The sequence below is a fragment of the Sphingopyxis sp. Root1497 genome, from assembly GCF_001427085.1.
GTDB lineage: Bacteria > Pseudomonadota > Alphaproteobacteria > Sphingomonadales > Sphingomonadaceae > Sphingopyxis.
Window position 1 is genome coordinate 1,125,482 of record NZ_LMGF01000005.1, and the last position, 43,300, is coordinate 1,168,781.

General features: G+C 66.8%; 34 protein-coding genes (1 of these 34 only partly in view). 17 read left to right on the top strand and 17 right to left on the bottom strand.

Going from position 1 to position 43,300, the window contains the following annotated elements:
- Together ASD67_RS19815 and ASD67_RS19820 are read right to left on the bottom strand one after the other, a co-directional pair.
- Nucleotides 1–950, bottom strand: partial view of a TonB-dependent receptor gene (locus ASD67_RS19815; protein WP_056350806.1) — the beginning only. Its footprint begins 1,486 nt before the window's first position; only the first 950 of its 2,436 coding nucleotides appear in the window; its start codon is at nucleotides 948–950; its stop codon lies off the left edge, out of view.
- A 313-nt stretch (nucleotides 951–1,263) separates the two neighbouring features.
- Nucleotides 1,264–2,856, bottom strand: a complete 1,593-nt coding sequence (locus ASD67_RS19820) for an isocitrate lyase (protein WP_056350807.1) — start codon at nucleotides 2,854–2,856, stop codon at nucleotides 1,264–1,266.
- A gap of 160 nt (nucleotides 2,857–3,016) precedes the next feature.
- Between ASD67_RS19820 and ASD67_RS19825 the strand changes: the two genes are divergently transcribed.
- A complete protein-coding gene (locus tag ASD67_RS19825; RefSeq protein ID WP_056350809.1) occupies nucleotides 3,017–4,405 on the top strand; it encodes a helix-turn-helix domain-containing protein in 1,389 nt (462 codons plus the stop codon).
- Here the strand turns inward: ASD67_RS19825 and ASD67_RS19830 are convergent.
- From ASD67_RS19830 to ASD67_RS23360, 3 genes are all read right to left on the bottom strand, one after another.
- On the bottom strand, nucleotides 4,402–5,193 hold the full coding sequence (locus ASD67_RS19830) for a hypothetical protein (RefSeq protein WP_056350811.1): 792 nt from the start codon (nucleotides 5,191–5,193) through the stop codon (nucleotides 4,402–4,404). The two genes, ASD67_RS19825 and ASD67_RS19830, sit on opposite strands and share 4 nt — an antisense overlap.
- Nucleotides 5,194–5,259: 66 nt before the next feature.
- On the bottom strand, nucleotides 5,260–6,735 hold the full coding sequence (locus tag ASD67_RS19835; protein ID WP_056350813.1) for an AAA family ATPase: 1,476 nt from the start codon (nucleotides 6,733–6,735) through the stop codon (nucleotides 5,260–5,262).
- Nucleotides 6,732–7,469: a hypothetical protein gene (locus ASD67_RS23360; protein ID WP_056350814.1), complete on the bottom strand. Its 738-nt coding sequence runs from the start codon at nucleotides 7,467–7,469 to the stop codon at nucleotides 6,732–6,734. The genes ASD67_RS19835 and ASD67_RS23360 overlap by 4 nt, the downstream gene beginning before the upstream one ends.
- Before the next feature lie 251 nt (nucleotides 7,470–7,720).
- On the opposite strand from ASD67_RS23360, the gene ASD67_RS19845 reads away from it, so the two are divergent.
- Nucleotides 7,721–9,001 (top strand): HD-GYP domain-containing protein, encoded by a 1,281-nt coding sequence (locus ASD67_RS19845; protein ID WP_056350817.1) that lies wholly within the window; start codon nucleotides 7,721–7,723, stop codon nucleotides 8,999–9,001.
- A 7-nt stretch (nucleotides 9,002–9,008) separates the two neighbouring features.
- Here the strand turns inward: ASD67_RS19845 and ASD67_RS19850 are convergent, their stop codons facing one another.
- Entirely contained in the window at nucleotides 9,009–10,595 is a 1,587-nt protein-coding gene (locus ASD67_RS19850) for an MFS transporter (RefSeq protein ID WP_056350819.1), read from the bottom strand.
- 104 nt (nucleotides 10,596–10,699) lie between these two features.
- Complete coding sequence (locus ASD67_RS19855; RefSeq protein WP_056350821.1) at nucleotides 10,700–13,057, bottom strand: TonB-dependent receptor domain-containing protein; 2,358 nt, start codon at nucleotides 13,055–13,057, stop codon at nucleotides 10,700–10,702.
- A gap of 170 nt (nucleotides 13,058–13,227) precedes the next feature.
- Here ASD67_RS19855 and ASD67_RS19860 point away from each other — a divergent pair, with 170 nt between their 5' ends.
- Together ASD67_RS19860 and ASD67_RS19865 are read left to right on the top strand one after the other, a co-directional pair.
- A complete protein-coding gene (locus tag ASD67_RS19860; protein ID WP_235535801.1) occupies nucleotides 13,228–13,941 on the top strand; it encodes a response regulator transcription factor in 714 nt (237 codons plus the stop codon).
- 2 nt (nucleotides 13,942–13,943) lie between these two features.
- On the top strand, nucleotides 13,944–15,278 hold the full coding sequence (locus ASD67_RS19865; RefSeq protein WP_056350823.1) for an ATP-binding protein: 1,335 nt from the start codon (nucleotides 13,944–13,946) through the stop codon (nucleotides 15,276–15,278).
- Here ASD67_RS19865 and prfH read toward each other — a convergent pair.
- The 6 genes from prfH to ASD67_RS19895 all read right to left on the bottom strand — a co-directional run bounded on the left by prfH (nucleotide 15,268) and on the right by ASD67_RS19895 (nucleotide 21,375).
- A complete protein-coding gene (prfH, locus tag ASD67_RS19870) occupies nucleotides 15,268–15,888 on the bottom strand; it encodes a peptide chain release factor H (protein ID WP_056350824.1) in 621 nt (206 codons plus the stop codon). The two genes, ASD67_RS19865 and prfH, sit on opposite strands and share 11 nt — an antisense overlap.
- A complete protein-coding gene (locus tag ASD67_RS19875) occupies nucleotides 15,885–16,991 on the bottom strand; it encodes an RNA ligase RtcB family protein (protein WP_056350826.1) in 1,107 nt (368 codons plus the stop codon). Before ASD67_RS19875 ends, prfH begins: the two co-directional genes overlap by 4 nt.
- Entirely contained in the window at nucleotides 16,988–17,476 is a 489-nt protein-coding gene (locus tag ASD67_RS19880; RefSeq protein ID WP_056350828.1) for a hypothetical protein, read from the bottom strand. Before ASD67_RS19880 ends, ASD67_RS19875 begins: the two co-directional genes overlap by 4 nt.
- A gap of 279 nt (nucleotides 17,477–17,755) precedes the next feature.
- The gene (locus tag ASD67_RS19885; RefSeq protein WP_056350830.1) at nucleotides 17,756–19,576 is read right to left on the bottom strand and encodes a DUF885 domain-containing protein; all 1,821 of its coding nucleotides are present in this window, start codon (nucleotides 19,574–19,576) and stop codon (nucleotides 17,756–17,758) included.
- Between the two features lie 48 nt (nucleotides 19,577–19,624).
- The gene (locus ASD67_RS19890) at nucleotides 19,625–20,335 is read right to left on the bottom strand and encodes a helix-turn-helix domain-containing protein (RefSeq protein WP_056350833.1); all 711 of its coding nucleotides are present in this window, start codon (nucleotides 20,333–20,335) and stop codon (nucleotides 19,625–19,627) included.
- 5 nt (nucleotides 20,336–20,340) lie between these two features.
- Complete coding sequence (locus ASD67_RS19895; RefSeq protein WP_056350835.1) at nucleotides 20,341–21,375, bottom strand: mannose-1-phosphate guanylyltransferase; 1,035 nt, start codon at nucleotides 21,373–21,375, stop codon at nucleotides 20,341–20,343.
- Nucleotides 21,376–21,619: 244 nt separating this feature from the next.
- Here ASD67_RS19895 and ASD67_RS19900 point away from each other — a divergent pair, with 244 nt between their 5' ends.
- The 4 genes from ASD67_RS19900 to ASD67_RS19915 are packed head-to-tail and all read left to right on the top strand — an operon-like array spanning nucleotide 21,620 to nucleotide 28,382.
- On the top strand, nucleotides 21,620–23,008 hold the full coding sequence (locus ASD67_RS19900; RefSeq protein ID WP_056350838.1) for a TIGR03013 family XrtA/PEP-CTERM system glycosyltransferase: 1,389 nt from the start codon (nucleotides 21,620–21,622) through the stop codon (nucleotides 23,006–23,008).
- Nucleotide 23,009: 1 nt separating this feature from the next.
- Entirely contained in the window at nucleotides 23,010–25,148 is a 2,139-nt protein-coding gene (prsK, locus tag ASD67_RS19905; protein ID WP_056350840.1) for an XrtA/PEP-CTERM system histidine kinase PrsK, read from the top strand.
- Nucleotides 25,145–26,542 (top strand): PEP-CTERM-box response regulator transcription factor, encoded by a 1,398-nt coding sequence (gene prsR / locus ASD67_RS19910; RefSeq protein WP_056350842.1) that lies wholly within the window; start codon nucleotides 25,145–25,147, stop codon nucleotides 26,540–26,542. The genes prsK and prsR overlap by 4 nt, the downstream gene beginning before the upstream one ends.
- Before the next feature lies 1 nt (nucleotide 26,543).
- Nucleotides 26,544–28,382 (top strand): tetratricopeptide repeat protein, encoded by a 1,839-nt coding sequence (locus tag ASD67_RS19915; protein ID WP_056350844.1) that lies wholly within the window; start codon nucleotides 26,544–26,546, stop codon nucleotides 28,380–28,382.
- Nucleotides 28,383–28,530: 148 nt separating this feature from the next.
- On the opposite strand, the gene ASD67_RS19920 is transcribed toward ASD67_RS19915, so the two are convergent.
- Both ASD67_RS19920 and ASD67_RS19925 read right to left on the bottom strand, forming a co-directional pair.
- A complete protein-coding gene (locus ASD67_RS19920) occupies nucleotides 28,531–28,878 on the bottom strand; it encodes a GntR family transcriptional regulator (RefSeq protein ID WP_056350846.1) in 348 nt (115 codons plus the stop codon).
- A gap of 70 nt (nucleotides 28,879–28,948) precedes the next feature.
- A complete protein-coding gene (locus ASD67_RS19925) occupies nucleotides 28,949–29,530 on the bottom strand; it encodes a nitroreductase family protein (protein WP_056350848.1) in 582 nt (193 codons plus the stop codon).
- Between the two features lie 183 nt (nucleotides 29,531–29,713).
- On the opposite strand from ASD67_RS19925, the gene ASD67_RS19930 reads away from it, so the two are divergent.
- From ASD67_RS19930 to ASD67_RS19955, 6 genes are read left to right on the top strand one after another with little or no spacing between them, the layout of a single operon-like run.
- Entirely contained in the window at nucleotides 29,714–31,297 is a 1,584-nt protein-coding gene (locus ASD67_RS19930) for a peptide MFS transporter (protein ID WP_056350850.1), read from the top strand.
- 3 nt (nucleotides 31,298–31,300) lie between these two features.
- Nucleotides 31,301–32,707: an amidohydrolase gene (locus ASD67_RS19935; protein WP_082545203.1), complete on the top strand. Its 1,407-nt coding sequence runs from the start codon at nucleotides 31,301–31,303 to the stop codon at nucleotides 32,705–32,707.
- On the top strand, nucleotides 32,704–34,005 hold the full coding sequence (locus tag ASD67_RS19940) for an amidohydrolase family protein (RefSeq protein ID WP_200938073.1): 1,302 nt from the start codon (nucleotides 32,704–32,706) through the stop codon (nucleotides 34,003–34,005). Before ASD67_RS19935 ends, ASD67_RS19940 begins: the two co-directional genes overlap by 4 nt.
- 54 nt (nucleotides 34,006–34,059) lie before the next feature.
- On the top strand, nucleotides 34,060–34,761 hold the full coding sequence (locus tag ASD67_RS19945) for an NnrU family protein (protein WP_056350851.1): 702 nt from the start codon (nucleotides 34,060–34,062) through the stop codon (nucleotides 34,759–34,761).
- A 4-nt stretch (nucleotides 34,762–34,765) separates the two neighbouring features.
- On the top strand, nucleotides 34,766–35,275 hold the full coding sequence (locus ASD67_RS19950; RefSeq protein WP_056350854.1) for a DUF1003 domain-containing protein: 510 nt from the start codon (nucleotides 34,766–34,768) through the stop codon (nucleotides 35,273–35,275).
- Between the two features lie 25 nt (nucleotides 35,276–35,300).
- Complete coding sequence (locus ASD67_RS19955; RefSeq protein WP_056350856.1) at nucleotides 35,301–38,351, top strand: AAA family ATPase; 3,051 nt, start codon at nucleotides 35,301–35,303, stop codon at nucleotides 38,349–38,351.
- Here ASD67_RS19955 and ASD67_RS19960 read toward each other — a convergent pair.
- Together ASD67_RS19960 and ASD67_RS19965 are read right to left on the bottom strand one after the other, a co-directional pair.
- Nucleotides 38,348–39,343 carry an aldo/keto reductase gene (locus ASD67_RS19960; RefSeq protein WP_056350858.1) on the bottom strand — a complete coding sequence of 332 codons (996 nt, stop codon included), beginning with the start codon at nucleotides 39,341–39,343 and terminating at the stop codon, nucleotides 38,348–38,350. The genes ASD67_RS19955 and ASD67_RS19960 overlap by 4 nt on opposite strands.
- The gene (locus ASD67_RS19965) at nucleotides 39,340–40,599 is read right to left on the bottom strand and encodes a dicarboxylate/amino acid:cation symporter (protein WP_235535752.1); all 1,260 of its coding nucleotides are present in this window, start codon (nucleotides 40,597–40,599) and stop codon (nucleotides 39,340–39,342) included. The genes ASD67_RS19960 and ASD67_RS19965 overlap by 4 nt, the downstream gene beginning before the upstream one ends.
- 113 nt (nucleotides 40,600–40,712) lie before the next feature.
- Here ASD67_RS19965 and glmM point away from each other — a divergent pair, with 113 nt between their 5' ends.
- The 3 genes from glmM to thiD form a co-directional block, all read left to right on the top strand.
- Nucleotides 40,713–42,050 (top strand): phosphoglucosamine mutase, encoded by a 1,338-nt coding sequence (gene glmM, locus ASD67_RS19970; RefSeq protein WP_056350860.1) that lies wholly within the window; start codon nucleotides 40,713–40,715, stop codon nucleotides 42,048–42,050.
- Nucleotides 42,050–42,274, top strand: a complete 225-nt coding sequence (locus tag ASD67_RS19975) for a DUF1272 domain-containing protein (RefSeq protein WP_056350861.1) — start codon at nucleotides 42,050–42,052, stop codon at nucleotides 42,272–42,274. The genes glmM and ASD67_RS19975 overlap by 1 nt, the downstream gene beginning before the upstream one ends.
- Nucleotides 42,271–43,300 (top strand): bifunctional hydroxymethylpyrimidine kinase/phosphomethylpyrimidine kinase (thiD, locus tag ASD67_RS19980; RefSeq protein WP_235535753.1); only part of this gene is annotated, 1,030 nt, incomplete at its 3' end. The genes ASD67_RS19975 and thiD, both read left to right, overlap by 4 nt.

Sequence of the window (43,300 nt, forward strand, 5' to 3'; positions counted from 1 at the left end):
AACGAACTGATGCTGGTGACGGTCAGCGGCCCGGCATTATGCGTTGCGGTCAACGATACCGCGTTCAGTATCCGCGTTTCCCTGTCGTCGATGACGTCGTTGGTGAACGGGCCGAAGGGACTGCGGCTCAGCGCGAAATTGCTGATCCCGACCGACGCCGGGCCGTCCTTGTCGGTATCATCATGATCGTAGGTCAGGATGAAGTCGGTGTCGGCATTCGGCGCCCAGCGGAGCGCCGCGCGCGCCGATACATTGTTCTCGCGCTCGCGGTCCTCGCCGGTCACCGCGTCCTTCAAATAGCCGTTGCGATGATTGACGACTCCGTTGGCGCGGAAATAGAGCGTGTCGGTCAGTGGGATATTGACCGTGGCGTCGGCGCGGACGGTGTCGAAATTGCCATATTGCAGCGTCGCCGAACCCCCGAATTCATCGACGGGCTTTTTGGTGATGATCGAGATAGCGCCGGCCGAGGTGTTACGTCCGAACAAGGTGCCCTGCGGCCCTTTCAGGATTTCGACGCGGTCGATGTCGTTGAAAAAAATCAGCGAGGCGCCCGACCTGCCCGAATAAATGCCATCGATGAAGATGCCGACCGACGGATCGGTGCCGATGCCAAAATCGTCGGTCGCGACGCCGCGGATCGTATAGCTCGGCTGCGTCACCGACGTGTCGTTGATCGTCAGTCCGGGGGTGAAGGTGTCGAGATCGCCGATCGACTGGGCATTGAGCGCTTCCAGGCCGGCGGTGTTAAAGGCGGTGACGCTGATCGGCACTTCCTGCAACGACTGTTCGCGCCGCTGCGCGGTGACGACGATCTCCGATACCCGTCCGGCGTCGCTGCCTGAATCGGTCGCCGGCGAAGCGCTGCTGTCCTGTGCCATCGTCACCGTTGGCGCCACGCCGATCGCCACGGTCGCTGCGAGCCATGCAAGCCTGCTTGTCGTCATCATGTCGGCCTCCCATTTTCAACAATGGGTATCTATCGCTATCTAATAGTCAAGACTATATTATGGCCACGCGCCGCCCTGTCGCTCGCAGTCAGACGTGATCCGTCGTGGCCGGACTCGGGTATCCGCCGCCATTGCGCAGTGCATTGGTCCGTCAGAAAATTTGGCGACGCACGCATTGAAGGAGGGAGTCTGCCCCGCCCCAAAAAAAATGCCCGCCGGAAGCCCGGAGGCTTCCGACGGACAGGCTTTCCTCCCCAGGAAAGCTCGGTGGGCGCGGGCCGGGGAACGCCCCGCGCCGAACTGGTGACGCGATTTACGCGGCGAACTGGTTCATGGTATTGTCCTTGCCCGCGGCCTTGAGCGCGGCTTCGCCGGCGAAATATTCCTTATGGTCGTCGCCAATGTCGCTACCGCTCATATTCTGGTGCTTGACGCAGGCGATGCCCTGGCGGATTTCGGCGCGCTGGACGCCCTTGACGTAGCCCAGCATCGCCTCGTCGCCGAAATATTCCTTGGCGAGGTTGTCGGTCGACAGTGCCGCGGTGTGGTAGGTCGGCAGGGTGATCAGGTGGTGGAAGATGCCCGCCCGCTTCGCCGAATCGCGCTGGAAGGAGCGGATGCGGTCGTCGGCTTCGTCGCCGAGTTCGGTGCCGTCATAATCGACGCTCATCAGCTTGGCGCGGTCATAGGCGCTGACGTCCTTGCCGTCCTTCTCCCACGCGTCGAACACCTGCTGGCGGAAGTTCAGCGTCCAGTTGAAGCTCGGCGAATTGTTGTACGCGAGCTTCGCATTGGGGACGACTTCGCGGATGCGGTCGACCATGGAGGCGATCTGTTCGATGTGCGGCTTTTCGGTCTCGATCCACAGCAGGTCGGCGCCGTTCTGAAGGCTGGCGATGCAGTCCATGACGCAGCGGTCCTCGCCGGTTCCCGAACGGAACTGGTAAAGGTTCGAGGGCAGGCGCTTCGGGCGCATCAGCTTGCCGTCGCGGTTGATCAGCACGTCGCCCGGGTTGCCTGCGCCGGTAACCTCTTCGCAGTCGAGGAAGCTGTTATACTGGTCGCCGAGGTCGCCGGGCTCCTTCGAGAAGGCGATCTGCTTGGTCAGGCCCGCGCCGAGGCTGTCGGTGCGGGTGACGATGATGCCGTCCTCGACCCCGAGTTCCATGAAGGCGTAGCGGCAGGCGCGGATCTTCGCGATGAAATCCTCGTGCGGAACGGTGACCTTGCCGTCCTGATGGCCGCACTGCTTTTCGTCCGAGACCTGGTTTTCGATCTGGAGCGCGCAGGCGCCGGCCTCGATCATCTTCTTGGCGAGCAGATAGGTCGCCTCGGCATTGCCGAAGCCGGCATCGATGTCGGCAATGATCGGCACGACGTGCGTTTCATGATTGTCGATCGCCGACTGGATCTGCTTGGCCTTGAGCTCGTCGCCCTCGGCGCGCGCGGCGTCGAGGTCGCGGAACAAGCCGCCGAGTTCACGGGCGTCGGCCTGGCGGAGGAAGGTGTAGATTTCCTCGATCAGCGCCGGGACGCTGGTCTTTTCGTGCATCGACTGGTCGGGCAGCGGCCCGAATTCGCTGCGCAGCGCGGCGATCATCCAGCCCGAGAGATAGATATAGCGGCCCTTGACGGTGCCGAAATGCTTCTTGATCGAGATCATCTTCTGCTGCGCGATGAAGCCGTGCCAGCAGCCGAGCGACTGGGTGTAGTTCGCGGGATCGGCGTCATAGGCGGCCATGTCGGCGCGCATGATGCGCGCAGTGTAGCGGGCGACGTCGAGGCCGGTCTTGAACTTGTTCTGGGCGCGCATGCGGGCGATGCTTTCGCCGCTGATGCCGTCCCAGGTGCCGTCATAATCGCGGATGAGGCGGCCTGCCTGCGCCATGTCTTCCTGATAGCCCATGATATCGTCCTTTCGGTGCGGCCTGTCGGGGAGAGCGGCCGGGTGATGGGCAAGATGTGCCGCCACGGGCGCCAAAAGTGAAAAGCTTTGTCAATAAGTTTTGTGAAATATGGCGGTTTGGTGGTAGTATGCGTGTAAATCAGTAAAGAAAGTTACATTCATGGCCGAGCGGCGGGTATTTGCAGGGGCGGCGGTGCGGCGGGCGCGGCGCGACGCGGGGATGACGCAGGCGGCGATGGCCGAGGCGCTCGACATCTCGCCGAGCTATCTCAACCTGATCGAGCATGGGCAGCGGCCGCTGAGCGCGACCGTGATCGTGCGGCTGGCCGAGCGTTTCGATTTCGACGCGGCGAAGCTGGGCGGCGAGGAGGTGCCCGGCGGGCTGGCGGGGCTGCGGCGGCGGCTGTCCGATCCGCGGTTCGCCGACCTGGGGATTGCGGCGCAGGAGGTCGAGGAATGGTTACAGGCGGCGCCGGCGACGGCGGCGGCCTTTGCGCGGCTGTTCGATGCGGCGCCCGAGCCGCGCGGCGAGGCGCAAGAGGAGGCGCCCGAGGTCGGCGCGGTGCGGCGCGCGATCGAGAAATGGCGCAACCATTTCGCCGACCTCGATGCGAAGGCCGAGGAACTGGCCGACGAGCTGCGGCTGGCGGGCGGCGACCTCTATGGCACGATATCGGAACGGCTGCGCACGCGGCACCAGCTTGGCATCCGCATCCTGCCGAGCGACGTGATGCCCGACCGGCTGCGCTGGCTCGACTGGCACGCGCGGCAATTGATGCTGAGCGAGCTGCTGCGCCCGGCGTCTCGGACCTTTCAGGCGGCGGCGACGCTGGCGCAGGTCGAGGCGAAGGGCGAGATCGCTGGGCTGGTCGCGGGAGCGGAGTTCGCCGAGCCCGCGGCGGCGCGACTGTTCGAGCGGCATCTGGTGCATTATTTCGCGGCGGCGCTGATGATGCCGTACGGCCGGTTTTTACGCGCGTGCGATGCGACGGGATACGAGCTGCTGCTGCTCCAGCGGCGTTTCGGCGCGGGCTATGAGCAGGTCGCGCACCGGCTGACGACCTTGCAGCGCGTCGGCGCGCGCGGGCTGCCCTTCTTCATGCTGCGCATCGACCGCGCGGGGCAGGGGAGCAAGCGCTATGCCGGGGCGAGCCAGTCGCCGCTGGTCGACGGCGACGCGCGCTGCCCCTTGTGGGGGGTGCATGAGGCCTTCGCGCGGCCGGGCGAAGTGATCGCCGATCTGGTCGAACTCGAGGATGGCAGCCGCTGGTTCACCCAAAGCCGTTCGGTCGCGGCGCCGGGGGCGAGCGGGAGCGGGACGCCGGCGCGCTTCGCGGTGTGCGTCGGGGTCGATGCGAAGGTCGCGGCGCCGTTGATCGCGGCGCGCGGCATCGACCTGATGCGCGGGCGGGCGACGCCGATCGGTCTCGGGTGCCGCCGCTGCACGCGCACCGGCTGCGTGCAACGCTCGATGCCGCCGCTGGGGCGCCCGCTGCGGTTCAGGGATGGCGAGCGGGGGGTGTCGGCGTTTGATTTCGCGGGGGATTAGAGGGGAATGCCCGGCTGACCAACAGGCCGCCTCCCCGGATCCTCGTCGAAGGGGCGCTCGTAGATCAGACTTCGGACGCTGATAATCCTGTCGCGAAAGGGCAGGAACAAAAGCAAGCTCGCCGCAGCGACGATCGCGAGCAATATCGGCCATGTTATCGGCCAGAGCGCGACATAACGGGCGAAGGCGAGCACGCCGAAATAGGCGATGACCGAAAATTCGATCCACAGCGCGACGAAGTCCCGGCGCGCTTGTCGCTTCCGTGCCGCCTCGTCGACCAGGCTGGGATAGAGATGCGCGGCAAAGCGCGTCGCCGCGACCGCGACAGCGCCGACGACGGCGCCCGCGATGACGAAAGAGAAGAGGATCGCTTCCGTCGACCAGGCGATGGCTTGTGCGGATTTGGCAGGCCCCGACCACAGCGCGTCCCAGGATACGGCGAGTATGGCGACAAAGCTGATCGTCCGATCGGCCGCCGCCGCATCGTCCGCGTTTATCCACGACCGGAACTGCCCGAAGAGAAACCATGCCACCAGGAGCAGTGCCAATACCCCCAGGACCGCGCGGACCGCCGGGAGATCGTGATAGGCCCATGCGAAGCCATAGTAGCCGATCATGGGAAAGACGATGTGGGTCGCCGTCACCGCGCGCACCCAATAGCGCGCATTGTCGCGATCGATCAGCCAGCGCCCCATGGCAAGCGTCGCCATCGCGACATCGACCGCAATGCCTGCACCGAGCAGGCCGGATGCCATCAGATAGGAGAAAGCCGGCGCGATCTCGTTCAAGGTCTGGTTCCATCCTCCTTCGCCGCCGGGATGGAGAGGCGGCGTAGCGCGAGCACCGCCATGATCCTAACGCCAATCCTTGAGCGATTTTGGAAGTGTGGGCACCGGTTCGCGGAGCCTCAGTCCGCTGACCAGTCGCATCACATCATAATGGGAGGAGCGCGCCGCTTCGTTCACAGCGTCAAGGCCCGCGTGAATGATCAGATCGCCGCCCCGGCGGAGGAAGATCATGTGCACCTTGTCATAATCGAAGGCTGCTTCGTCATCGAAGCCGGTTTCCAGTCCATCTTCGACGCGATCGCGGTGGAGATGGGGAAGGTGGGTCACGATGATCGCTTGCGCTTGCGCCCGGTTCGCATGATCGAATATTTCGTCCATCAGCGAGGTGCCGGCACCGAAGGTCAGGTGCAGTTCGGGTTCGTCGAAGATCATGCAGGAACCCTGCTTGGCGAGGCCATGAAGAACCGACAGGATGAAGAGTGCCTGATTTTCTCCCGAACTGACGAATTCGGCAACATCCTGCCTGTCGCCGATATGGAAAGCCCAACGGAAATCATGATCGATGTCGCCGCCGCTGGCGGCCGTGTCCGAACGGCGAAACACCTTCCCGGACTTATATCCCCGGCCCCCCTGATCTTCGCGCTCCGACCCGGCAATGCCATTAGGATCGCGAAACACCCGTGACCAGGCGCCGATCCGTTTGACCTCTCCCGTCGTATCATATTCCGACTTCAGCGCCATATCGCACAGCAACGGCCGTCCCTCGTTGATCGTGTAGGCCGCGGCAACTCGCCGTTTGATAGAGATTTTTGATGGTTCGCATTGAACGAGTTGGAGGCGTTCGAGAAACACCTCGGTCATGTTCTTCTTCAGGTCCTTGGGGCTTTCGCGGATGTCGAGGCCGATTCCGAAGTCGTACATGTCGGTATTGACGTAAAAGGATGTCGCCGGACTTGCCAAATCCGGCGTTCGACCATTGTCCTGAATGAAGCGCGGCGTCGGCAGATAACCCTTGTCGTGCGCGCGTGGCCGCGACCAGAGGTTGAGGGCACGCAGGACGAGCAATTGGTTCGCATCGCCCGAAAGCGATATGCCAGCATTCAGCCTGACTTCGTCCGCCAACATTTCCTTGAGCACACCGTGCTCGCGGTTCGAAAAGGTGAAACGGATGTCGAACGGGCCGGTCGATGCCTTGCCGTCCTTGATCGCCTTCCATGCCAGCTTGAGGCCGGGCAGGTTCGTCGAAATCGAAGCCAGCGCGTCGTGGAAGGCCGAAGCGGCCTCGCCCCGATCCTTCAGTCGATCGAGCCCGTCGAGAAACTCAACATCCTTTGCGGACAGCTTGACCTGCATCAACAGGTCTCCGGCGTCGAGCGGAGGCTTGATCTCAAGCGCCGCCAAATGGCCGAGCAGAGACGCATATTCGAGGATCATGGTCTTGCCGATACCATTTTGTCCCCGAATGACGTTGATCCCGGGGCAAAAGGTAAAGCTTTGGGTTTCGAACGGCCCCGACTGGGGCGTCAAGGACATGATTTTCATGCTGCAGCCTTCCGATGGGATTGTGCCGCGGCCCGGCGGACGACGTAAACGGCGAGTACCAACTCCCCGATCAGCGTGATGAGGGTAACGCCGAATTTCGATTCCGTGCCGCCGGCGAACAACACCAGCGGCTTGAGGACCAGCACCGCGATGGAGATCATCGTGATCAATGCGAAACGCTGAGCGTTGGATGCGTGGGGCAGTTCGGAAGCGGGAAGCTGGTGCTTCAGCGCACCGAATACGCGCGCCGAGTAATTTTCCAGAAGAAAGAGAAAGAAAAAGGCGATCGGGTAGGAAGTCGCGACCGCCAGATAGCCATACCAAGGTATTCCCGACAGATCGCTGCTGCTGTTCAGAATATATATCTCCATATGACCGGTTATCTGGACCGCGACCTGCCCGTAAATGAAAATCATGAAAGCCCGGATGAACGCGCTTGGTTCGGAAACGGAGATATGCTCGATCCCGTGGATCAGAAAGGTCCCGAAAGAAAAGAGCAGAAGGGAAGAGCATATGCTGATGGTAATGGGACCGGCAAGATTGACCATCATCTTCTTGCTGAAGATGATCGAAGCATATTGTTCCAGAAGAGCGCGGAAGGATGGCGGCGGGGCTGTGCCTTGCGCCGTTACGTTGAGGATGAAATGGATGCCGACATAGACCACAAAAAACACAAGGCAGGCCCACGAAAGTCGTGTCATGCTGAGCTTGTGATTCGGAAATTCCGCAGCCATTCTTGCCCCCTCACAGCTGTTTTACCCAGTTGTAGCTTGGAAATTCCACCCGCAAAGCGCCAATATTTGTCACCGCGCAATCGGGCGCCAGATAAAGGCGCATGGGCTTCGCGGACGCCGATGGTCGCGTCTGGCGCGTTTCTGGCAAGTCGTTGACGATATTTGCGACGAAATGATTTTAAATCAGCGTTTTGTTCGTCGTAAATGCCGTAGGCGGCCTTCGGTCGCTCGCATCAAGGACCAGGGACCGCATGTTGTTTCGCGTCAATCCGGGGGAAGTCCAGATCGGGATGTTCGTCCACGCCTTTGAAGGGCGGTGGATCGATCACCCGTTCTGGCGCAGCCGGTTTCTGGTCGAGACCGCCGAACAGCTCGAGCGGATCCGGGCGTCGGGGGTCGATGCGCTGGTGATCGATCGCAGCCGGAGCCGCATGGCGGCGGACGGCACGCCCGATGCCGCGCTTCCCGAGCGGCGCGTGCGTGACATTCCGCTGCTCGGTCCCGAGCGGCGCAGCGTCTGGCCGGCGGCGCGGGCGATCGCGGCGGCGTCGCAGCGGATGCGCCAGGCGCGGCCCGTGAGCCATGCGCAGGAGCGCAAGCGCGCCGAGCGGGTGATCGGCAAGTCGAAGCAGGCGGTCGTCGACATGTTCGAGAGCGCGCGGCTGGGGCGCGCGGTCGAGGTCGCGAAGCTGGCGCCGCTGGCGCGATCGATCGGCGATTCGATCGAGCGCCATTCGCGCGCGCTGCTCGGGTTGGTGCGGCTCAAGCAGAAGGACGAATATACCTATCTCCACTCGGTCGCGGTCTGCGCGCTGATGATCAATTTTGCGCGCCACCTGAAACTCGACGAGGAGGAGGTGCAGCAACTGGGGGTCGCGGGGCTGCTCCACGACGTCGGCAAGGTCGCGATTTCGGACGCTGTGCTGCTCAAGCCCGGCTCGCTCGACGCCCGCGAGCGCGCGATGGTCGAGCATCATCCGGTCGCCGGACACGCGCTGCTGGCGCAGTCGGCGGATATCCCGGCGGCGGCACTGGAGGTCGCGCTGCACCATCATGAGAAGATCGACGGCACCGGCTATCCCGACCGGCTGGGCGGCGACGCGCTGTCGCTCCACGCGCGGATGGGGGCGATCTGCGACGTTTACGACGCGGTGACGTCGGACCGGCCGTACAAGGCGGCGTGGACGCCGTGCGAGGCGCTGACCGCGATGCGGGGCTGGACCGGGCATTTCGACCCGGACCTGCTCGATCGTTTCGCCGACAGCCTGGGCATCTGGCCGGTCGGCACGCTGGTGCGGGTGTCCGACGGGCACCTCGGCATCGTCATGGGCAGCGGCGGCGCGAGCGGCGAGGCGATGGTCGTGCGGGTCTTCTTCGATTGCGACACGCTGACCGAGATCGAACCCGCCGATCGCAGCTTTGCGCCATCGGCGCGCGCGCCGCATGTCGTCGGGCGCGACAGCCCCGGGTTCTGGCGGTTCGACGATTGGGATGTGTTGCGCCACCGCGTCGCCGGCGCGATCCTGTCGTGAGGCGCGGCTAAAACCCCGATTTGTCGAAGACATGCCCCTCGGGGTCGAGGTCGCGCAGGTCGGCGCCGCGCGTCTCGCGGCCGAAGCGCCAGACCAGCAGGAACGACAGCGCCATCGGCACCGCGATCATCAGCGCGCTGGCGGCGAGGGTGGGCACGATCGCGAGGATCGCGAGCGCCTGCGCCAGCACGCCGCCCGCCTTGCTGCACGCCGCGACCCAGCCCGTGGTGCGGCCGCGGATGCGGAGCGGGAAGCTTTCGGCGGCATAGGGCAGCAGCATCGCGATGATGCCGTTGCTGCCGATGATCAGCAGCGCGACGGGAAGCACCGGCGACGCATGGTCGCTGAGTGCGAGCCAGAGCACGCCGGCGAGGCCGAGCAGGGTGACGGCGATCGCGGCGAGCAGCGATTTCTTCGCGCTCCACGCGCTGTAGATCCACGCGACGAGGAAGACGGTCGGCAGCGCGATCAGCGCCGAGGCGGCGAGCAGCCTGCTCGACACCTCCATGCTGTAGCCGCGCGCGATCAGTTCGACGGGGAGCCAGAGCAGCAGTCCGAAATTGACGAGGCCCCAGCCGATCGCGGTGAGGCTGAGCGCCGCGAGCTTGCCGACAAAGGCGCGCCCGATCGGGGCCGAGGTCGGCCCGCGCGGCGCGGCGGGCTCGTCGGGGACGATACGGTGCATCGTCGACCCGAATTGCGTCATCACCTTTTGCGCCTCGGCGCGGCGGCCGCGCGCCATCAGGAATTTCGCCGATTCGGGGATGAAGGTGCCGAGAACCACGAGCATCAACCCGCTCGGCAGGTTGGCGAGCCACAGGATGCGCCAGCTGTAGATCGGTTCGAGCCAGGCGGCGATCAGGCTGGCCGCGGCATAGCCGCCGACCGCGCCCAATCCGCCGACGAGGACGAGGCTCCAGCCGCGGTGACGGCTCGGCATCATTTCGGCGAGCAGCGCATAGGTGACGGGCAGCATGCCGCCCGCCGCGGCGCCCATCATGAAACACATGCCGATATTCCACGCGAGCGAGGGCATCGCGCCGCAGATCGAGGTGCCGACGAACATCACCGCCGACAGCAAGATCGACGCCTTGCGGCCATAGATGTCGGCGACCCAGCCCCAGACGAACGAGCCGAGCACGGTGCCGACCAGCGCGACGAACGGCACCAGCGACACCGTCGCGCGCGGCACGCCATATTCGTCGATCATGCCGGGAATGGTGAAGCCGAGGCTGGCGGGTTTCATGATGTCGATGACGAGCGCGATCACGAGCACCCCCATCAGCCGCCAATGCGCCCACGACAGCGGCGCGTCCTCGGGCGCCGAGACCGCGATCTGGCTCGACGCCGCCATTTGTTGCGACAGGTTACGCGGCAGCAGGCCAAAAGCGGCGACGGCGATCCCGGCGACGATCAGGTACATGCCCGCGATCATGCCGCTGTCCATCGGCATGCCGACCATGCGGAACCCCATGTCGCGGCCCATCCAGAACATCGGCAGGTGGAGAAGGACGCCGATGGTGACGGCGACGACGCCGAGGACAAAGGCCCAGAGGCGCCGGTCGCCGCCGGTCGTGCTGATGGTTTCGCTCAATGAAGGGCTCCCTCTCCCGAAGGGACTTCATTTCACACGAGCGCGGTGTCGGCAATCGGCTTTCGCCGGCGTGGCAATCGGCCTTCGCCGCGGCAGCGGACGGGTCAGAAGCGCGCGTTGACGCTGACCCAATAGCTGCGCGCCTTGTCCTTGTTGTTATAATGATCGATGTAGGTCGGGGTGTAGGCGCCGCCGACCGGATCGCCGAAATCGACGTCATAGGCGCGGAAGTCGCGGTCGAGCAGGTTGTTGACCCGGCCGCTGATCGTCAGATGATCGTTCAGGCGATATTGCGCGCCGAAGTTCAGCACGGTGTAGCTGCTGTAATAGAGATGATCGCCGTTGGTCGCGACGCCGCGATAGCGGCGCGAGCGATGCTCGGTCGACAGCTGTGCCGACAGGCCGTCGAGCGGCTGCCAGTCGAGTGTCGCATTGGCCATATGCTTGGCCGACTGGGTCAGCGGCTGGCCCGCCGATGCCCCGGTCTGCTGCTTGCTGTCGGTGTAGGTGTAATTGGCGCGGATCGAGAGGCCGGTAAAGATTTCGTAGCGGCCCGCGACCTCGGCGCCCTTGATTCGCGCCTTGTCGACGTTGAACGGAATGCTGATCGTCCGGCCAAGCCCGAGCACTTCCCAATAATCGCCGAGATTGGCGCAGGGGCGCACGAAGTTGGTGAGCGCGCACGGCTCGACGATCGTCGTGTCGATCTTGTCCTTGAACTTGTTGTGGAACAGCGTGACGTTGATGCCGCTCGCCGCCGACGGGTTCCAGTAGAGGGCGATCTCGCTGTTGACGCTGGTTTCGGGCTTGAGGTCGGGGTTGCCGATGAAGGGGCTGGTGCCCTGGCCGCCGAAACCGCGGATGCCGTCGTAAAGGTCGGTGGTCTTGGGGGTCTTGTAGCCGGTGCTCACCCCGCCCTTGACCGTCAGCGTCGGGCTGATCGTGTAATTGGCGTAGAGGCGCGGGCTGAAGCGGCCGCCGAACAGATTGTGATTGTCGTAGCGGACGCCGCCGGTGATGCTGAAGCCTTCGAACGGGGTCCAGTTGTCCTCGGCGAACAGCGACCAAATGCGATGATCCTGCACCGCTTCGACCCCGCCGACCGCGGCCTCGAGCCCGAAGACGCCGTCGTCGAGCGTGCCGTCGATATATTGGCCGCCGATCACGAAATTATGCCGCCCGGCGAGATTTTCGAGCGGGATGTCGATGCGGCCGTCGACGGTATATTGCGCGCTTTCGAGGGTGCGGATCGGGCGCGGCAGGAAGGTGCGTTCGGCGAGCGCACGGCGTTCGGCGGTCGGCATGCCCGCATAAGGGCCGGTGCCGCTGAACATCTGCTGCAACAGCAGCCGTTCGGCGACCGAGAAGGGCATGGTGCGGCCCTTGTTGTTCGTCTCGATATAGGCGAACGACAGGAAGGCGCGCGCGAAACCGAAGTCGCCATTATAGGTGCCGGCCCATGACAGGCGGTCGAACACCTGTTCCTGGGTATAGCCGACGCGCGGCTGGACCACGCCGCCGGTGGCGCGCCAGATGCTCTCGATGCCGTCGAGGGTGCCGAGCGGATAGGTGATCACCCCGGTGTCGGGATCGACGATCGGCGTGTTGTCATAGACCTGTTTCGAATAGTCGATGTCGAAGATGAAGCTGTGGTCGGGCGAGGGGGTGAAGGTCAGCGAGCCGCCATAGGCGCGGTTGGTGTTCGCCACCGTCTTGCCGCCGCCACCGAAGCCGAGGCCGCGGACGTGCGACACGCCGGCGGGGTCGACGACGGGCGCGAAATCGGGTTCCGACGGGTAGCGCTTGTAATAGGAACCGCGCAATTTCATCCCGATGATGCCGGGGACGATCGGGCCGCTGAGCGCGGCGTCGAAGGTCATGTCGTCGCCGAAGTCGGTGTCTTCCTGGATGCTGCGCCCGAAGGTTGCCGAGCCGGTCCAGCGGTCGAGCACCTTCTTGGTGATGATGTTGATGACGCCGCCGAGCGCGTCGGCGCCGTAGAGCGTCGAGGCGGGGCCGCGGATGACCTCGATCCGCTCAATCGTGTCGAGCGGCGGGGTGTGGTTGAACTGGTTGCCGCCAAAGCTGTTGGGATAGATGTCGCCATGGTTGTTCTGGCGGCGGCCGTCGATCAGGATCAGCGTATAGTCCGACCCCATGCCGCGGATGCTGATCGTGCGCTGGCCGGTCTTGTCGGAGGTCTCGCCGACGTCGACGCCCTCGATATCGCGGACCGCGTCGATCAGCGTGATATAGGGGCGCTGCCGCAATTCGTCCGCGGTCACCACGGTGATGCTGGCCGGCGCGTCGGTGATCTTCTGCTCATAGCCCGCGGCGGTGACGACGATATCGTCGCCCGGCGCTTCGCCCTCTTCGGCGAACGCCGCGGCGGGCATGGCGAGAAGCGCGGCGATCGCGACGAGGCTGGCGCTGGACGAAGGAGAGAAGAAAGGCGTGTTCATGGTTACCCCCGATAATGCGAATGATTATCATTGACATTCGGGGGGCGAACTGGTGCGGACGGAGCCTTGGGTCAATCGCGAAGACGCCCGGCGGGCGCAGGAGCAACACTTTGTCACAATTGGCAATCATCGACCGGCCTGGGACCCCGCAGGCACCACAGGCGCCGTCGATCCCGCAGCATATCGTCGTCGTCGATGACGATGCCGGGGTGCGGACGCTGTTGTCGCGGATCTTGCGCGAATGCGGTTATGACGTCACCGGCGCCGCCGACGGCGTCGAGTTGGAAACCGCGCTCGCCGAGCGGCAGGTCGACCTGGTGCTGCTCGACATCATGCTGCCGGGGGCGAGCGGGCTCGATCTGTGCCGGACGATCCGCGGCCGCAGCCGGGTGCCGATCATCATGATCAGCGCGCGCGGTCAGGAAAGCGACCGGGTCACCGGGCTCGACCTGGGCGCCGACGATTATATCGCCAAGCCGTTCGGGCGGCCCGAGGTGCTGGCGCGGGTGCGCGCGGTGTTGCGGCGCGCGGCGGACACGCATGTCCCGCTCGACATTCCGGCGCCCGAGCGTTTCGATTTCGCCGGCTGGTCCTATCATGGGCGCCGCCGCGAACTGATCGCGCCGTCGGGGGCCGAGGTCGACTTGACCGCTGCCGAGCATGAACTGCTGCTCGCGCTGCTGCGCTATCCGCAGCGGATGATCGGGCGCGAGCGGCTGCTCGAACTGGCGCGCAGCCGGATCGCGACCCCGACCGACCGCAGCATCGACGTGCTGATCAGCCGGCTGCGCCGCAAGCTGGGCGACGGGCGCAAGACGCGCCCTCTGATCCGCACCATCCGCGGCGTCGGTTACATGTTCGCCGCCGACGTCAGCGTCGCCTGACCATGGGCCGCCGTCCGCTGGGTATGGTGTGGCGGATCGCGCTGGTGCTCGCCTGTGCCGTCGTGCTCGAGTTCGTCGGCAATGTCGCGCTGCATCGCTGGCAGGAACGCGAACTGCTTCCGGTCGAACAGGTCGAGCGGATCGCGGCGCAACTGGTCGAGGCCGAACGAACGGCGCTGGCGAATCCGGTGGACCGGCGCGAGCGTGCGATGCACCGCCTCGCCACCAGGGGCCTGTCGCTGAACTGGGTGCCGCGCAGCGTCATCACCGATTACAGCGCGTCCTTCGAGCAACTCGGTACGATGCGCGCGCGGCTCGTCCGCGCGGCGCCGGGCCTCGCGGGGCGCGAGCTCAGGCTGACGCTGATCCCGTCGGAAGCGGCGCGCGAGCGCGACCTGATCGGGGCGCTGCAACTCGCCGACCAGAGTTATATCACCTTTCGCATCAGCCCCTATCTGGGGGCGCCGCCGTCGCCGGGGGCGGTGATCGCGATGCACCTGTTGCTGATCGCGACGGTGCTCGGTCTGGCACTGATCATGGTGCATGCGCTGGTGTGCCCCTTGCGCAACCTTGCCGAAGCCGCCGACGCGACGGGGCAGGGCCACGTCGGCGTGCTGGCGGTCGAGGGGCCGCCCGAGGTGCGACGCGTCGCCACCGCCTTTGCCGCGATGCAGCGCCGGCTGCTCGATGCGATGGAGGACCATACGCATGCGCTGGTCGCGGTGTCGCACGATTTGCGCACCCCGATCCAGCGGCTTCGGTTGCGCGCCTCGCTGCTCGATGACGACGAGGCACGCGACGCGATCGCCGCCGATCTCGTCGAGATGGAGCATTTCATCGAATCGACGCTCGCCTATGTTCGCAGCGGCGAGGACGAGGCGGTGCGGTTGATCGACGTCGCGGCGCTGGTGTCGACCGCCGCCGACAACGCCGCCGACCTGGGCGCCGCGATCGCCTATCGCGGCCCCGACGAACTGCTCGTCATCGGGCGGCCGCTGGCGATCAAGCGGATCATCGCGAACCTGATAGACAATGCGCGGCGGCACGGCGAGCGGATCGAGCTGATCCTCGCCGAGGCGGCGCCCGACCGGTTCTTCGTGGCGGTCGAGGACGACGGGCCGGGCATCGCGCCGGGTCAGCGCGCCGAGGCGCTGTTGCCGTTCCGGCGCCTCGACGATGCGCGGGCGCGCGACGCCGGGGGCGCCGGGCTGGGGCTGGCGTCGGCGGCGAAGGCGGCGCAGGCGATGGGCGGTGCGCTCGAACTCGGCGAAAGCGGGCTGGGCGGGCTGGCGACGCGGCTGGTGCTGCCGAAAAACCCGCCCGTCATCACCGTTTGAGGCGGAAATCGGGGCCGGCATAGGTCCGCACCGGATTGCCGCGTTCGAGACCCTGATTGCGGTCCCATGCGTCGCGCCGGGCATCGCCTGCAGCGGCTTCGCGCCGTTCGGCGAGCAGCAGTACGAGCTTCAGCCGCGCGACCTTGCGATTGGCGTGCTGCGACCTTTGCTCCTGCGATACGGCGACCAGACCGGTCGGGCGGTGGGTCGCGCGGACCGCGCTGTCGGTCTTGTTGACATGCTGGCCGCCCGGACCGCTGGCGCGCATCGCCTGATAGTCGATGTCGGCGTCGCGGATTTCGTCCGTCTCATCGGCCAGCCCGACGGGCGCGACGCCGACGAACCAGTTCTTGCGCTTGTGCGTTGGCCGGAAGGGGCTTTGCCCGGTCCACAGGATCGTCCCCGTCCGTTGCTGTACAAAGGATTCGGCGCCGGACCCCGACACGCGCAGCAGCAGCGAGGCCGGATCGTCGTCGGGCACCTCCAGCGGTTCGCATTCGACATCGCTGCCCCGTGCCTCGCGGATGAAGGCGCGGGCGATGCGGGCGACGACCCAGCGGCATTCGGCGGGGCCGCTTCCCGACGAGAGGTGGAGGATGATCTCGGTCATACGCGCCGCACCTTGTAGCTGATGAGCGGGCGGAGCCGCGCGACGACGCGGACGAGGCCCGCCTGTTCGAGGTCGGCGATCACGCGGGCGACGTCCTTATAGGCTTGCGGCGCTTCCTCGAAGATGAGCTGCCGGTCCTCGCAGATCACCCGGCTGCCGAGCGCGGTGCGTTCGAGATCGGCGACCTTGAAGCGGTTCGACAGCCGCGCGCGGGCGTCGCCGCGGCTCCATTTCCGCCCGGCGCCATGCGCGATCGAGTGCAGCGCTTCGTTCGCGCGCGTGGCGAGCGGCTCGACGAGATAGCTGAAGTCGCCGCGCGAGCCGGGGATCGCGACCAGCCCGCGATCGGCGGGAGCGGCGCCCTTGCGGTGGAGCCAGCCGCCGTCCAGCGGGGTGACGCTGTTGTGGCAGATGTCGAGCAGCCGCCGCCCGCCGAGACCGAGCGCCGCGAGAAAGCGCGCGGCGATCACGTCGCGGTTGACGACCGCCCAGCCCATCGCGCGATCATGATCGGCCAGATAGGCGCGGCCATCGTCGCTGTCGGCGGCGAGGCCGGCCAGCGCGCCGCGCGCGGTCCAGGCGTCGAGGATTGCCTGACCCAGCCCGCGCGAGCCGCTGTGCACCATCATCCAGACGCGGTCTGCGTGAAGGTCGAGCGCCGCGAAGCGGTCGGCATCGACCACCTCCTCGACTCGCTGCAACTCGACGAAATGATTGCCGCCACCGATCGTGCCGAGCGAGGCGTCGGCGAGGTCGGCGGGAAGGCCCGCAGCCGCGAGCATCGCCGCCGCATCGCCATCCCACGGACCGTCGAGGCCGTGGAGCTTGCGCTCGGCGGCATCGAGGCGGAATTTGCGCAAGGCTGCGTCGGTTTGCCACAGCGCCATGCCGCAGCCGATGTCGCCGCCGACGAGGTGCGGATAGAGATGCGTCGGTGACCAATAGGCCGCGCCGACCGCAATGCCGCGTCCGGCGTGGAGGTCGGGAAGCCCGACGACCCGCGCGATGCCGGGCAGCGCGGCGGTGCGTTCGAGCTGGTCGAGCGCGACCGGGTCGAACAGGCGCGGGTCGGCGCCGACGATGTGGATCGCGGTATCGCTCATCGTCCACCGCCTTTCGCCGCGCGGTTGGCGGGCGGCAGGCGGCGTTCCAGTTCGGCGGCGTCGCGCAGGATGCCGTCGGTCGGATCGACGAAGAAGTGCCAGTGGCGCCAGGCCCAGGTCGTCTTGCGGCCCAGGACCTGCCCGTCCGTCATCCATTCGCCGTCGCGTCCGATCGAGATGCGCGAGGCGACAAAATCGTCGAGATGAGCGCGGACGTGCATCTTCACCGTGCTGCCGGTGTCGAGCCCGGCGCAGATTTCGCTGAACACATCGTCCCAGCGGCGACCGCGCCGGCTCCGCAGGAAGCGGATCAGCGGGCCAAGATTTTCATTGAGGTCCTTGTAGAAGCGTGCCTCGGTTTTGACCTGGCGCTTGTGGCCGATGAAATGGATGCCCGGATCGCTCCTCTTGAGTTTGACGGATGGTACATGTCGCGAACCCCGGCGCGGGCGTTCGACGATGACCTTGAACATATCAGCGCGCATGACGAAGCTCCCCTGCGAGGGAGGCCGCCGATGCGGCGCCTTTGGTAATGAAATAGTGGCTCGTGCCGGTACGGCGCGAAGGGGTCAGGCGAGCGAAGCCGCCTGCAAGCAAAGTGCCCATGTCACAGGATCCTGATGACGGTGGAAAGTTAGGATGCGGTGTGTGTGAACAGCGGTTCGCATGATCTCTCCTTTCCGTTTCAGACTGTGGCCGGGATTTGGCTGGCGCGGCCTGTAGCTGCGCCGACCGCTTTTTGCAAGGCGGCGCGAGGTCGGGCGCTACCCCTTCTGCGCCGCGGTCCAGCGCTCGATCAGTCCCGCGAGCACCTCGATCGGCATCGCGCCCGCCGACAGCGCGGTGTCGTGGAAGGCGCGGAGGTCGAATTTGGCGCCGAGCGCGGCCTTCGCCTTTTCGCGGATTGCCACCCATTGGGTCTGGCCGACCATGTAGCTCGTCGCCTGACCGGGCCAGACGCAATAGCGTTCGATCTCGGTGACGTTCGACGGTTCGGGGGTGCCGAGCGTCTCGTTATAATATTGGATGCCCTTCTCGCGGGTCCAGCGATAATGGTGGAGCCCGGTGTCGACGACGAGCCGCGCGGCGCGGAACATGTAACTTTGCAGATATCCGAGCCGGCCCCACGGGTCGTTTTCATAAACCCCCATCTCGTCGGCGAGCTGTTCGGCATAGAGGCCCCAGCCCTCGGTATAGACCGAGTAAGCGGGCAGCCGGCGGAGGCGCGGGATGCCGGTCGCTTCCTGCGCGAGCGCGATCTGGTGGTGATGGCCGGGCGAGGCCTCGTGATAGGTGAGGGTGGGCAGCGTCCAGCTGGGGTTTTCGGCGGTATCGCGCAGGTTGATATAATAGGCCCCGGGGCGCGAGCCGTCGAGCGCGGGGACCTGATAATAGCCGCCGGTCGCGCCATCCTCGATATCGGCGGGGACGCGGCGGATCTCGGCCTTCGCCTTGGGCAGGCGGCCGAAGGCTTCGGGCAGCCGCGCCTGCATCGCCTGCATCTGGTTGTTGAGCTCGGCGATCAGCTTCGCCTTGCCTTCGTCGGTGTTGGGATAGAGGAAGCGCGGGTCCTTGCCGAGCGCGCGCATCCGTTCGGCGACGCTGCCCTTGGTCATGCCCTGCGCCTTGAAGATCGCGTCGGCCTGCGCCGACAGGTCGGCGACGCGGTCGAGCCCGAGCTTGTGCACCTCCTCGGCCGACATGCCCGTCGTCGTCGCGAAGCGCAGCGCATAGGCATAATAGTCCTCGCCCTGCGGCAGGCGCCAGACGCCGGCGTCGTGGGTCGCGCGGGGCCGCACCGCCCGCAGCTCGGCCGCCTGGCGCTTCATCGCGGGATAGATCTTGTCCTCGATCAGCGCGGCGCAGCGCGCCGCCCAGTCGCCGGGAATGTCCTTCGTCTTCGCCGCGATAGTGGTCGTAAGGCCGTTGGCGGCGGGCGCGGGGGCCCAGATGCGGTCGAACTGGCCGAGCGTGCGGTCGATGACGAAGTCGGGCGGGACGATGCCGCCCGCATGATCGGTCTTGAGCCGTCCGGTCTCGTTGTCGAGCTGGACCGCGAAGTCGGCGCAGCGCGCCAGATAGGCTTCGGCATCGGCGGCGTCGGCGATCGCGTGCTGGTTGATCAGGAAGTCGGGGACCGCGCGATAGCTGCCTGACAACTGCGTCACCGGATGCGGTTCGGGCCAGCTGTGGAGGCCGTATGAGAAGGTGTCATAGGCCTTCACATAGCCCTCCCACGGGCCGCGGAAGGTTTCGTAATTGACGAGGTCCATGCCCGAAAGCTTTGATGCGTCGATCTTTTTCAGGTCGGCGAGGCCGTCGCGATAGAGCTGGTGGTTCTTCTTGATCCCCGCGGGTGAACGGTCGTCGAGCTTGGCCTTGAGCGCCGCGCGGTCGCCCTTGTCGAGCCCGAGCGCGGCGGCGAATTCGGGGCTTTCGTCGATCAGCCGGTCGTAGATGCGTTCGTAGAGCGCGGTCAGCCTGTCGCCCTCGCTGGCGGGTTCGGCGAACATCGCGTGCGCGCGGGTGCCGGCGAGCGCCGAGGTCGCGGCGAGGGTGGCAAGGAGCGTGCGGCGGTCGAGCATGGGGAGGTCTCCGGACTAGGTGTGTTGCCTCAACCCTACACGATCGGATCAGGCGGGTCTTGTAGCCAATTGACCTCGCCGCCAGAAACCCGGGGTCGCGCCGGTGAGCCGCGCGACGGCGTGGGTCATGTGCGCCTGGTCGGTGAAGTGGAGCCGATGGGCGATCGCGGTCAGCGCCTCACCAGTCGTGCGGATCGCCGCGAGCGCGGCGCGGGCGCGGACGTCGGCGCGATACGCCTTGGGGGTGCAGCCATAGGCGGCGCGGAAACCGCGGCTGAGGGTTTCGGCGCGCACGCCTTTGCTCTCGGCCCAAGCGGATAGCGCGAAGGGGGCGAGACGGCGAAGGTCGCCGGCGAGCAGGTCGGGCCAGTCGAGCGCCGACGGCGGCGCGGCGACGAAATCCCCGGCGAGCGCGGCGGCGGCGGCGGCGCGGTCGCGGGCGGCGAGGCGGACGAGGCGGTCGGGGTCGCGGACATGGCCGCGGACATGCGCGGTGGCGGCGAGCGCGGGCGGCAGGTCGAGTATGAGGACACGGGCGCCGCGCGCCGCGATGCGGCCCAGATGCGATTCGAACGCGTGATGGATCAGGACGTCGCCGGGACCGACGTCGAAGCGGCCTTCGTCCCCCGCCTCCTGATAGCCGCCCTCGAGCACCACCGCGACGAAGGCGTCGTCGTGGCAATGGCGCGCGCGCCGTTCGAGCGGGCGATGCTGAAGCAGCCCGAGCGGGGCGTCGGCAAAGCGGTGCGCCGCCGCCATCGCGCCTATTCGCGCGCCTTGGCGGCGGCGCGGACGTCCTGGCAGCGTTTGAGCGGCATGACGAGGATGTCGTCGCCGTCGACGATCACCGCGACCCCCTCCATGCCGACGACCGACACCCGCTTGCCGCCGGCGCGGATCAAATTGCCGAGGCTGTCGTGGAGGAAGACGTCGCCGACGGTCGCATTGTCGGACTCGTCGCACGCGGCGAGGGCGTGGACCGCCTGCCAGCTGCCAAGGTCGGACCAGCCCATGGACACGGGGACGATCGCGACGCGGTCGTCCTTTTCCATGACGGCATAATCGATCGAGTCCGACGGGGCATTCTCGAACAGCAGCGCGTCGGCGTAGAGCGCATCGCCGTCGTGCATGCCGGCCGCGAGCGCCTTGTCGGCGGCCTCGAAGATCGCGCGGCAATGGGTGAGCATCGCATCGCGCATCCGCCCGGCGCGGAACAGGAAGATGCCGGCGTTCCAGCTGTAACCGCCCGCCGCGAGCATCGCCTCGGCATCGGCGAGCGGGGGCTTTTCCACGAAGCGCGCGACGGCAAACCCGTCGTCGCCAAGCGCCTCACCGCTGGCGATATAGCCGAAGCCGGTGTCGGGATGGGTCGGCGCGATGCCGAAGGTGACGAGCCAGTCCTGTTGCGCCAGCCGCGCCGCTTTGGCGATCGCGGCGTGGAAGGCGGGGACGTCGGCGATGACATGGTCGCTCGGCATCACCAGCAGCAAGGTGTCGGCATCGGCCTGCGCGACGGCGAGGGCGATCGCGGCGGCGGTGTTGCGCGGCATCGGTTCGACGAGCAGCCTGGCCTCATGCACCCCCATCTGGTCGCGCACCGTCGCGACATGGCCGTCGCCGCACAGGATGACCGGCGGCAGGAAATGTTCGCCGGCGGGGGTGCGCGCGACGGTCTGCTGGAACAGGCTGTCGGCGCCGGTCAGCGGCAGGAACTGCTTGGCGCGATCCCCGCGCGATTCGGGCCACAGCCGCGTGCCGGCGCCGCCGCACAGGATAACGGGTTGAATCTGAAGGGTCATGGAGACGGTCTAAGCCTTTCGGACGGAATGGTCATCCCTTGAATGGGTTAATGGTGCAAGGCTGGCCTTGAACCGCTCTGGATTGCCGCGTCGCTTCGCTCCTCGAAATGACGGAGCATTTGGAGGCTCGTCATGGCGAGCGAAGCGAAGCAATCCAGAGCGGTCGGCGCCAACCAGTGTGTAAAGTTAACCGACACTTCACCCCTCGCGGCTAGGTGTGTGCCTGAAAGGGCGCCACTTTCCGATGTTCCGACTGTTCAAACATTATGTCCCGCACGCCGTCGTCTGGCTGGCGCTGATCGAGTTTTTCGCGCTGCTCGGCTCGGCCGAGGGGGCGTGGCATCTTTATGCGCACCAGGCTGGTTTCGACGCCGGCGAGCTTGCCGACCGCTGGTTGCCGCTGTTGACCTTTGCCGTGTCCAACGCGCTCGCGATGATGGCGGTCGGGATGTACGGGACCGAGGCGCTGCGCTCGATGGGCTTCGCGACCGCGCGGTTGCTCGCGGCGATCTCGCTCGGGGTGATCTTCCTGTCGCTCACCGGCTTCCTGCTGCCGAACGTCACGCTTTGGCGCGCGAACAGCATCTATGCGATGGGCTTTGCGATCGCGCTGTTGTTCCTGATCCGGTTGGCGGTGACCCAGACTGCGGGAGCCGACCAGTTCCGGCGGCGGATCCTGATCCTCGGGGCGGGGCCGCGCGCGGCGCGGCTGCGCGTGCTCGCCGACGAACCGGGGAGCGGGCTGACGATCACCGGCTATGTCGCGATGGCCGATGGCGAGACCGTCATCGCCGATGCGGTGCCGCGCGGCGACGTCGCGAGCCTGGCCGACCATGCCGTCGCGCTGGGGGCGGGCGAGGTGGTGCTGGCGATGGAGGAACGGCGGGGGTCGCTGCCGCTCGCCGACCTGCTGCGCGTCAAGACCACCGGGGTCCATGTCAACGACATCGCGAGCTTTCTCGAGCGCGAGACCGGCCGCGTCGACCTGGCGACGACGAACCCCAGCTTCCTGATCTTTTCGGACGGATTTTCGGCGGGGCAGCGGATCGGCAAGGTCAGCAAAAGGCTGTTCGACATTTTCGCCAGCTTGCTCGTGCTGGTGATCGGCCTGCCGCTGATCGTCATCGCGGGGATCGCGGTGCGGATCGACAGCAAGGGGCCGATTTTCTATCGCCAGCCGCGCGTCGGGCTGTTCGGCGAAACCTATAATATCGTCAAGATCCGCTCGATGCGGACCGATGCCGAGGCCGCGGGCAAGGCGGTGTGGGCGAGCGCGAACGACCCGCGGATCACCCGCGTCGGCAACATCATCCGCAAGCTGCGCATCGACGAACTGCCGCAGACCTGGTGCGTGCTGAAGGGTGAGATGAGCTTCGTCGGTCCGCGCCCCGAACGGCCGAGTTTCGTCGAGGAGCTGACCGAGGAACTGCCCTATTATGCCGAGCGCCACATGGTGAAGCCGGGGCTGACCGGCTGGGCGCAGATCAACTATCCCTATGGCGCGTCGGTCGAGGATGCGCGGGTGAAGCTTGAATATGACCTCTATTACGCCAAGAATTATTCGCCCTTCCTCGACCTGTTGATCCTGCTCCAGACGGTGCGCGTCGTGCTGTGGCCGGAGGGCGCGCGCTGATATGGGCGCGCTCACCAGCCTTTCGGCCATCCTCGGCGGCCTGGCGCTGGCGGGTTTTGCCGGCGTCACCTTGTGGCTGCTGATGCGGCCGCGCGCGCGCATGGCGACGCTGATGCCGGGTTTCGGCTGGCTGGTCGCGGCGGCGGCGGCGATGACGCTGTGGTGCGCCGCGGCTTATGTCTTCGGTCCCGGATCGGCCGAGGCGCTCGTCGGGCGGGCGCTGCGCAACATCGCGATACTCGGCTGGCTCGGCGCGACCTTCTGGAACGAGCGCGCGCCGATGTCGCGGCCGCTGCGGCTGATCCAGCGCATGCTCGTCACCTTCTGCGTCGTCGCGCTGTTGTTCGGCGGCGCGGTGTGGCTGCGCCAGGGCGGGCTGTCGGCCGAATGGGCGGGGCCGGGGCTTGAACTGGTGGCGATGATCGCCGCGTCGGGCGGGCTGCTGCTCATCGACAGCGGGGTGCGCCACGGCAGCGCCGGGCTGCGCATGCCGGTGCTCGCGGTCGCCGGGGGCTTTGCGATGCTCTGGGCCTATGAACTCAATATCCAGTTGATCGCCGCGCTGACCGGGGCGCCGGCGACGACGCTGATCCTCTTGCTGCCGGCGGTCGCGCTGCTCGCGCTGCCGACCTTCGTCGTCGCGGCGATGGATGTCGGGCGCGAACGGATGCGGCTGTCGCGCACCGCGGCGACGCGAACCTTGCTGCTGATCGGCGGCGCATTGTACCTGGTGCTGATCGGGCTGGTGGGCGCGGTGGCGCGGATGGTCGGCGGCAATTATGCCGAACTGGCACAGGGCCTGTCGCTCGTCGTCGCGCTCGGCGCCGGCGGAATGCTGCTCGCCTCGGGCCGCGCGCGGGCGTGGCTGTCGGTGATGATTTCCAAGCATTTCTTTGAGCATCGCTATGACTATCGCGCCGAATGGATGCGCTTCACCGCGACGCTGGCGCGCGCCGGCGACGACGCCGGCCAGGGCGCCGACAAGGGAGAAGGCGACCTGTATCGCCGCGTCGCCAAGGCGCTCGCCGAACTGACCGGAAGTCCGGGCGCGCTGCTGATGCTGCCCGACCCGCAGGGCAGCTATCGCGTCGCCGACCGCTGGCATTGGGAAGCCGGGGTCGAGGCCGATGCGATATTGTCGCTGCGCTCGGCCTTCATGCTGCAGGACACCGGCCATATCGTCGACCTCGACGCGGTGCGCCGCGGCGCGACGACGGTCGCGGGCGGGCACGACCTCGCGATCCCCGACTGGCTGGTTGCCGACACGCGCGCGTGGGTCGTCGTGCCGGTGCTCCATTTCCAGCGCATGATCGCGGTGGTGGTACTGCACCGTCCGCCGGTGACGCGCGCGCTCGACTGGGAAGATCTCGACGTGCTGCGCATCGCGGGACGGCAGGCGGCGAGCTACCTCGCCGAATCGCACAGCCAGCAGGCCTTGTCGGAGGCGAAGCGTTTCGACGAGTTCAACCGCCGCTTCGCCTTCATCATGCACGACATCAAGAATCTGGCGAGCCAGCTGGCGCTGCTCGCGCGCAATGCCGAACGCCATGCCGACAATCCGGCGTTTCGCGCCGATATGGTCGAGACGCTGAAGCTGTCGGCGGGGCGATTGTCCGACCTGCTGGCGCGCCTGTCGCCGCGCGAGCGCGGGCGCGCGGCGGAGGCCGGGCGCGTGGCGATCGAACCGCTGCTGGACGCCGTCGCAGCGCAGATGCGGCCGCGCCGGACGCTGTCGATCGGCTGCGACGCCGGGCTCGCCGCCTGGGCCGATAGCGGATCGGTGCGGCAGATCCTCGAGCATCTTGCGACCAATGCGATCGACGCCTCGTCCGACGACGGATCGGTGCAGCTGATCGCGGCGCGTGAGGCGGGGCGGGTGCGGATCGACGTGCTCGACCAGGGATGCGGGATGACCCGCGAGTTCATCCGCGACGAATTGTTCAAGCCCTTCGTCTCGACGAAGGAAGCGGGGTTCGGGCTTGGCGCCTATGAAGCGTTGCAGATCGCGCAAGCGATGGGCGGCACGATCGATGTCGCGAGCGAGCCGGGCAAGGGAAGCCGCTTCACCCTATGGTTGCCCGCCGCGGGCGAAGGCGGTGCGGCGGGGCGGGGCAACGACTGGATGAAAGTGGCATCATGAAGAACGACGGCGCCGAAGCACCGCGCAAACTGCTGGTGGTCGAGGACGACCCGGGGCTGCAGACGCAGCTCAAATGGGCCTATGACGGCTATGCGGTGTTGATCGCGGGCGACCATGACAGCGCGATCGACCTGCTGCGTGCCGAAGAACCCGATGTGGTCACGCTCGACCTGGGCCTGCCGCCCGATCCCGACGGGACGCGCGAGGGATTCCGGACGCTGAAGGCGATCCTGGAGATCAAGCCCGACACCAAGGTCATCGTCGTGTCGGGGCACGGCGAGCGCGCCAGCGCGTTGAACGCGATCGCGCAGGGCGCGTGGGATTTCTACCAGAAGCCGATCGATATCGAGGAGCTGGGGCTGATCGTGCGGCGGGCGTTCCATGTCCGCGAACTCGAGGTCGAAAATGCGCGGCTGGCGGAGCAGGGGACGAACGACAACCGCGTACTCGGCGGGATGATTACCGGGGCGCCCGAAATGCTGAAGGTCGCGCGGATGATCGAGCGCGTCGCCAATCTGGGCGTATCGGTAATGCTGCTCGGCGCGAGCGGCACCGGCAAGGAATTGCTGGCACGCGGGCTGCACGAGGCGAGCGGGCGCCGCGACGGCGCCTTCGTCGCGATCAACTGCGCCGCGATCCCTGAGAATCTGCTCGAAAGCGAATTGTTCGGGCATGAGAAGGGCGCCTTCACCGGTGCGGTGAAGACCACCGAGGGCAAGATCGAGCTAGCGCATGGCGGCACTTTGTTCCTCGACGAAGTCGGCGACATCCCGTTGCCGTTGCAGGTCAAGCTGCTTCGGTTCCTGCAGGAACGCACGATCGAGCGGATCGGTGGGCGCAAGCCGATCGCGGTCGATACAAGGATCGTCTGCGCGACGCACCGCGACCTCGACGCGATGATCGCGGCGCAAAGCTTTCGCGACGATCTTTTTTATCGGCTGGCCGAGATGGTGGTGAAAATTCCCGCGCTCGCCGAGCGGCCGGGCGATGCGGTGCTGCTGGCGCGGCATTTCCTCCACCAATATGCGCCCGAGATGAACCCCGGGGTGCGCGGCTTCGCCCCCGATGCGTTGCAGGCGATCGACGAAGCGCGCTGGCCGGGCAATGTCCGCGAGCTGGAAAACCGCATCAAGCGGGCGGTGATCATGGCCGACGGCAAGCTGGTGACGAAGGGCGATCTCGATATCGCCGGCAGCGCCGATGGCGCCCATGGACCGGGCGACGAGGAAGCCTGGCTCAACCTGCGCAGCGCGCGCGAGGCCGCCGACCGGGTCGCGATCCGCCGTGCGATGATGCAGAGCGAGGGCAATATCTCGCTCGCGGCGAAGCTGCTCGGGATCAGCCGCCCGACGCTGTACGACCTGCTCAAGCAATATCGGATGCAGGCGGCCTGAGTTGCGGCGCCTGCGCATCTTGACCGGGGTGCTGCTCGGTGCGCTGTTGCTGGCAGGGTGCGACGGGCCGCGCCCGGCGAGTCCGCGCGCCGATCTCGAACAGCGGCGCGTCGAACTGCAGCAATCGCTCGCCGACGATCCGAGGCAGCTTGCGGCGCAGGTCGAGCTGGCGCGCATCCTGTTCAAGCTCGGCGACGGTGTCGGGGCCGAGGCCGCGGTGCAGGCGGCGCTCGGGGCGGGGGGCGACGCGGCGGCGCTGCGGCCGCTGGCGGCGAAGGCCGCGGCGATGCAGGGCGAGGGCGATCGCGCCTTCCGCATCCTCGACGCCGGGCCGATCGCGCCCGAGATGATCGGCGAGGCGGCGTGGGTCGCGGGCAATGTCCATCTGGGCAATGGCGACCTTGCCTCGGCGCGCGATGCGTTCGACCGCGCGGTGCAGGATTTGCCGCGCAGTTCGGACCTGTGGGTCGACGTCGCGCGCTTTCGCGACGCCAATGCCGATGCGCTCGGCGCGCGTGATGCGATCGATTATGCGATCGAGCTCGACAAGGCGAACAGCGCGGCGCTGGCGTATAAGGCGAACCTGGTGCGCACCCAGCTGGGGCTGACCGCGTCGCTGCCCTGGTACGACCGCGCGTTGGAGGCCGATCCCGACAATGCCGGGGCGCTGATCGACCGCGCCGCGACGCTCGGCGATCTGGGGCGGTACAAGGATATGCTCGTATCGCTGCGCCACGCCGCGACACTCGTGCCGGGCGAGCCGCGCCTCTATTATCTGCAGGCGGTGGTCGCGGCGCGCGCCGGCAACTATCGACTTGCGCGCAGCCTGCTCCAGCGCACGCGCGGGCGAATGGACGAGGAACCGGCGTTCATGCTGCTCAGCGCGATCGTCGAGCTCGAACTCGGCGGCGAGGCGGTGGCGGCGACCTGGGCCGACCGGCTGATCGAGGAACAGCCGCACAATCTGACCGCGCGGCGCATCCTGGCGGTGTCCGAATGGTCCGGGGGCGATGCCGATGGTGCCGCCGAGGCGCTGGCGCCGATCGTGTCGCGCACCGATGCCGACAGCTGGTCGCTGTTGCTCGCCGCGCGGGTCGCCGCCGAACTGGGTCGGGCGACCGATTCGGCCGATTATCTGGCGCGCGCTGCCGCGCTTGCGCCGGGCGAGGCGGCGCCCTTCCGCCCCGATGGCTTTGCGCTGTCGGCCGCGGCCGATGCCGACCCGCTCAACCCGGCGAAGGTCATCCCGGCGATGGAGGCCGAGATGGCGGGCGGCAATGCGGCGCGCGCGCTGGAGCGCGCGACACGGCTGCGCGACGCCAATCGCGGCGTCGCCGATGCGCACATCCTGTATGGCGACGCGGCGCTGGCGGCGGGCGAATATGGCCAGGCGGTGCAGAGTTTCCGCGCCGCGCGCGACCTCGACGCAGGCGAGCGGACGACGCTTCGGCTCGCGAATGCCCTGTTCCGGGCCGGTGACATCGCGGGGTCGGGGGCGACGATCCTCGCGCTGCGCGACAGCCAGCCGTCGAGCATCGCCGCCGACCGGCTGGCGGGTTCTCTGGCGATGGACATCGAACATTGGGACGATGCGATCACCCATTTCGAGCGCGTGCGCCAGCGGATCGGCAATCGCGACGTCGTGGTGCTGCGCGAACTGGCGAAGGCCTATGCGGCCAGGGGCGATCGCGCACGCGCGACCGGGCTGATCGCGCTGGCGTACCGGCTGCAGCCGCTGAACGGCGAGGTCATGCGGCTCTATGCCGACCTGCTCGCTGAGGGCGGAAACGCGCAGGGCGCGGCGGATTTGCGCGAGAAGATGGAGCAGGTGGGGCGGTAGTTTCGAAATCCTCCCTGTGGCGAAGCCATGGGGAGGTGGCAGCGCGAAGCGCTGACGGACGGGCTAAAACACTGCCGTCGCCGCCCCTCCACCACTTGCTTCGCAAGCGGTCCCCCTCCCCATGGCTTCGCCACAGGGAGGATTTTTCTCAGGCCTCGGTCAGATCCAGCAACGTCCGCGCATCCAGCCCGATGCGGCGCATCTGGTCGGCGACCGGGGGCCACACATTGGCCAGGAAATCTTCGCGCATCAACGTGCGCAGGCGCTCGGTCGCGCCGTCGGCGACGAACATGCCGACCCCGCGCTTCACGGTCACCAGGCCTTCGTCCTGGAAGGTCTGGTACGCCTTGGCAACGGTGAGCGGGTTGGCGCCCTCTTCGGCAGCGAGGCTGCGCACCGACGGGAGCATGTCGCCGTCGCCGAAGCTGCCGTCGAGGATGGCGTTGGCGATCACATCGCGCAGACGCTGGTACACGGGTTTGGACTGATCGAGCATGCCGCCTTAATGCCATAAGACAGCAGCACAGTCAAATCACAATATTATCGATGTGCGGTGGAGTTTGAAATTAAATGTCCCAGTCGCGAACGACGTCGTCATATTCAGGACGGGGGCGTTCGGAGAGGTTGGCGCCGGCGGTGCCGAGGAAGAAATAGCCGACGATCGTATCGCCGACGCGCGCGCCGAACGCCGCGGCGACGTCGGGGCTGTACGCCGCCCAACCGGTGAGCCAGCTGCCGACGAAGCCATGCGCGTGGGCGGCGTGGAGCAGGTTCATGCCGACCGCGCCCGCCGACATCTGCTGTTCCCACAGCGGGATCTTCGATCCTTCGACCGGAGTCGACAGGAGGACGAGCAATGTCGGCGCCTGATGCGCGAACTGGTCGAGCGCGGAGAGGTCGAGACCCGCAGCGCCCGGGTTCTCTTTCACCCATGCCTGCTTGAGCAGCGTCGCAAGGGTTTCGCGCTGATTGTCCGCGACCGTGACGATGCGCCAGGGCGCGAGCTTGCCATGGTCGGGAGTGCGCAGCGCGAGCGCGATGATGTCGTGCAGCGTCGCGGCATCGGGGCCGGGCGCGACCATGTCGCGGGCCTTGCCCGAACGGCGGGTGGCGAGATGGGCGCGGAGCGAGGAGGTGTCGTTGAACATGGCCCGCCATGTGGCGGTTTCCGAGCGTTTACGCAAGTGTTGCGAATCGTTCGCAACACTATTTCGGCCCGATTGCGATGGTTTCACGCGCAATTAGATTCTTCCCATACGCAATTTTGACGCTAGTGTTACGTCCATCTGTCCCGTTTTCGGGACCAACACCATACCCAGGGAAGGGTCGCCATGACCAAAGCCTATGCCCAGCACGGGGATGCTGCCGGGACGTTTCTCGGCCATCCGAAGGGCCTGTTTGTTCTGTTCTTCGCCGAAATGTGGGAGCGTTTTTCCTATTACGGGATGCGCGCGCTCCTGATTTTCTACCTGACCAAGCACTGGCTGTTCTCGGACAGTGAATCGGGTGTCATCTATGGGGCGTATACCGCGCTGGTCTATATCACCCCGGTGCTCGGCGGCTATCTCGCCGACCGATGGCTGGGGCAGCGAAAGGCGGTGCTTTACGGCGCCGTGTTGCTGACCTTCGGCCATTTCATGATGGGATTCGAGGGCGACGGCGGACAGGATCCGACCAGCCTCAACATCTTCTGGCTGGCGCTCGCTTTCATCATCGTCGGCTCGGGCTTCCTGAAAGCCAATATCTCGGTGATCGTCGGCCAGCTCTATCCGCGTACCGACGTGCGCCGCGACGGCGCTTACACCATCTTCTACATGGGGATTAACCTCGGCGCGGCGCTCGGTTCGCTGCTCTGCGGCTATCTCGGCGAAGTCTATGGCTGGGCCTATGGCTTTGGCGCCGCCGGCTTCGGCATGCTGCTTGGCCTGATTGTCTTCGTGGTGTTCAAGCCGCTGCTGCTCGGTCGCGGCGAGCCGGAGAATCCGGCGCTGCTCACCGAAAAGAAGTTCGGCTTGCCGTTCGAATGGCTGCTCTATCTCGTCGGCCTCGTCGCCGTCGTCGTCTGCTGGTGGCTGGTCCAGAACCAGGCGATCGTCGGTACGCTGCTCGGCGGTGCGGGCGCGATCCTTGTCGCCTATGTCATCGGCACCGCGGTCATCAAGCTGCCCGCCGAGGACCGCGATCGCATCTTTGCCGCGATGTTCCTGATTCTCGGTTCGATCCTGTTCTGGGCGCTGTTCGAACAGGCCGGGTCGTCGCTCAACCTCTTCACCGACCGTTATGTCGACCGCGGCGGGGTGCCGGCATCGGTGTTCCAGTCGGTCAACGCCATCTATATCGTCCTGCTCGCACCGCTGTTCGCGGGGCTGTGGACCTGGCTCGGCCGCCGCGGCATGGAGCCGTCGACCCCGGTCAAGTTCGGCCTTGCGATGCTGCAGCTCGGACTTGGTTTCTATGCGCTGAAATGGGGCGCGGCGGCGGTCGGCATGGAAAATGCCACCCCGGTGCTCTTCATCTTCCTGATCTACCTCTTTCACACGACCGGCGAACTGTGCCTGTCGCCCGTCGGTCTCAGCGCGATGAACCGGCTCGCGCCGGCGCATATGGCGAGCCTGATCATGGGCACCTGGTTCTTCGCATCGGCAACCGGCAACTTCGCCGCCGGCCTGATCGCGGCGGCGACGGGGTCCGAAAAGGCGAGCGGCGAGGGGGCAGGCAAGGCGCTCGTCCTCGACGTCTATGGCACGATCGGCCTGTGGGCGGTCGGTTTCGGTATCCTGGTGATCGTCGTGTCTCCGCTGATCAAGAAGCTGATGCATCTCGACACGCTGCGCGATGCCGACGATCTGGCTGGCCAGAACGAGTTGGCCGAACCGCTCGCTGCGGGCGTCCATCCCGAACCCAAGGGGGCATAATCGATGATCCGGGGCGTGAAAGCCGGCCTTTTGGCCGCGGTGTCGCTGGCGTTCGCGGGTTGCACCGCGAATAGCGGCGAGGTGGAGACGGCGAGCAGCAAGCCCGCCGCCGAAAAGCCGGTGAAGTTCAACAAGGATCCCTATCCGTCGACCTACAAGGGATATCCGACGCGGCTGACCGTCGTGCGGAACGTCACCATCTTCGACGGCGAGGGCGGGCGGATCGACAATGGGTCGATCGTCCTGTCGAGCGGCAAGGTCTTGTCGGTAGGCGGTCCCGATATGGAATTGCCCACCGACGCCGATGTCGTCGACGGCACCGGCAAGTTCCTCACCCCCGGGGTCATCGACATCCACAGCCACCTCGGCGACTATCCGTCGCCCAGCGTCGAGGCGCATTCGGACGGTAACGAGGCCACCTCGCCGACCACCCCCGAAGTCTGGTCCGAACATAGCGTCTGGCCGCAGGACCCAGGGTTCAGCCGCGCGCTGGCCAATGGCGGCGTGACGTCGCTCCAGATTCTGCCGGGTAGCGCGAACCTGATGGGCGGGCGCTCGATCACGCTCAAGAATGTGCCGTCGCGCACGGTGCAGGGGATGAAATTCCCCGGCGCGCCCTATGGCCTGAAAATGGCGTGCGGCGAGAATCCGAAGCGCGTCTATGGCAGCAAGGGGCGGATGCCCTCGACCCGCATGGGCAATTTCGCGGTCAATCGCGCGACCTGGCAGAAGGCGGCCGCCTACAAGAAGAAGATGGACGAGGGGAAGGTCGTCGACCGCGACCTCGCGATGGAAACGCTCACGGGCGTGCTGTCGGGCGAGATCCTCGTCCACAATCATTGCTACCGCGCCGACGAAATGGCGCTGGTGATCGATATGTCGAAGGAATTCGGCTACAAGGTGTCGACCTTCCACCACGCGGTCGAAAGCTACAAGATCGCCGATATCCTCGCGAAAGAAGGCATCTGCTCGGCGATGTGGGCCGACTGGTGGGGCTTCAAGATGGAAGCCTATGACAGCGTGCCCGAGAATATCCCGCTGGTGTACAAGGCCGGCGCCTGCACGATCGTCCATTCGGACGATGCCAACCAGATCCAGCGGCTGAACCAGGAGGCGGCGAAGGCGCTCGCCTCGGGCCGCCGCATGGGCATGCAGATCAGCGACGAACAGGCCTGGACCTGGCTGTCGTACAATCCCGCCAAGGCGCTGGGCATCGGCGACAAGACGGGCAGTCTGAAGCCCGGCAAGATGGCCGACGTCGTGCTGTGGAACGGCAATCCGTTCAGCGCCTATACCCGGCCCGAGAAGGTGTGGATCGACGGCGCGATGATGTATGACGCGATGAACCCCAAATTGCGGCCGGTGAGCGATTTCGAGCTCGGCCAGCCGGGCGAAGGAGACGTGAAATGATGCGCGCGCTCCTCCTTTCCGCCGCCGCGCTGATCGCAGCTCCCGTCGCGGCGCAGGATGTCGCGATCACCAATGCCAAGCTCGTCATCGGCGACGGCAGCGCGCCGATCGAGGGCGGCACCGTCGTCGTGCGCGGCGGCAAGGTTGTCGCGGCGGGCGCCGGCGTCGCCGTGCCCGCGGGTATCGAACGCGTCGATGCGGGCGGTCGCTGGGTCACCCCCGGCATCGTCGCGGCGTTCAGCCGCGTCGGGCTGACCGAGGTCGATGCCGTCAGCGGCACCAACGACCGGTCGGCGAACAAGTCGCGGTTCTCGGCGGGACTCGACATCGCCCCGGCGCTCAATCCGATGGGATCGCCGATCGCGGTCAACCGCGCCAATGGCGTCACCCGCGCGATCGTCGCGCCGGGATCGAGCGGCAATTTGTTCGCCGGGCAGGGCGCGGTGGTCGACCTCGCCGACGACAATGACATGGTGACCAAGCCCCGCGCGCTGCAATATGTCGCGTTCGGCGAGGATGGATCGGCAAAGGCCGGCGGCAGTCGCGCCGCGCTGTTCCTGCTGTTCCGCGAACAATTGCTCGCGGCGCGCAGCTATGCGCGCAATCCCGCGACGCTCGCCGAATGGGGCAGCGACGCGCTGATCCAGCGCGCCGACGCCGATGCGCTGGTGCGCGTGATCGACGGGACGACGCCGCTGTTCGTGCGCGTCGACCGGGCGACCGACATCCTCAACGTGCTCAAGCTGAAGACCGAGTTTCCGGCATTGAAGCTGGTGCTGGTCGGCGCGACCGAGGGCTGGCTGGTCGCGGGCGACATCGCCGCGGCGCGGGTGCCGGTGCTGGTGTCGCCGCTGACCGACCTGCCGGGCAGTTTCGAACAGCTCGGCGCGACCCAGTCGAATGCCGGACGACTCGCCGCCGCCGGGGTACCGGTGTCGGTCGGGGTGTTCGACGACGACGACGCGCACAAAATGGGCTATGCGACGCAATATGCCGGCAACCTCGTCGGGCTGGCGAAGCTGCCCGGCGCGAGCGGGATGAGCTGGGATCAGGCCTTCGCCTCGATCAGCAGCGCCCCGGCGCGCGCGGTCGGCATGGACGCCAGCATCGGCTCGCTCCGTGCGGGCCGCGTCGGCGACGTCGTGATCTGGGACAATGATCCGCTCGAACTGGGCAGCCGCCCGACCGCCGTGTGGATCGATGGCAAGGCGCAGTCGCTGGTGACCAGGCAGGATCGCCTGCGCGACCGTTACCTGACGCCGCAGGAAGGCAATCTGCCGAAGGCTTACGACAGGTAATCGCCCGCGCCTGATGACCAAGCGGCGGACCGGGGAAACGGAGAGGAGAACTCCATGCAACCGATGACGCTGTTGATCACCACCGGCGCGCTGTTCGTCGGCACCCATTTTGCTCTATCGCACCCGCTGCGCGCGCCGCTGGCGGGACGGATGGGCGAACGGGCGTTCCTGATCGTCTATTCGGTCGTCGCGATCGCGACCTTCGTCCTGCTGGTGCAGGCGTGGCGCGGCATGCCGCCCGAGCCGCCGCTGTGGGCGGTCGGCGACGGCCTGTGGATGCTCGCGTCGGCGCTGGTGCTGTTCGCGAGCATATTGTTCATGGGCTCGCTGATCGGCAATCCGGCACTGCCGGCGCCGAACGCCGCCGCGGCGGCGCAGGGCGCACCGCGTGGGGTGTTCGCGATCACGCGCCACCCGATGATGTGGGGCTTCACCTTGTGGGCGCTGGCGCATGCGCTGGTGATGCCGACGCCGGGGCAGATCGTCCTGTCGGCGATCATCGCCTTTCTCGCGCTTGCCGGGTCGGCGGGGCAGGACGTCAAGAAGGCGCGGCTGATGGGCGATGCCTGGCGCCACTGGGCGGCGCGGACGAGCTTCGTGCCGTTCGCAAGGCAGATCGGCGGGCGCGGGTCGTGGATCGACACGATCCCGCGGCCGCACGCGCTGTTCGGCGGCATCCTCCTGTGGGTCGCCGCGACCTGGGCGCATGGCGCGCTCGGTTACATGGTCGCCGGCATCTGGCGCTGGGTGGGATGATCGGATGAACGGCGAGGCGCATCTTTCGGACCTCTCGCTGCGATTGCTCGGGCGACCCTATGCCGACCTCGACCCCGACGAATGCCGGGTGATCGCGGCGATCGCCAACCGCCAGCTGATCAGCCGCGATGCCGCCGACCTCGACGATGCCGAGGCCACGTTCGGCGCGCGGCTGTCCGACAAGGTCGCGGCGGTCGGCGGGTCGTGGAGTTTCATCATCCTGTTCACCGCCGTGCTGCTCGGCTGGATGCTGCTCAATTCGGACGTGCTGGCGCGTTGGGGGATGGCGTTCGACCCCTATCCGTTCATTTTCCTGAACCTGATGCTGTCGACGCTGGCGGCGGTGCAGGCGCCGATCATCATGATGAGCCAGAACCGGGCGGCGGCGAAGGATCGCATCGCGGCCGGGCTGGACTATGAAATCAACCTGCGCGCCGAGCTGGAGATCATGCGGCTGCACGAGAAGGTCGACCAGTTGACGGAGGCGGTGAAGGCGTTGAAAGTACAGCCCTGACCAAGCGGAATGGGGCGCTGCGACGATGACCACCGACCTGTCTTTTTGCGGCCGCGAGGTCGAGCTGGCTACCCTCGGCGAATGTTGGCGACTGGCGTCGAATGCGGATGCCCCGCAGCCACAGCTGGTCCTGCTCACTGCAGAGCCGGGGGTGGGCAAGACGCGGCTGGTGCTCGAATTCCTGCGCCGGCAAATTGCGGGGCTCGCCGATCAGCCGGGCTATTGGCCCGATCCGGCTGGGCTGGTGTCCGATCGCCTGCATCTGAATTTTCCGCCCGACCAATGCCGCTTCGACCGGCCGATACCGTTCCTGTGGTGGGGCATCGCGGCGCAGGCCGAGGGGGGCGACAGCGTCGCGCTCCACGACCGCTTCCTCGCGCCGCACCTCGTCGCGATGTCGATGCGCGCCCGCATGGCGGGCACCGGCGTTTCGCTGGCAAAAATCTGGGCGGGGGCCGGCGTCGATGCGCTGGCCGGCGCGTTGCAGGTCGACACGATCTTGTCGGTCGGCGGTGCCTTTCTGGATTCGGTCAAGCTGCTGCAGGGCGAGATCGGCAAGGGCGCGGCGCAGGCCTTGGCGGGGGACACGCTGGTGAAGAACCGCGTCGATGCGCTGCTCGCCGACCTCGAACAGGTGCTGAACCCCGCCGCGCGGCTGGGCTATGCGCGGGTGCCGGCGATGATCCTGATCGATGATGCGCAATTCGCTGGCGCCGATCCGGGCTTGCTGCGCTTTGTCGAGCGGCTGACCCATGCCGCGATGACGCAGCGCTGGCCGGTGATGATCGTGATGACGCACTGGCAGACCGAATGGACGCTCGAAGGCGATCGCGGCGGCCGGTCGGTCGCGACGCTGGTCCATCATGCGCGCCATGGCGGCAGCGACGAGCCGGGGCCGATCTCGGGGATATTCGGCGGTTATCTCAACAGCGAAAATTATCACGAGATCCGGCTGGCAAAGCTGAACGATCTCGATCCCGCGCTGCGGACCGCCTTGCCGGGCCTGCCCGCCGACCAGCGCATCGCACTGCTGGACGCGGTCGACGGCAATCCGCGCTTTCTGGAACAGATCATCGCCTATCTGCGCGGCGAGCCGCGGCTGTTCGACGATTTCGATCCGGCGCGCGCTCTCACCGCCGAGGGGCTGGCCGAAGCGCTGTCGCGCTCGCAGCGCGTGCACGAGGTGGTGCTGGCGCGGCTGACGTCGGCGCAGGTGGCGCCCGAGGTTCGCGAGGCGCTGGCGCTGGCGAGCGTGCAGGGCATGCAGGTGGTTCGCGAGGTGGTCGAGGCGGCGGGGCGGTCACTGCTAGGCCACGACCTCGGCGAGCCGCTGCTGCGCGGGCAGGACCCGTTCAGCGTCATGGCATTCGAGAGCGGCGGCGCGGTCGGCAGCTTTACCGAGCGCCTGTTCCTCCAGGCGGCGGCGCAGTTGCGGCGCAACATCAAGGGGCTGCACGACGAGGCGGCGGTGAAGGCGGCGCTGATCCCGGCGATCCAGACGATGCTCGACGATCCGGACGCGGATGCCGCGACGCGTGACGCGGCGGCGTCGGTGGCGCTCCGGCTTGTGGAGGATGCCGGCGATGCCGCCGCGCGCCGCCTGGTCGCGACCGCGGCCGCCACACGCATGGAGGCGAGCGATGAGCCAGAGGCGATCCGCGCGCTGCTCGACCGGTTTTTCGCCGCGATCACGGCAGGCGACGATGCCGAACAGGCGGCGACGATCGCGGCGATGCCGCACGAACCGCTGGTGACGGCGGTGACGAATGCCCGGTTGTTCGACCGGAAAGAGGCGATCGCGCGGCTGGCCGATCTGCGCATATCCGCGCTGCGCAAGGCGGGCGGAACCTCAGCGCGCGAACGGTACGAGCTGGCGATCTGGTTGAAGGGCCGCGGCGTGATCCACGGTGGTGCGGGCGAGTTCGACGAAGCGACCGCCTGTTTCGAAGAAGCCATCGCCCTGTATCGCGATGCGCTGGCAGCCGAGCCGTCGCGGGCGATCATGGACGGCATTCAGGATGTGCTGACCTTGACGGCGGGCGACGACGACATGACCGGATCCTATGCCAAGGCCGACGAACGGATCGACCTGTTGCTCGACATCATCGGCTGGGCGCGGGACCAGGCGGTGTTGACCGGCGACGAGGCGGATTACCGGCGCGGTGCGACCCTGTCGCTGCGCGGGCATATGCTGATGCGTCGCGATCATCGGTCGGCGCGATCCGGCGGGGATATTCGCGCCCGGATGCGCGCGCAGGCGGCGCGTCGGCCGATGATCGAGGCGAGCTTGGCCGAAGCCGAGGCTATCGCGCGCAAGCTGGTCGAGCGGGGCGACGGCGACGCGCGGCGCGACCTGTCGGCGGCGCTGAACAGCCGCGCCGACCGGACGCGAACGAGCGATGCCGATGCGGCGCTGGCGGCAAGCGACGAGAGCATCGCGATCATGCGCGCGCTGGTTGCCGAGGCACCGCGCGTGGCATGGCTGAGGGATCTGGCGACAGCGTTGACCGTCCGCGCGCGCGTGATGCGACAGCGCGAGGAATCGTCGGCGGACGACCTGGCCGAGGCACTCGATTTGTTGAAGCAGGCCGAGGCGCGATTAATGAACGATGCGGCGCGCGCCGATGTCGCGGCGGCGATCCGCAATGTCGCGATGGATCATGCGCGGAGTGCTCCGCAACTGGCGACGATGGGGCAGATGCTGCTCGAACGGCGCGATATTGCGGGTGCCTTCGCGGCGTTTCGCGCCGCGGTGGCCGCGGTCGCGTCGATCTATGACCGGGAGATTTCCCACGAGTTGCTAACGCCGCTGTTTCAGTCGGCGTTGACGATGCTGGGACTCGCCCCGCATCTCGACCCGCCGCTCGACGCCGAAGCCGCCGAGCAGGTGATGCTCGAAGGCTTCATGGCGGCGATGGCCTTCGTCAAGCGCCGGATGCCCGATGGCGCCGACGGGATCGCCGAGGCAGGCGCGGCGTGCGCCGACGCTTATGCCGACACCGGCCTAGCCAAGATGTTCGCCGACCTCCTCGCGCTGGTGCAGGACCAGCGCGAGGTCGATGCCGACCTTTCCTAGAGCCGGACCATCCGCATGCCCTGTTCGCCGTAGCGCGGACCGCTGGTGCCGCCCATCGGCGCCGCGGCGGCGATCGCGGCGAGGTCGTCGGCGGTCAGCGTGACATCGACGCCGCCGACGCTATCCTCCATCGTGACGCGGCGCTTGGTGCCGGGGATCGGGACGATGTCGTCGCCCTGCGCGAGCAGCCAGGCGAGCGCGACCTGGGCTTTCGAGGCGCCATGCTTGTCGGCGACCGCGCCGATCGCGTCGACGATCGCGAGGTTGGCGGGGAAGTTTTCCTCGCTGTAGCGCGGGTCGTTACGGCGCCAGTCCTTCTCGGGCAACTCGTCGCGGCTGCGCACCGCGCCCGCGAGGAAGCCGCGGCCGAGCGGCGAATAAGGGACGAAGCCGATGCCATTTTCGCGGCACGCGGTCAGGATTTCCGCCTCGACGTCGCGTTCCCAGATCGAATATTCGCTCTGCAGCGCGGTGATCGGCGCGGCCTTGGCGGCGCGGCGGATCGTCTCGGGGCCGGCCTCGGACAGCGCGATGTGGCGGACCTTGCCTTCGTTGACCAGGTCCATCATCCCGCCGACCACCTCCTCGATCGGGATCGCGGGATCGACGCGGTGCTGATAGAAAAGGTCGATCGTGTCGATGCCGAGCCGCTGCAGCGAGCCTTCGCACGCGGCGCGGGCGTTGGCGGGCGAGCCGTCGACCCCGACGATCTGGTTGCCATCGAATTTGAAGCCGAACTTGGTCGCGATGACGAGGCCCTCGCGCTTGCCCTTGATCGCCGCGCCCAGCAGTTCCTCGTTCGAAAACGGGCCATAGATTTGTGCGGTGTCGAAGAAGGTGACGCCGAGGTCGATCGCGCGGTGGATCGTCGCGGTCGATTCGTCGAGGTCGGCGGCCTCGCCATAGAGGATATTGCCGCCCTTGATCATCGGCATGCAGCCGATGCCGATGGCGGACACTTCGAGGCCGTGGCCGAGCTTGCGATATTTCATGGCGTCTCTCCTGCTGATTTCGTGTCGTCGTCGATGCCGTCGGCCGCATATTTCGTCGCGGCGACGTCGCCGATAACATTGCCGAGCGTCCGGAAGATGTCGGGAAAGGTCTCGACCGCGACGAGCAGCCCCAGCGGAGCGACGGGCACCCCCATCGACACCGCGATCGGGGCGATCGAGGTCACGAAGCTGATCGACCCGGGCAGGCTGACCGAACTCAGCGCCGCCGCCATCGCGACCCCCAGCCCGACCGCCATCTCCCACGGCGTGAGCTGGATACCGAACAGCCAGGCGACATAGACGACGACCGCGAGGTTCATCGCCGGGCTGGTGAAGCGGAACAGCGCGACCGCGAGCGGCAGCACGACATCGGCCTTCTTGGGATCGACGCCGAGTTCTTCGGAGGATTTGAGCATCGCGGGCAGGCTGGCGAGCGAGCTTTGGGTGCTGATCGCGACCGCGAGGGTCGGGACCATCGCGCGGACGAAACGCGGCAGTGAAATGCCGACGACGAGCCAGGCGAGCAAGAGCCCGAGGATGAGGCAGCAGACGCCGATTCCCATCAGGATCAGCACATAATGGATGAGCCCGCCGAACGCCGCGACCCCGGCCTTGACCGCGAGCGCATAGCCCAAGGCAAAGACGCCGATCGGCGCGAGCGCGAGGACCCAGCCGATGACGATCAGCATCGCATCGCCCAGCGCCTTGAACAGCCCCGACAGCGTCGCGCGCTGCACGGGCTCGAGCTTGGTGATCGCGAAGGCAAAGATCGTCGTGAAGACGATCAGCGGCAGGATCGCGGTTTCGGCGGCGGCGGCGATCGGGTTGGTCGGGATCAGCGAGAGCAGGAAATCGCCGAAGGTCGGCGACGGTCCGGCGGTTGCCGTGCCGCCAAGCCCGTGACGCAGCGCTTCGGCGGCCCCGGCCGAGAGCGGAAAGAGCCGCAGCAGCAGCGGCGTCATCAACAGCGACATCGTCCCCGACAGGAAGATCGCGGCAAGAAAGATCATGACCGAGCGCGCCGCGAGCCGGCCCGCGCGCGCGGCGTCGGCGGTCGCGGTGATGCCGGTGATAAGCAGCGCGACCACCAGCGGCACGATCGTCATCTTGAGCGCGTTGAGCCAGAGCAGGCCGATCGGTTCGATAAAGGGCAGCGAGGCAGTCGCGGCGGCGAGCGAAACGCCCTCGACCGCGATCCCGAGCAGCATGCCGGCGACGAGCGCCCCAAGGATGATCCATGCCGATTTCAAGTTCAAATCCCCCAAAGGAACGCTGGCCAGCTTGCCAAGCAAAACGGCGTAACCTAGGGCCATCCCAGGAACGCCGGGGCAGGCTCTGTCTTCGTCCCGGCTTAGGTAGCAGAGGTGGTATGCGCAAGTTTTTCGGAACCGATGGCATCCGCGGCCTGACCAACCAGATCCCGATGACGGTCGAGGTCGCGATGCGTGTCGGCATGGCGGCGGGCGCGCATTTCCTGCGCGGCGACCACAAGCATCGGGTGGTGATCGGCAAGGACACGCGGCTTTCGGGCTATATGCTTGAAAATGCGCTCGTCGCGGGGTTCACCAGCGTCGGCATGGACGTTGTGCAGGTGGGGCCGATGCCCACTCCCGCCATTGCGATGCTGACCCGGTCGATGCGCGCCGACCTCGGCGTGATGCTGTCTGCGAGCCACAATCCCTTTTACGATAACGGCATCAAGCTGTTCGGGCCCGATGGTTACAAGCTGTCCGACGCCGACGAGGCACAGATCGAGCTGTTGCTCGCGAGCGAACCGAAGCTCGCCGAGCCCGCACAGATCGGCCGCGCGAAGCGCATCGACGACGCGCGCGGGCGCTATATCCATGCGGTGAAACAGAGCCTGCCCGAATCGGTGCGCCTCGACGGGCTGAAGATCGTGCTCGATTGCGCCAATGGCGCCGCGTACAACAGCGCGCCGACGGTGTTCTGGGAACTCGGCGCCGATGTTGTCGCGATCGGGGTCACCCCCAACGGCATCAACATCAACGACAAATGCGGATCGACCGCGCCCGGCCTGCTGCAGGAAACCGTCGTCGCGAGCGGCGCCGACATCGGCATCGCGCTCGATGGCGATGCCGACCGGCTGATCGTCGTCGACGAAAAGGGCGCGATCGTCGATGGCGACCAGATCATGGCGCTGATCGGCGCGAGCTGGGCCAGACAAGGCCGGCTGAAGGGCGGCGGGGTCGTCGCGACGGTGATGTCGAACCTCGGGCTCGAACGGTTTCTCGAAGGCCAGGGCCTGACGCTCGAGCGGACCAAGGTCGGCGACCGGTACGTGCTCGAACGCATGAAATCGGGCGGTTTTAACGTCGGCGGCGAACAGTCGGGGCATATGATCTTGTCCGACCATGCGACGACCGGCGACGGTACGTTGGCGGGGCTTCAGGTGCTCGCCGAACTCGTCGCGTCGGGCAAGCCCGCGAGCGAATTGCTCCACCAGTTCGATCCTGTGCCGCAATTGCTCAAAAATGTCCGGTTCTCGAAGGGCGAGCCGCTCGACGATGCCCATGTCAAAGCCGCGATCGCCGACGGCGAGGCCGCGCTCGCCGGGCGCGGGCGCCTCGTCATCCGTGCCTCGGGCACCGAACCCCTCATCCGTGTCATGGCCGAAGGCGATGACGCATCCCAGGTAGAAAGCGTCGTCGACAGTATCTGCGACGCAGTCAGAAAGGCAGTAAGTTAATGTTGGAAATGCGACCCGATTGCGAAAAGTGCGGCAAGGACCTGCCCGCGAACATGCACGGCGCCTTCATCTGTTCGATGGAGTGCACCTTTTGCGCCAATTGTGCCGACCGGATGGACGAGCAATGCCCCAATTGCGGCGGCGACCTGCTCGACCGGCCGCTGCGCGAGGGCGCGATCCTCGCGAAATATCCCGGCTCGACGGTGCGGAAGTACAAGGTTTGACCGCACGCGTCCTGATCATCGCCGGCTCCGACAGCGGGGGCGGCGCGGGGATTCAGGCCGATATCAAGACGGTCACGATGCTCGGCGGCCATGCGATGACCGCGATCACCGCGATCACGGCGCAGAACACGCTGGGGGTCGAGGGCGTCCATGCGATCCCGACCGAGATGGTGGTGCAGCAGATGCGCTGCGTCGCCGAGGACATCGGGGTCGATGCGGTCAAGATCGGGATGCTCGGCAGCGCCGACACCGCGATGGCGGTCGCCGAGGAACTGATCTCGGGCGTCTACGGCGAATCCTTCGTCTTCGATCCCGTCATGGTCGCGACGAGCGGCGCGATGCTCGCCGATCCCAAGACGATCGACGCGATGGAACTGCTCGCGAACCTGAGCACCGTCGTGACGCCGAACTGGCCCGAACTCGCCGCGCTGCGCGGCTGTGCGGCGATCACCGCCGAAACGGTCGAGGCCGAAGCGGTCGCCTATGCGCAAAAGGTCGAGGCGGCGGTGCTCGCCAAGGGCGGCCATGGCGGCGGCGACACGATAACCGACCGGCTGGTCACCGGCCATGGCACGATCGCGCTGTGGGAAGCGCCGCGGATCGACACCCGCAGCACCCACGGCACCGGCTGCACGCTGGCGAGCGCGATCGCGACCGGACTGGCGCAAGGCATGCCGCTCGAACCCGCGGTCGCGCGTGCGCGCGATTTCGTGCGGCTGGCGCTGCTCGACGCGCCGGGGCTGGGGCAGGGGCACGGCCCGATGGGGCAGCAACTGGTGCGCAACGACGGGCTGTTCACCGGCCCGGCGCTGAACCAGATCACCCTGCCGGCGAAGGATTATGCGGTCTCGGTTGGGTTCTACAAACAGATGGGGCTGACGCAGATCGTCGATAGCCCGGACAATGGCTATGCAAGGTTCGAGGCGATCAACGGGGTGACCCTGTCGATCCACTCGTCCCCCTCCCGCTTGCGGGAGGGGCTAGGGGAGGGCGTGTCATCCACGTCGTCCAACAGGACAAGCCCTC

What these genes read in the sequence shown, in the direction of transcription:
- ASD67_RS23360 (WP_056350814.1), bottom strand. Translation starts at nt 7,469, where the DNA reads ATGGCTGCGGAATTTCCGAATCACAAGCTCAGCATGACACGACTTTCG.
- ASD67_RS19900 (WP_056350838.1), top strand. Translation starts at nt 21,620, where the DNA reads ATGTTCCGACTGTTCAAACATTATGTCCCGCACGCCGTCGTCTGGCTG.
- ASD67_RS19935 (WP_082545203.1), top strand. Translation starts at nt 31,301, where the DNA reads ATGATCCGGGGCGTGAAAGCCGGCCTTTTGGCCGCGGTGTCGCTGGCG.
- ASD67_RS19865 (WP_056350823.1), top strand. Translation starts at nt 13,944, where the DNA reads ATGGGCCGCCGTCCGCTGGGTATGGTGTGGCGGATCGCGCTGGTGCTC.
- ASD67_RS19950 (WP_056350854.1), top strand. Translation starts at nt 34,766, where the DNA reads ATGAACGGCGAGGCGCATCTTTCGGACCTCTCGCTGCGATTGCTCGGG.
- ASD67_RS19880 (WP_056350828.1), bottom strand. Translation starts at nt 17,476, where the DNA reads ATGCGCGCTGATATGTTCAAGGTCATCGTCGAACGCCCGCGCCGGGGT.
- ASD67_RS19960 (WP_056350858.1), bottom strand. Translation starts at nt 39,343, where the DNA reads ATGAAATATCGCAAGCTCGGCCACGGCCTCGAAGTGTCCGCCATCGGC.
- prfH (WP_056350824.1), bottom strand. Translation starts at nt 15,888, where the DNA reads ATGACCGAGATCATCCTCCACCTCTCGTCGGGAAGCGGCCCCGCCGAA.
- ASD67_RS19835 (WP_056350813.1), bottom strand. Translation starts at nt 6,735, where the DNA reads ATGAAAATCATGTCCTTGACGCCCCAGTCGGGGCCGTTCGAAACCCAA.
- ASD67_RS19855 (WP_056350821.1), bottom strand. Translation starts at nt 13,057, where the DNA reads ATGAACACGCCTTTCTTCTCTCCTTCGTCCAGCGCCAGCCTCGTCGCG.
- ASD67_RS19885 (WP_056350830.1), bottom strand. Translation starts at nt 19,576, where the DNA reads ATGCTCGACCGCCGCACGCTCCTTGCCACCCTCGCCGCGACCTCGGCG.
- ASD67_RS19955 (WP_056350856.1), top strand. Translation starts at nt 35,301, where the DNA reads ATGACCACCGACCTGTCTTTTTGCGGCCGCGAGGTCGAGCTGGCTACC.
- ASD67_RS19975 (WP_056350861.1), top strand. Translation starts at nt 42,050, where the DNA reads ATGTTGGAAATGCGACCCGATTGCGAAAAGTGCGGCAAGGACCTGCCC.
- ASD67_RS19825 (WP_056350809.1), top strand. Translation starts at nt 3,017, where the DNA reads ATGGCCGAGCGGCGGGTATTTGCAGGGGCGGCGGTGCGGCGGGCGCGG.
- ASD67_RS19845 (WP_056350817.1), top strand. Translation starts at nt 7,721, where the DNA reads ATGTTGTTTCGCGTCAATCCGGGGGAAGTCCAGATCGGGATGTTCGTC.
- ASD67_RS19890 (WP_056350833.1), bottom strand. Translation starts at nt 20,335, where the DNA reads ATGGCGGCGGCGCACCGCTTTGCCGACGCCCCGCTCGGGCTGCTTCAG.
- ASD67_RS19820 (WP_056350807.1), bottom strand. Translation starts at nt 2,856, where the DNA reads ATGGGCTATCAGGAAGACATGGCGCAGGCAGGCCGCCTCATCCGCGAT.
- prsR (WP_056350842.1), top strand. Translation starts at nt 25,145, where the DNA reads ATGAAGAACGACGGCGCCGAAGCACCGCGCAAACTGCTGGTGGTCGAG.
- ASD67_RS19875 (WP_056350826.1), bottom strand. Translation starts at nt 16,991, where the DNA reads ATGAGCGATACCGCGATCCACATCGTCGGCGCCGACCCGCGCCTGTTC.
- ASD67_RS19945 (WP_056350851.1), top strand. Translation starts at nt 34,060, where the DNA reads ATGCAACCGATGACGCTGTTGATCACCACCGGCGCGCTGTTCGTCGGC.
- ASD67_RS19920 (WP_056350846.1), bottom strand. Translation starts at nt 28,878, where the DNA reads ATGCTCGATCAGTCCAAACCCGTGTACCAGCGTCTGCGCGATGTGATC.
- ASD67_RS19930 (WP_056350850.1), top strand. Translation starts at nt 29,714, where the DNA reads ATGACCAAAGCCTATGCCCAGCACGGGGATGCTGCCGGGACGTTTCTC.
- glmM (WP_056350860.1), top strand. Translation starts at nt 40,713, where the DNA reads ATGCGCAAGTTTTTCGGAACCGATGGCATCCGCGGCCTGACCAACCAG.
- ASD67_RS19895 (WP_056350835.1), bottom strand. Translation starts at nt 21,375, where the DNA reads ATGACCCTTCAGATTCAACCCGTTATCCTGTGCGGCGGCGCCGGCACG.
- ASD67_RS19925 (WP_056350848.1), bottom strand. Translation starts at nt 29,530, where the DNA reads ATGTTCAACGACACCTCCTCGCTCCGCGCCCATCTCGCCACCCGCCGT.
- ASD67_RS19940 (WP_200938073.1), top strand. Translation starts at nt 32,704, where the DNA reads ATGATGCGCGCGCTCCTCCTTTCCGCCGCCGCGCTGATCGCAGCTCCC.
- prsK (WP_056350840.1), top strand. Translation starts at nt 23,010, where the DNA reads ATGGGCGCGCTCACCAGCCTTTCGGCCATCCTCGGCGGCCTGGCGCTG.